General features: G+C 67.7%; 49 protein-coding genes, 3 tRNA genes and 1 other RNA gene. 42 read left to right on the top strand and 11 right to left on the bottom strand.

The window, feature by feature from the left end:
• The 3 genes from ACLFMY_RS00580 to ACLFMY_RS00570 all read left to right on the top strand — a co-directional run.
• Nucleotides 1-1637, top strand: a 1637-nt coding sequence (locus ACLFMY_RS00580; RefSeq protein WP_410762562.1) for a translocation/assembly module TamB domain-containing protein, incomplete at its 5' end; no start/stop codon positions are given.
• A 5-nt stretch (nucleotides 1638-1642) separates the two neighbouring features.
• The gene (locus tag ACLFMY_RS00575; RefSeq protein ID WP_410762563.1) at nucleotides 1643-2326 is read left to right on the top strand and encodes a zinc metallopeptidase; all 684 of its coding nucleotides are present in this window, start codon (nucleotides 1643-1645) and stop codon (nucleotides 2324-2326) included.
• Between the two features lie 92 nt (nucleotides 2327-2418).
• The gene (locus tag ACLFMY_RS00570) at nucleotides 2419-3189 is read left to right on the top strand and encodes an inositol monophosphatase family protein (RefSeq protein ID WP_410762561.1); all 771 of its coding nucleotides are present in this window, start codon (nucleotides 2419-2421) and stop codon (nucleotides 3187-3189) included.
• Between the two features lie 246 nt (nucleotides 3190-3435).
• On the opposite strand, the gene ACLFMY_RS00565 is transcribed toward ACLFMY_RS00570, so the two are convergent.
• Complete coding sequence (locus ACLFMY_RS00565; RefSeq protein WP_410762560.1) at nucleotides 3436-4302, bottom strand: undecaprenyl-diphosphate phosphatase; 867 nt, start codon at nucleotides 4300-4302, stop codon at nucleotides 3436-3438.
• An 89-nt stretch (nucleotides 4303-4391) separates the two neighbouring features.
• Entirely contained in the window at nucleotides 4392-4985 is a 594-nt protein-coding gene (locus tag ACLFMY_RS00560) for a Maf family protein (RefSeq protein ID WP_410762559.1), read from the bottom strand.
• A gap of 109 nt (nucleotides 4986-5094) precedes the next feature.
• Here ACLFMY_RS00560 and ACLFMY_RS00555 point away from each other — a divergent pair, with 109 nt between their 5' ends.
• From ACLFMY_RS00555 to ACLFMY_RS00520, 8 genes are all read left to right on the top strand, one after another.
• Nucleotides 5095-5676, top strand: a complete 582-nt coding sequence (locus ACLFMY_RS00555) for a YceD family protein (protein ID WP_410762558.1) — start codon at nucleotides 5095-5097, stop codon at nucleotides 5674-5676.
• A gap of 102 nt (nucleotides 5677-5778) precedes the next feature.
• Entirely contained in the window at nucleotides 5779-5964 is a 186-nt protein-coding gene (gene rpmF / locus ACLFMY_RS00550; RefSeq protein WP_136866407.1) for a 50S ribosomal protein L32, read from the top strand.
• 121 nt (nucleotides 5965-6085) lie between these two features.
• Complete coding sequence (gene plsX / locus ACLFMY_RS00545) at nucleotides 6086-7108, top strand: phosphate acyltransferase PlsX (protein WP_410762557.1); 1023 nt, start codon at nucleotides 6086-6088, stop codon at nucleotides 7106-7108.
• The gene (locus ACLFMY_RS00540) at nucleotides 7105-8079 is read left to right on the top strand and encodes a beta-ketoacyl-ACP synthase III (RefSeq protein WP_410762556.1); all 975 of its coding nucleotides are present in this window, start codon (nucleotides 7105-7107) and stop codon (nucleotides 8077-8079) included. The genes plsX and ACLFMY_RS00540 overlap by 4 nt, the downstream gene beginning before the upstream one ends.
• A gap of 30 nt (nucleotides 8080-8109) precedes the next feature.
• The gene (locus ACLFMY_RS00535) at nucleotides 8110-8577 is read left to right on the top strand and encodes a CYTH domain-containing protein (RefSeq protein ID WP_410762555.1); all 468 of its coding nucleotides are present in this window, start codon (nucleotides 8110-8112) and stop codon (nucleotides 8575-8577) included.
• 181 nt (nucleotides 8578-8758) lie between these two features.
• Nucleotides 8759-9385: a response regulator gene (locus ACLFMY_RS00530; protein ID WP_410762554.1), complete on the top strand. Its 627-nt coding sequence runs from the start codon at nucleotides 8759-8761 to the stop codon at nucleotides 9383-9385.
• An 8-nt stretch (nucleotides 9386-9393) separates the two neighbouring features.
• Nucleotides 9394-11229, top strand: coding sequence for an excinuclease ABC subunit UvrC (uvrC, locus tag ACLFMY_RS00525; RefSeq protein WP_410762553.1), 1836 nt, complete (start codon nucleotides 9394-9396; stop codon nucleotides 11227-11229).
• 98 nt (nucleotides 11230-11327) lie between these two features.
• Complete coding sequence (locus ACLFMY_RS00520) at nucleotides 11328-13658, top strand: mechanosensitive ion channel domain-containing protein (RefSeq protein WP_410762552.1); 2331 nt, start codon at nucleotides 11328-11330, stop codon at nucleotides 13656-13658.
• 122 nt (nucleotides 13659-13780) lie between these two features.
• On the opposite strand, the gene ACLFMY_RS00515 is transcribed toward ACLFMY_RS00520, so the two are convergent.
• Nucleotides 13781-14359 (bottom strand): DUF3365 domain-containing protein, encoded by a 579-nt coding sequence (locus ACLFMY_RS00515; protein ID WP_410762551.1) that lies wholly within the window; start codon nucleotides 14357-14359, stop codon nucleotides 13781-13783.
• A gap of 151 nt (nucleotides 14360-14510) precedes the next feature.
• A complete protein-coding gene (locus ACLFMY_RS00510; protein ID WP_410762550.1) occupies nucleotides 14511-15155 on the bottom strand; it encodes a DUF1134 domain-containing protein in 645 nt (214 codons plus the stop codon).
• A gap of 195 nt (nucleotides 15156-15350) precedes the next feature.
• On the opposite strand from ACLFMY_RS00510, the gene dcd reads away from it, so the two are divergent.
• Nucleotides 15351-15932 carry a dCTP deaminase gene (gene dcd / locus ACLFMY_RS00505; RefSeq protein WP_410762549.1) on the top strand — a complete coding sequence of 194 codons (582 nt, stop codon included), beginning with the start codon at nucleotides 15351-15353 and terminating at the stop codon, nucleotides 15930-15932.
• Nucleotides 15933-15953: 21 nt separating this feature from the next.
• Here the strand turns inward: dcd and ACLFMY_RS00500 are convergent, their stop codons facing one another.
• A complete protein-coding gene (locus tag ACLFMY_RS00500; RefSeq protein WP_410762548.1) occupies nucleotides 15954-16628 on the bottom strand; it encodes an HAD family hydrolase in 675 nt (224 codons plus the stop codon).
• A 308-nt stretch (nucleotides 16629-16936) separates the two neighbouring features.
• Here ACLFMY_RS00500 and ACLFMY_RS00495 point away from each other — a divergent pair, with 308 nt between their 5' ends.
• From ACLFMY_RS00495 to ACLFMY_RS00460, 8 genes are all read left to right on the top strand, one after another.
• On the top strand, nucleotides 16937-17512 hold the full coding sequence (locus ACLFMY_RS00495; RefSeq protein WP_410762547.1) for an RNA pyrophosphohydrolase: 576 nt from the start codon (nucleotides 16937-16939) through the stop codon (nucleotides 17510-17512).
• Entirely contained in the window at nucleotides 17502-19796 is a 2295-nt protein-coding gene (ptsP, locus tag ACLFMY_RS00490; protein ID WP_410762546.1) for a phosphoenolpyruvate--protein phosphotransferase, read from the top strand. The genes ACLFMY_RS00495 and ptsP overlap by 11 nt, the downstream gene beginning before the upstream one ends.
• 130 nt (nucleotides 19797-19926) lie before the next feature.
• Nucleotides 19927-20003 (top strand) — tRNA-Pro (locus tag ACLFMY_RS00485).
• 17 nt (nucleotides 20004-20020) lie between these two features.
• Nucleotides 20021-20097: transfer RNA gene (locus ACLFMY_RS00480), tRNA-Arg, on the top strand.
• Between the two features lie 22 nt (nucleotides 20098-20119).
• Nucleotides 20120-20195, top strand: a tRNA-His gene (locus tag ACLFMY_RS00475).
• 288 nt (nucleotides 20196-20483) lie between these two features.
• A complete protein-coding gene (locus ACLFMY_RS00470; protein WP_410762545.1) occupies nucleotides 20484-20708 on the top strand; it encodes a hypothetical protein in 225 nt (74 codons plus the stop codon).
• Nucleotides 20709-20819: 111 nt separating this feature from the next.
• Nucleotides 20820-21146: a roadblock/LC7 domain-containing protein gene (locus ACLFMY_RS00465; protein WP_410762544.1), complete on the top strand. Its 327-nt coding sequence runs from the start codon at nucleotides 20820-20822 to the stop codon at nucleotides 21144-21146.
• A gap of 379 nt (nucleotides 21147-21525) precedes the next feature.
• A complete protein-coding gene (locus ACLFMY_RS00460) occupies nucleotides 21526-21849 on the top strand; it encodes an H-NS family nucleoid-associated regulatory protein (RefSeq protein ID WP_410762543.1) in 324 nt (107 codons plus the stop codon).
• Between the two features lie 159 nt (nucleotides 21850-22008).
• On the opposite strand, the gene ACLFMY_RS00455 is transcribed toward ACLFMY_RS00460, so the two are convergent.
• Nucleotides 22009-23184, bottom strand: coding sequence for a tetratricopeptide repeat protein (locus tag ACLFMY_RS00455; RefSeq protein ID WP_410762542.1), 1176 nt, complete (start codon nucleotides 23182-23184; stop codon nucleotides 22009-22011).
• A 108-nt stretch (nucleotides 23185-23292) separates the two neighbouring features.
• Here ACLFMY_RS00455 and rnpB point away from each other — a divergent pair.
• The 16 genes from rnpB to ftsZ all read left to right on the top strand — a co-directional run bounded on the left by rnpB (nucleotide 23293) and on the right by ftsZ (nucleotide 40904).
• Nucleotides 23293-23647: RNase P RNA component class A (gene rnpB / locus ACLFMY_RS00450), an RNA gene on the top strand.
• Nucleotides 23648-23962: 315 nt separating this feature from the next.
• A complete protein-coding gene (gene mraZ / locus ACLFMY_RS00445; protein WP_410762541.1) occupies nucleotides 23963-24415 on the top strand; it encodes a division/cell wall cluster transcriptional repressor MraZ in 453 nt (150 codons plus the stop codon).
• Nucleotides 24412-25335 carry a 16S rRNA (cytosine(1402)-N(4))-methyltransferase RsmH gene (rsmH, locus tag ACLFMY_RS00440; RefSeq protein WP_410762540.1) on the top strand — a complete coding sequence of 308 codons (924 nt, stop codon included), beginning with the start codon at nucleotides 24412-24414 and terminating at the stop codon, nucleotides 25333-25335. The genes mraZ and rsmH overlap by 4 nt, the downstream gene beginning before the upstream one ends.
• Nucleotides 25332-25592 carry a cell division protein FtsL gene (ftsL, locus tag ACLFMY_RS00435; protein ID WP_410762539.1) on the top strand — a complete coding sequence of 87 codons (261 nt, stop codon included), beginning with the start codon at nucleotides 25332-25334 and terminating at the stop codon, nucleotides 25590-25592. The genes rsmH and ftsL overlap by 4 nt, the downstream gene beginning before the upstream one ends.
• Complete coding sequence (locus ACLFMY_RS00430; protein ID WP_410762538.1) at nucleotides 25589-27370, top strand: peptidoglycan D,D-transpeptidase FtsI family protein; 1782 nt, start codon at nucleotides 25589-25591, stop codon at nucleotides 27368-27370. The genes ftsL and ACLFMY_RS00430 overlap by 4 nt, the downstream gene beginning before the upstream one ends.
• 1 nt (nucleotide 27371) lies before the next feature.
• On the top strand, nucleotides 27372-28889 hold the full coding sequence (locus ACLFMY_RS00425) for a UDP-N-acetylmuramoyl-L-alanyl-D-glutamate--2,6-diaminopimelate ligase (RefSeq protein WP_410762537.1): 1518 nt from the start codon (nucleotides 27372-27374) through the stop codon (nucleotides 28887-28889).
• Nucleotides 28886-30343 (top strand): UDP-N-acetylmuramoyl-tripeptide--D-alanyl-D-alanine ligase, encoded by a 1458-nt coding sequence (locus ACLFMY_RS00420; protein ID WP_410762536.1) that lies wholly within the window; start codon nucleotides 28886-28888, stop codon nucleotides 30341-30343. Before ACLFMY_RS00425 ends, ACLFMY_RS00420 begins: the two co-directional genes overlap by 4 nt.
• A complete protein-coding gene (mraY, locus tag ACLFMY_RS00415; protein WP_410762535.1) occupies nucleotides 30324-31406 on the top strand; it encodes a phospho-N-acetylmuramoyl-pentapeptide-transferase in 1083 nt (360 codons plus the stop codon). Before ACLFMY_RS00420 ends, mraY begins: the two co-directional genes overlap by 20 nt.
• A complete protein-coding gene (gene murD, locus ACLFMY_RS00410; RefSeq protein WP_410762534.1) occupies nucleotides 31406-32845 on the top strand; it encodes a UDP-N-acetylmuramoyl-L-alanine--D-glutamate ligase in 1440 nt (479 codons plus the stop codon). The genes mraY and murD overlap by 1 nt, the downstream gene beginning before the upstream one ends.
• Nucleotides 32842-34083, top strand: coding sequence for a putative lipid II flippase FtsW (gene ftsW, locus ACLFMY_RS00405; RefSeq protein ID WP_410762533.1), 1242 nt, complete (start codon nucleotides 32842-32844; stop codon nucleotides 34081-34083). Before murD ends, ftsW begins: the two co-directional genes overlap by 4 nt.
• On the top strand, nucleotides 34080-35204 hold the full coding sequence (gene murG / locus ACLFMY_RS00400; RefSeq protein ID WP_410762532.1) for an undecaprenyldiphospho-muramoylpentapeptide beta-N-acetylglucosaminyltransferase: 1125 nt from the start codon (nucleotides 34080-34082) through the stop codon (nucleotides 35202-35204). The genes ftsW and murG overlap by 4 nt, the downstream gene beginning before the upstream one ends.
• Nucleotides 35204-36628, top strand: coding sequence for a UDP-N-acetylmuramate--L-alanine ligase (gene murC, locus ACLFMY_RS00395; RefSeq protein WP_410762531.1), 1425 nt, complete (start codon nucleotides 35204-35206; stop codon nucleotides 36626-36628). The genes murG and murC overlap by 1 nt, the downstream gene beginning before the upstream one ends.
• Complete coding sequence (locus ACLFMY_RS00390; RefSeq protein WP_410762530.1) at nucleotides 36625-37614, top strand: D-alanine--D-alanine ligase; 990 nt, start codon at nucleotides 36625-36627, stop codon at nucleotides 37612-37614. The genes murC and ACLFMY_RS00390 overlap by 4 nt, the downstream gene beginning before the upstream one ends.
• Entirely contained in the window at nucleotides 37614-38411 is a 798-nt protein-coding gene (locus ACLFMY_RS00385) for a cell division protein FtsQ/DivIB (RefSeq protein WP_410762529.1), read from the top strand. Before ACLFMY_RS00390 ends, ACLFMY_RS00385 begins: the two co-directional genes overlap by 1 nt.
• Before the next feature lie 46 nt (nucleotides 38412-38457).
• Nucleotides 38458-39702, top strand: coding sequence for a cell division protein FtsA (ftsA, locus tag ACLFMY_RS00380; RefSeq protein WP_410762528.1), 1245 nt, complete (start codon nucleotides 38458-38460; stop codon nucleotides 39700-39702).
• Between the two features lie 35 nt (nucleotides 39703-39737).
• Nucleotides 39738-40904, top strand: coding sequence for a cell division protein FtsZ (ftsZ, locus tag ACLFMY_RS00375; RefSeq protein WP_410762527.1), 1167 nt, complete (start codon nucleotides 39738-39740; stop codon nucleotides 40902-40904).
• A gap of 128 nt (nucleotides 40905-41032) precedes the next feature.
• Here ftsZ and ACLFMY_RS00370 read toward each other — a convergent pair whose 3' ends face one another.
• The 5 genes from ACLFMY_RS00370 to yhbY all read right to left on the bottom strand — a co-directional run bounded on the left by ACLFMY_RS00370 (nucleotide 41033) and on the right by yhbY (nucleotide 48139).
• On the bottom strand, nucleotides 41033-41500 hold the full coding sequence (locus ACLFMY_RS00370) for an RDD family protein (RefSeq protein WP_410762526.1): 468 nt from the start codon (nucleotides 41498-41500) through the stop codon (nucleotides 41033-41035).
• Entirely contained in the window at nucleotides 41497-44973 is a 3477-nt protein-coding gene (gene mfd, locus ACLFMY_RS00365) for a transcription-repair coupling factor (RefSeq protein WP_410762525.1), read from the bottom strand. The genes ACLFMY_RS00370 and mfd overlap by 4 nt, the downstream gene beginning before the upstream one ends.
• Nucleotides 44974-45093: 120 nt before the next feature.
• Nucleotides 45094-47091 carry a cation:proton antiporter gene (locus tag ACLFMY_RS00360; protein WP_410762524.1) on the bottom strand — a complete coding sequence of 666 codons (1998 nt, stop codon included), beginning with the start codon at nucleotides 47089-47091 and terminating at the stop codon, nucleotides 45094-45096.
• A gap of 62 nt (nucleotides 47092-47153) precedes the next feature.
• On the bottom strand, nucleotides 47154-47834 hold the full coding sequence (gene aat / locus ACLFMY_RS00355) for a leucyl/phenylalanyl-tRNA--protein transferase (protein ID WP_410762523.1): 681 nt from the start codon (nucleotides 47832-47834) through the stop codon (nucleotides 47154-47156).
• A complete protein-coding gene (yhbY, locus tag ACLFMY_RS00350) occupies nucleotides 47831-48139 on the bottom strand; it encodes a ribosome assembly RNA-binding protein YhbY (RefSeq protein WP_410762522.1) in 309 nt (102 codons plus the stop codon). Before yhbY ends, aat begins: the two co-directional genes overlap by 4 nt.
• 133 nt (nucleotides 48140-48272) lie before the next feature.
• Between yhbY and ACLFMY_RS00345 the strand changes: the two genes are divergently transcribed.
• From ACLFMY_RS00345 to ACLFMY_RS00320, 6 genes are all read left to right on the top strand, one after another.
• A complete protein-coding gene (locus ACLFMY_RS00345; protein ID WP_410762521.1) occupies nucleotides 48273-48911 on the top strand; it encodes an SCO family protein in 639 nt (212 codons plus the stop codon).
• On the top strand, nucleotides 48908-49393 hold the full coding sequence (locus tag ACLFMY_RS00340) for a copper chaperone PCu(A)C (protein WP_410762520.1): 486 nt from the start codon (nucleotides 48908-48910) through the stop codon (nucleotides 49391-49393). Before ACLFMY_RS00345 ends, ACLFMY_RS00340 begins: the two co-directional genes overlap by 4 nt.
• A gap of 104 nt (nucleotides 49394-49497) precedes the next feature.
• Nucleotides 49498-50121, top strand: coding sequence for a 23S rRNA (uridine(2552)-2'-O)-methyltransferase RlmE (rlmE, locus tag ACLFMY_RS00335; protein WP_410762519.1), 624 nt, complete (start codon nucleotides 49498-49500; stop codon nucleotides 50119-50121).
• 92 nt (nucleotides 50122-50213) lie between these two features.
• Entirely contained in the window at nucleotides 50214-52229 is a 2016-nt protein-coding gene (ftsH, locus tag ACLFMY_RS00330) for an ATP-dependent zinc metalloprotease FtsH (RefSeq protein ID WP_410762518.1), read from the top strand.
• Complete coding sequence (folP, locus tag ACLFMY_RS00325) at nucleotides 52226-53068, top strand: dihydropteroate synthase (RefSeq protein ID WP_410762517.1); 843 nt, start codon at nucleotides 52226-52228, stop codon at nucleotides 53066-53068. Before ftsH ends, folP begins: the two co-directional genes overlap by 4 nt.
• 211 nt (nucleotides 53069-53279) lie before the next feature.
• The coding region (locus ACLFMY_RS00320) for a c-type cytochrome (protein ID WP_410762516.1) at nucleotides 53280-53698 on the top strand (419 nt) is incomplete at its 3' end.

Here is a 53698-nt window from a genome sequence, read left to right as displayed (position 1 = left end):
TGCAGGTCGATGGCACGGCCCGCCTTGCCGCCGGCGTGCCGAGCGCCGACATCGGAATCGAGCTGCCGGCCAGCGAGATCCGGCTGGCCGGGGATGCCTTTACCGATGACTCGAAGAACGACCAGTTCGAGGTGATCACCTACCGGCCGGCGCGGCTGGAGGCGCGCCTCGACGGTGAGCAGGTCGAGGGCGGTCTTCAGGCCGGGCTGGAGGACTGGCTCGGCCTGAGTGCCGCAGGCCGTGCGGACTTGGCGGATCGCCAGGTCGAGGGTGACGTCGAGCTGGCCCGTGCCGACCTCGCCCGCCTGGTCGATCTGTTCGAGCGCCTGGTCGGTCCGATCAACCTGCCGGTGGGCGACATCACGGGCGATCTCCGCGGGCAGGCGACCGTCGCCGGAGGCTGGGCGGATCCCCGTGTCGCCGCAAGCCTGCGGCTGCGTGATTTCGGCCTGGCCGCCTTCGCCGCCGGCACCGAGTACCGCGACGGCCGGATCGACGCGGAACTGGCTTCAGACGGCGGTATCACCCTGGCGGGGTCGCTGCTGGGCGAGGCGGACACGCCGCCACGGCCCGTGTTCCAGGAGCGTCGCATCACCGAGACCGAGTCCTCGCGCACCCGCGGTGAACTGGCCCTGTCCGGCGAGGGGCGGTTCGATGCCCCGGGGGACTGGCGTCTGGCGCTGGATGTCGGCGGCGAGGCAGTGCCGGTGTTGCGCCTGCCGACGATGACCGTCGATGCCCGCCCGGACCTGCAACTGGATCTTGCACCGTCCGGGGGGCGCCTGGACGGCGCAATCCACGTGCCGCTGGTGATCGCCAATATCGAGGAACTGCCGGAAAGCGCGCGCAGCAACTCGCCAGACCTCGTGATCGTCGGCGAGGAGGAGCCGGAACCGGGTTCCGCCTACCCGATCGAGGGCGACGTCGACGTCATCCTGGGCGACGATGTCAGCCTGCGCGGCCACGGCTTCGCCACCCGGCTTGCCGGAGGGATGGAGCTGAGGCTGCGGCCCGATGAGCCCGTTGGCGGCTTCGGCGAGGTGCGCCTCGAGGACGGTCGCTACCAGGCCTACGGCCAGGATCTGCGTATCGAGCGCGGCCGGCTGATCTTCAACGGGCCACTGGGTGCGCCGGGGCTGGACGTGGTGGCCAGTCGCCAGATCGACGATGCCGAGGGCACGGTGGTGGGCCTGTCCATACAGGGCGAGCTGGAGACTCCCGAGACCGAGGTCTTCTCGGAGCCGGCCACCTCGCAGAGCGATGCGCTGTCGCTGCTGCTGACCGGGCGGCGGCTCTCCGAGGGCTCGGAGGGGGATGCCTCGCTGCTGATGGCGGCCATCACGGGGCTGGGCGTCCGCGGGGGGGATACCCTGGCCCAGCAGGTCAACGCTACCCTGGGCTTCGACGAGATCGGGTTGGATTCGGGCGACGACGCGGGCGGTACGCGCTTGAGCGTGGGCAAGCGCATCGGGGAGAATCTGCTGGTTCGCTACGCCGTGGGGGTATTCGATGGAGTCGGAGAAGTGATCACGCGTTACCGCATCAACCGGTTCCTGCACCTGGAACTGACCAGCAGTGGCGAGTCGCAGTCGGGCGACCTGATCTACCAGATCGACACCGGACGACGGGAGGACTGATGGGCATCGGTCTGCTGATCGTCCTGGGCCTGATGGCCGCGCTCTCCTACCTGCCCGGCTGGTGGGTCGGGCAGGTGATGCGGCGACACAGCGAACCGGCCGATCGCTTCGACTTCTCCGGCGCCGATCTGGCCCGCTACCTGCTCGACCGGCATCACTTGGAATACGTCAAGGTGGAGAAGACCGATGCCGGCGATCACTACGACCCGGCAGACAGGGTTGTGCGACTGTCTCCCGCCCACTTCGCCGGCCGCTCGCTGACCGCCATCACCGTCGCTGCCCACGAGGTGGGGCACGCCCTGCAGGACGCCGAACAATACCCGCCGTTCCAGCGTCGGCAGGAAGTGGTCGAGCGTACGCGATGGGCACAACGCATCGCCGGCTGGATCCTGGTGGCCATTCCGGTCGTCTCGGTGATCCAGAAGGGGCCGTTGGCCGGGCTGGTGATGTTCGCCGCCGGGGTGATGACCATGGCGGTTCCCGTCTTCGCCCACCTGGCGACCCTGCCCACCGAGCTCGACGCCAGTTTCAACCGCGCCCTGCCCATGCTGGAGGAGGGAGGCTTCCTCAAGAAGGCCGACCGACGACCCGCCCGGCGCATCCTGCGCGCCGCGGCACTGACCTACGTCGCCCAGGCCCTGTCCTCGCTGATCAACGTCTTCCGCTGGCTGCGCGGCATGCGGATGTAGCCGGAAGAAGAGAGGAATCCGCGGCTCGGTTACAATGCCGCCCATCGCGCCGTGAAAGCGGCCCCGAATCCAGAACAATCAGGAAGCGCGCAATGCAGAGTCAATACCTCGAAACCGCCCTCGCCGCTGCCCGTGCCGCCGAGGCGGTGGTCCGTCGCTACTGGCAGCAGAACGTCGAGATCGAGATCAAGGAGGACGCCACGCCGGTGACGGTGGCGGACGTCGAGACGGAGAAGGCGATCAAGGCGGTGATCCTGGATGCCTTCCCGGACCACGGTTTCTACGGGGAGGAGACCGGCAAGACCCGCCCCGACGCGGAGTTCACCTGGCTGGTCGACCCGATCGACGGCACCAAGAGCTTCGTGCGCGAGTACCCGTTCTTCTCCACGCAGATCGCGCTGATGCAGGGCGACGAGATCATCCTGGGCGTGTCGAGTGCGCCGGTGTTCGGCGAGTACGCCTACGCGGAGAAGGGTGGTGGTGCCTTCTTCATGGACCGCGCCGCGCGGGTCAGCGAGATCGACTCATTGGCCGAGGCGACCCTGTCGCTGGGCAACCTCACCACGCTCGCCCAGCAGCCGATCGGATGGGCGGGTCTGGCCACGCTGGTCGCGGAGGTCAACCGGACCCGCGGCTACGGCGATTTCTACCACTACCACCTGCTGGCCCGTGGTGCGATCGATCTGATTGTGGAGTCGGACGTCAACGTCCTCGACATCGCCGCGCTGTCGGTGATCGTCCAGGAGGCCGGCGGCGTGTTCACCGACCTGGAGGGGAAGCCGGTGGGGCTGGACACGACCACGGTCTGTGCCGCGGCCAGCGAGAACCTCCACCAGATCGCCCGCAAGCGACTGGGGTACTGATTCCGCCCGGGTGGGGTTGGGGGTCTGCGGTTTGCTCGGCTTGCCGGGCCTCGCTTGGCTGGTTGAGTCCCGCCGGCCGCCGCTGGCGGGCGCGCCTGTCGGCGCGTTTCGCTTGGCACGGCAAGTTCCCGCGTACCGGGTTGCCAGCGAAGCGTTTTGCGAGCGAGCCGACGCTCGGGAAGGCGGCGTCAGCGGCTGGCTTGATTTCGGCGAGGCAGGCGGCTCGAACGGAGCGACCCGGATGGATCAGACCGGCAGGTCTATCCAGCCCATCAGGATGGCCGCTGCCAGCAGCCAGACGTAGAACGAGAAGATCTTGAGCTGGGCGCGGTACAGGAAGTAGACCACCATCTTAAGGGAGACGATCCCGACGACCGCCGCGACGACGAAGCCGACGGCCAGGTCCATCAGGGTCAGGCCGTTGAGGCCGAACTCGCCCCAGACCTCCAGGCTCTGGACCAGGGTGGCCGCCAGGATGGTCGGAATGGCCAGGAAGAAGCTGTACTCGGCGGCCCAGCGGCGCTTGAGGCCGGTGAACAACGAGAACACGATGGTCATCGCACTGCGCGACAGGCCCGGGACCAAGGCGAAGCCCTGGGCCACGCCGATGACCGTTGCCACCTTGGCGTTGATGCCCTTCAGGCCGCGGCGGCGAGGGCCCAGCTTGTCGGTCCACCACAGCAGGATACCGGTCAGGGTGAGGGTGAAGGCGATCATCACCGGCGTGGCGAACACGTGCTCGAAGGTGGCCTTGAGCCCGAAGCCGATCACGGCAGTGGCCAGCACCGACAGCATCCCCAGCAGGAACAGGCGCACGTACAGCGGCATGCCCTCGTGCCGACCCTCGGCCGAGGCCCAGTGCAGGGCCCCGGTCGCCGCGTTACGCGAGAAGCGCCACAGGCTGGACCAAAACACCACCACGATCGAGACCAGGGTGCCAACATGCACCACCAGGTCGAACAGGATCATCTCGGGGCTGTCCGGCGGCGGCAGGTCATGGCCCTTCTCGATCAGCCAGTGCTGGGTGAGCACCAGGTGGGCGGTCGAGCTGACGGGCAGGAACATGAAGATGCCCTGGATAACACCGAGCAGGGCGGCGATCAGCAGTGTCACGGTGACATTCTCGGGATGGGGAAAGCGGTGTTTTTACTGCAAGGGAAGGGGGGCGTCAAATGCCGCCGGCCCGACAGTCGGCCGAGGGGTCAGTGACGCAGGGGGTCGATGCCCGCCTCGCGCAGCAGCCGCGCGGTGGCGATCAGCGGCATGCCGAGGATCGCGCTGGGGTCGCGGCTGTCCATGTGCTCGACCAGGCACACGCCCAGGCCCTCCGAGCGCATGCTGCCGGCACAGTCGAAGGGCTGCTCGATCTCGACGTAGCGGGCGATCTCTTCTTCCGAGAGTTCGCGCATCTGCGCCTCGACGGCCTCGTGCCAGTCGAGATGTCGTCCGTCGGGGCAGACAACGCTGATGGCCACGTGGAAGGTGATGGCCTCGCCGGCGATGTCGCCGAGCTGGCGGCGGGCGGTCCCGGCATCGCCGGGCTTGCCGAGGATGCCGCCACGCCAGGACAGCATCTGGTCGGAACCCAGCACCACGGCCCCCGGATGTCGGTCTGCCACCCGGGTCGCCTTCTCCCGGGCCAGGCGCCGGCAGGCGTCGCCGGCGGGCTCGCCGGGGGCGAGTGTCTCGTCGATGTCGGCCGGATCGACCGCGTACTGGAGTCGCAACCGGTCGAGCAGCTGGCGGCGGGTCGCCGAGCCGGAAGCGAGGATCAGCCTGTCGGGGACGTTTGGCATTGTGTTTGGCGAATGTGTGAGAAGCCGGTAAACTTAGCGGATTACGATTCCCGCTTGCAAGGCCGGTCGGCCTCGACCGGTCCGGCCTTCTCGCACAGGGCCTGATGCGATGCCGAGAAACCACAGCCAGTTGGACACCGAGCGGGCATCCGGGCGGCTGACCATTCCCCTGGATGTGCGCGCGGCGTGTCGGCAGGAAGAGGTCGAGTCCGGCGAGGCCCCGCTGGCCGGGCTGTCCCGGTGCCGCGAGATCACCCCGGAAGGCGGGACGTTTGCCTACGAGGTGCGGTTCTTCGAGGGGCAGGGCGTTCATCCCCTGCAGGCGGAGATCCGGATCAGCGCACCGCTGCAGCTGGAGTGCTCGCGCTGCATGGAGCCGGTGGTGCAGACGGTTTCGGTGGCCTCCCGGGTGACGTTCGTGTTCAGCGACGAGCAGGCCGAGCACGTCGAGACGGAAACCGAACCGGTCGTGCTGGGTCGCGAGGGCCGTATCCGTCTGGTCGACCTGCTCGAGGACGAGATCCTGATGGCCGTTCCGCTCATGCCGGTCCACGAGGAGGCCTGTTCGGACCTCGCCTCCGGGCGGGCCTACGAGTCGGGTCGCATCGACGAGTCGGCGAGCGAGGAAGGGAGCGAGAATCCCTTCGCGGCACTGGCCGCGCTCAAGAAGGGCCCCGGCGGGGGCGATTGAATTCGGGCCCGGTTCGCGAGTCGAGCCGGGCTGAAAAGGAAACCGTGTAGCTAGCAGCAGGCGCGCCCCGGCGCGTCTTGATCATTTTGGAGGTAGAAAACCATGGCCGTTCAGCAAAACAAGGTAAGCCGTGCCAAGCGCGACTCCCGTCGTGCCCATGACAGCCTGAAGAACACCCAGCTGTCCATCGACCCGACCAGTGGCGAGACCCATCGCCGTCACCACGTCACGCCGGACGGTTTCTACCGTGGCCGTCGCGTGGTGACCAAGTCGGGCGACAACGCCTGATTTCCATTGCGGATCGCCCGGCAGCCCTTCGGTCGAAGGGTGACGGGTGCCCGGTGGTCGGCCCTGGCGCCGGCACGGGTATCCTGTTTCCGGGTGGGCTTGTGTCAGTCAAGGAACGGTGATGAGCAGCCAGATCGCAATTGACGTGATGGGCGGCGACCACGGACCGACAGTGACGGTTCGTGCCGCCGCCCGTTTCCTTTCGCGGCATTCGTCCGCGGGCCTGTTGCTGGTGGGCGACCAGGCCACCATCGAGCGTGCCCTCGAGGAAGAGGGCGGGGTGGACCGTGACCGGATCGAGATCGTCCACGCCGACCAGGTGGTGGCAATGGACGAGTCGCCGGCCATCGCGTTGCGAACGAAAAAGACGTCCTCGATGCGTCGGGCCATCGACCTGGTCAAGGAAGGACGGGCTCAGGCGGCCGTGAGCGCCGGCAACACCGGTGCCCTGATGGCCACCGCCAAGTTCGTGCTGAAGACCCTGCCGGGCATCGAGCGCCCGGCAATCTGCACCGCGCTGCCCAACGAGTCCGGCCATACCCACGTGCTGGACCTGGGGGCGAACGTCGATTGCGATGCCGAGCACCTGTTCCAGTTCGCCGTGATGGGCTCGGTGCTGGTCGAGGCCTTCGACGAGAACCCCTCGCCGCGGGTCGGCCTGCTCAACGTGGGCGCCGAGGCGATCAAGGGCAACGACACGGTCAAGAGCGCCGCCGAACTGCTCGAGGCCGGGCCGGTCAACTACATCGGCTTCGTCGAGGGCGACGACATCTACAAGGGCGGCGTGGACGTGGTGGTCTGCGACGGCTTCGTCGGCAACGTCGCGCTCAAGAGCAGCGAGGGCGTGGCCAAGATGATCAGCCACTTCCTCCGGCAGGAATTCAAGCGCGGCGTCTTCTCCCGCCTTGCGGCCGTGATGGCCATGCCGGTGCTTGCCCGCCTCAAGCAGCGGGTCGACCCGGGCCGCTACAACGGCGCCAGCCTGCTCGGACTGCAGGGGATCGTGATCAAGAGCCATGGCGGGGCGAACGTGGCCGCTTTCGGCAACGCGCTCGACGTGGCCCTGCGGGAAATCGAGAAGGACGTGCCTCGGCGCATCGACCAGCGTCTCGAGCAACTTCTCCAGGAGCGTCAGCCTTCATGATTCATTCGCGCATCACCGGCACCGGGAGCTTCCTCCCGGAGCGGGTCATGACCAATCACGATCTCGAGCAGATCGTCGATACCTCCGACAGCTGGATCCGCGAGCGCACCGGCATCGAGCAGCGCCACATCGCCGCCGAGGGGCAGTCGACCTCCGACCTGGCCGAGCCGGCGGCGCGGGCCGCCCTCGAGGCGGCCGGCCGTGTGCCCGAGGAGGTCGACCTGCTCATCGTGGCGACCACCACTCCGGATCGCACCTTCCCGTCGACTGCCTGCCTGCTGCAGCAGAAGCTGGGCATCCACGGCCCGCCGGCCTTCGACGTGCAGGCCGTGTGCACCGGTTTCGTCTACGCGCTCTCGGTGGCCGACAAGTTCATCCGCACCGGGGCGGCCCGCTGCGCGCTGGTCGTGGGGGCCGAGACCCTGTCGAAGATCGTCAACTGGAACGACCGCGGCACCTGCGTCCTGTTTGCCGACGGGGCCGGGGCCGTGGTGCTCGAGGCGTCCGACGAGCCGGGCATCATCCGGACCGACATTCACGCCGACGGTAGCTACGAGTCGCTGCTGACCACCGTCAAGCCGGATCCGGAGACCACCGATCCCCAGCGGCTCGCCGACGGCACCGCCTTCATCGAGATGAGGGGAAACGAGGTGTTCCGCATGGCGGTCAACACCCTCGGCCGCATCGTCGACGAGACGATGGAGGCGGCGGGCATGAGCCCCGACCAGATCGACTGGCTGGTTCCGCACCAGGCCAACATCCGCATCATCCAGGCCACCGCCCGCAAGCTGAACATGTCCATGGATCGCGTGGTCGTCACCGTCGACCGGCACGGCAACACCTCGGCCGCCTCGGTACCGCTGGCCCTGGATGTGGCGGTGCGCGACGGGCGCATCAAGCGCGGCGACGTGATCCTGATGGAGGCCTTCGGTGGCGGTTTCACCTGGGGTTCGGCACTGATCCGCTACTGATCGGTCGCGGCCGATTCGGGAGGAGGAGTCATGGCAAGGGAAATCGAGCGCAAGTTCCTGCTGGCCGACTGGTCGTGGCGCGACGAGGTCGAACGATCCGAGCGCCTGGTGCAGGGCTACCTCAACGAGGAAGGCGGGGCCTCCGTGCGGGTGCGGCACAATGGTCGACAGGCCTTCCTGAACATCAAGAGCCGGACGCTGGGCATCTCCCGCGACGAGTTCGAGTACGAGATACCGATGGCGGACGCCGAGCGCATGCTCGATCATCTCACCTGTGGACCCGTCATCGACAAGACCCGGCATTTCGTCCGGCGCGACGGCCTGCTCTGGGAGATCGACGAGTTCCATGGCGCCAATGACGGGCTGGTGGTGGCCGAGGTGGAACTGGAACACGAGGACCAGGTATTCGAGCGTCCCGAGTGGCTGGGGGAGGAGGTTTCCCACGATCCGCGGTACTACAACGTGTCGCTGGTTAAAAAACCCTACAGTCAGTGGTAAATTCTCGGCTGGGGTGGCGGACGTCATTCGTCCGACGCACCCGGGTGGCCGGTCCGTGAGGGTCCGGTCGGGTGGCCTGGCGCGGATGCACGCCGGGTGGATCCGTTAACAGGGCAAACGGTGAGGGACTGACACGGCGCGTTGTCCGCACCAAAACGAAGGTTAGCCGATGATTCGGGTCATGATTGTTGATGATCACACGATGGTTCGCGCCGCGATCGGGCATCTGATCGGCGGCGTCGAGGACATCGAGGTGGTTTCCGAGGCCGACAGCGGCGAGCGTGCGCTGGAGAAGCTGCGCGGGGGTGGCACGGACGTCATCCTCTGCGACATCCACATGCCAGGCATGGGAGGGTTCGAAACGCTCAAGCGGGCCCACCAGTCGCGTCCGGATCTCGGTCTGATCGCGTTGACCGCCGAGGCCGACATCTCCCTGGCCCGCGAGGTGCTGGAAAGTGGCGTGCACGCCTACGTCACCAAGGACGCGGAGCCCGAGGAACTGCTGACTGCCATCCGCAAGGCTGCCGGCGGCAAGCGCTACATCTCCAGCCGCATCGCCCAGGAAATCGCCCTGCACAATGGTCGTGCCGACGAGGACCCGTTCGAGATCCTGTCCGGTCGGGAGCAGCAAGTGCTGCGCATGATCCTGGAGGGCAAGAACAACACCATGATCTCCGACGCGCTCTGCGTCAGCCCCAAGACCATCAGCACCTACCGGGCCCGCATCCACGAAAAGCTCGGCGTGAACACCGACATCGACCTGCTGCGCCTCGCGGTCAAGGCCGGTCGTACTGTCCTCTCCGCCTGAACCCGCCGATGAGCGAGCGGTTTGACGCCAGGGCCTTCCTGGCCTCCGTCACGGAGCGTCCGGGCGTCTACCGGATGCTCAACGAGGCCGGCGAGATCCTCTACGTGGGCAAGGCCCGCAACCTCAGGAACCGGCTGTCGAGCTACTTCCGCGGCACACCGTCGTCGATCAAGACGCGACGGCTGGTCGAGCAGGTCGCCGGGGTGGAGATCACCACCACGCAGACCGAGGCCGAGGCGCTGCTGCTCGAGAGCAACCTGATCAAGGCCCATCGCCCGCGCTACAATGTCCTGCTGCGCGACGACAAGAGCTATCCCTGGATCTACGTCTCCACCAACGACCGTTTCCCGCGGCTGGCCTATCACCGGGGATCGCGCAAGCGCCCGGGCCGGTACTTCGGCCCGTACCCATCCGCCGGCGCGGTGCGGGAGACGCTCAACCTGCTGGAGAAGGTATTCAAGGTCCGCCAGTGCGAGGACAGCGTCTTCAGGAACCGTTCCCGTCCCTGCCTGCAGTACCAGATCGAGCGCTGCAAGGCCCCCTGCGTCGGATACGTCTCCGAGGAGGAATACCGCCAGGACGTCGAGGACACCATGGCGTTCCTCTCCGGGCGCAGCCAGAAGCTGATCGACGACCTGGTGGCCCGCATGGAGCGCGCCGCCGAGTCGCTCGACTTCGAGGCGGCCGCGGCCCTGCGTGACCAGATCGGCATGCTGCGTGCCGTCAGCCAGCAGCAGGGGATCACCGGCATGTCGGGGGATGCCGACGTGATCGCGCTCGTCAGCGACCAGGGCATGACAGCCGTGGGCCTGGCCACCATCCGAGACGGGCGCCATCTGGGTACCCGGCACTTCTTCCCCGACGTGCCCGTCGACGCCGATCCCGGCGAGGTCATCGCCGGCTTTCTCGGTCTTTACTACAGCGAGCATGACCTGCCGCGTCGCATCCTCTGCGACGAACTCCCGGAGGAGGCCGAGTCGCTGGCGACCATGTTCGCCGAGCAGGCCGGTCACCGCGTCGAGCTGCTGGTGCCGCGACGAGGCAAGGCACGTGCCTGGCTGGACGACACCCGCGAGAACGCCCGGATTGCCCTGGGCGAACGGCTCGTCAGTCGTCGTGGGCTGGCGCTGCGCTTCCAGTCGTTGTCCGAGTGGCTCGAAATGGACTCGATAGACCGGATCGAGTGCTTCGACATCTCGCACACCCAGGGTGAGGCGACGGTGGCCTCCTGCGTGGTCTTCGGCCCCGAGGGGCCGCGCAAGGACCAGTATCGACGCTACCACATCGAGGGTATCGCCCCGGGCGACGACTACGCCGCCATGCACCAGGCACTTTCGCGTCGCTTTGACCGCGCCGTACGCGAGTCCGGCGTGCTACCCGAGGTGCTGCTGATCGATGGCGGCAAGGGTCAGCTGGCCCAGGCGATCGACGTGCTCGCCGAGCGTGGACTGACCGACAGGGTGCGGGTCATCGGCGTGGCCAAGGGCCCCGAGCGTCGGCCCGGCGAGGAGACCCTGGTCCAGCCGATTCCCGGGGCGCCGGGGTTGTACCGGGAGGACAACCTCGGTCCGCACGACCCGGCCCTGCACCTGATCCAGCAGGTGCGTGACGAGGCGCACCGCTTCGCCATCACCGGCCACCGGGCGCGGCGCCAGAAGGCGCGCACCCAGTCCGACCTGGAGCGCATCCCGGGGGTGGGGGGAAAGCGACGCCAGGCGCTTCTCAAGCATTTCGGCGGCATCCGCGGCCTCAAGGGGGCCAGCGTGAGCGAACTGGCCAAGGTGCCGGGTATCTCGCCCACGCTCGCCTCGCGCATTCACGAGTGGTTCCACGAGGGTGGCTGAGCAGCTGCCGGCCGAGATCCTGCTCGAAAGCGGACCGGATCGATTTCCTTTGCTAGGCTCGGGCGCACTATCGAGTCGACACCCTGGAGTGCCATTACATGTCGCGATCCGTCTTCGCTCCCCTCAGGCATGCCTTTCGTCATCCCTCAGGCCGGCTGGTCATGCCATTGCTGCTGCTCGGCTGGCTTTTCCTCCTGCCACTGGCCGCGCAGGCCCAGGAGGGAAGCGGCGGTGGTGAGTCAGGCTCGGCCGAGGGAGAGGGGCGGTACGCGGCACTGGTCGATCTGTTGAAGGATCCGACGGAGCGCGACCGGTTGATTGCCGAACTCGAGAGCCTGTCCCAGGGCGATGCGGCCGACGGCGAGGCCGGCGCGGAGTCGCCGGGGATCGCCGAGGGTCTGACCGACGGGATCGCGGGGGTCGTCTCCGGGACCATCGCCGAGATGGCCGGGGCAGCCACGCGGCTCGCCGAGGGCGGGATCGAGGTGGACTGGATCGAGGTCTCCGACGTGGCTTGGCGGGTGGTCTCGGTGCTGGTCATCGCCTACCTGGTGCTGGCGATCGGGCGTCGCCTGCTCGGCGGATTGTGGCGCCGGCTCGAGGCGTACGCACAGGTTCCCAACGCCCGCCACCGGCTCATGCGGGTGGGCCTGGCGGTCCTCGGCAGCCTGCTGTCGAGCGTCGCCCTGCTGGCGATCGCCTACGTGCTGGCGCAGGCCGCCTCCCTGTGGCTCGCCGGTGATGGCGAACAGGCGGCTCTCGTGATCGGACTGGCCCTGAAGGCCTTTGTCGTGGTCGAGGCGACCCGCCTGGTGATCGGGGTGGTTTTCGCCCCGACCCTGCCCGGACTGCGGCTTTTCCACCTCTCGGAAGATGATTCGCGGTACTGGGCCGGATGGCTCTCCCGGGTGATCTGGCTGATGGGGTACGCCGGCATCATGCTGGTCCCGGCGATCGAATCGAGCGGGCGCCCGGATCTGGCCGATGCCGTTGGTTGGGCCGTGGCCGTGCTCGCGCTGGTCTACGTCTGGAGCCGGCTCTGGCGCGGGCGCGGCATGGTGCACTCCGCCCTTGTGCGGCGGGCCGAGGCTTCCCGGCATGCACTGACCGCGTGGGCGCTCCAGCTGCTGGCGGCCAGCTGGCACTGGCTGGCGATGCTCTACGCCCTCGGGGTGTTCGTCGTTGCGATCACCCGCCCCGGCGAGGCGTTGCCGTTCGTCGCCCTGGCGACTTTCAAGACGGTGGTGATCGTCGGTCTGTCGATCTTCCTCGCCGCGATGCTGACGCAGTGGATCGGTCGGGGGGTGCACTTGCCCGAACGGGTGCTGCATCGCATGCCCACCCTGCAACTGCGGTTGAACACCTACGTGCCGATGATCCTGCGCACCGTACGGATCGTGATCGGGCTGGTGGCGCTGTTCGGCGTGCTCTGGGCCTGGAATCTCGTCAACGTGTTCGCCTGGCTCGGCAGTGACGCGGGCCGCGGGCTGCTTGGCGCGGTGATCGATATCGCCATCGTGCTGGTGATCGCGCTGGCCGTGTGGCTGGTGGCCACGGGCATGATCGAGGCCAAGCTCAACAGCGACAGGGACATGCCGTCGGCCCGCATGCAGACGCTTCTGGCCCTGTTCCGCAGCGCGATCGCCATCGCGCTGGTGACGATCACCGCGATGATCATCCTCTCGGAACTCGGCGTGAACATCGGCCCGCTGCTGGCCGGCGCGGGCGTGCTGGGCCTGGCGCTCGGTTTCGGCGCGCAGAAGATGGTCCAGGACGTGATCACCGGGGTGTTCATCCAGATCGAGAACGCCATCAACGCCGGCGACATCGTCACGGCGGCCGGTGTGACGGGCACCGCCGAACGGTTGTCGATCCGCTCGGTCACCCTCCGCGATCTGAACGGAACGGTACACGTGATCCCGTTCTCCTCGGTGGACATCGTCTCCAACTACACGCGCGAGTTCGGCGTTCACAAGGGTGAGTACGGGATCGCGTATCGGGAGAACGTCGACCATGCGATCGAGCAGCTCCGGGCCGCCTTCGACGAACTGGCGGCCGATCCGGACTACAAGGATCGCATCCTCGAACCGGTCGATATCCCCGGCGTGGTCGCGCTGGCGGACAGCTCGGTGAACATCCGCGTGATGATCAAGACTACCCCGGGAGACCAGTGGGCCGTGGGGCGGGCATACAACCGCCTGGTCAAGAAGTACTTCGACGAGGCGGGCATCGAGATCCCGTTCCCCCACACCACGCTTTACTTCGGCGTCGACAAGGACGGCACGGCCCCGCCGGCGAACCTGCGGGTGCTCGAGGGGGAGCGGCGCATGGTCGGTGACGACGAGCCGTCGACGCCCAGCGGCGATAAGCCCGACGGACCGCGGGGTAGGGTGCCTGACAGTGACGATGTCGATCTGCCGGACCGGTGACCCGACAGGGCCGCCCGGGTAATCCGGCGCAGGTTCACAGGAATGGTGTCCCAAAAGAAAAGCGCCGACACGGCAGATCCCGTGTCGGCGCTTCTTTCGTCCCCGAACGGGGGAACGGTCGCTCAGTCGTCCAGCGGGGCGTGGATCGAGAAGGCGCCACGGATGTCGCCCTTCTTGAATCCGGTGGCCTGGTCTTCCGGGTAGAGTTTCTCGATCTTGGCCAGCAGGTCCGGATCGACGTTCTCCCCGTGGCAGCTCAGGCAGACATCGTCGGTGCCGATCGCTTTCATGTAGCGCAGTTCCTTGTCGCCGTCGGCCTCGACGACCTCGTGCCACTCGATGTCGGCCGGAGCGGTGCCCTTGGCGCGCTGTTGCTCGAAATCGAGCAGCACGGCGGTTTCCCAGGAAGTCGGCTTGGTGGCCCGCGGCTTGAGGCTGGTGCGGCGCAGGGTGAAGCCCGTCTCTTCGCTGAGGTCTGCGGCGATTTCCGGGGCGCGCTCGTGGCAGACCTCGACGGCGGCCGTCGGGCCGCCCGACTTCATCGCCGCCTGCAGTTCGCCCTTGAGCGTCTTGCCGAACGACTGGGCCGCCTGGCGGTAGTCGTTCAGTTGCTCGTCGACGGCCGAGCCCGCCTGGGCCATCGGCGCGGCGAAGGCGAGGGCGAGAGCGGAGAGACTGGCTCCGAACAGGGATGCTTTCATGGCTGCGTGTCCTCTTCCTGTCTTGTTGTTAAGCAGAATCTGATAAACCAGCCGGGGTTTATAGCCGATCAGGGCTCCTGATTCAAAGTGGCGGGAGAGGCAGCGGGTGGCCCGGCAGCGGTCGCGCCGGGTGCTGCCGGGTTCCCGGGTCTCAGAACGGGTTGTAGGACTTTTCCTGGGTGAACTGCATGTAGCCGACACTGGCGCCGAGTCTCAGGCCCACGCCGACGCGGATCGGTGCGACCACGATCGACTGGCTGCGCAGGTAGTGCATCCCGGCGCCGCCGACCAGAAAGGCCGAGCCGCTGACCCCGGCGAATCGCTGGAAGATCAGGTCCGGATTGGGCAGATTGTAGACTAGGATGAACACGCGCCCGGCGTCCCCGCCGAAGTCCCAGCCGACCGAGGGTCCCTGCCAGAAGACCGTCTGCTGTTCGCCGGTCTTGGCCACGAATTCGCCCATGCCGTAGCGCAGGCCGAACACCAGCGCACCGCCGCCTTCCTCGCCCTTGATGATGGCGTTGGGACGGCCGTAGTCGGCGAAGGCCTTGTCCACGAGCTTGGCGATGCCCTCGGCCGACCCGCCGAGAAAGTCGACGGCCTCCCGGGTGGTCCGGTGCTGGTCGTAGCCTTCCGCGTCGCTCGCCGCCTCGGCGGTGTCCTGTGAGTCCTGCGTGCGGTCGTTGCCGGCCGTGGTGGCGCAGCCCGTGACGGCCAGGGTCAGGGCCAGCAGCACGGCCAGCCTGGCTTGCTGAGCGAACGGCATCATCAGTCGGAAGATCGGGAAACGATTCATGATTCCGGTAGGTCCTTGCGTGATGAAATGGGAAGCTCCGGTGGCCACAGGAGTGACTCCCATTATGGCGGAAAGTTGCGTAGGTTTCGGCGTCGGGTCCGCCGGCCGTGGCGGGTCGGTTGACAACTCGCTGATTTGTCGGAAGGATACGCGGGCCGCCGACCCGCGGGAATGCGTCATCAACGGGAAGACCTAATGAGTATCAAATCCGATCGCTGGATCCGCCGGATGGCCGAGGAGCACGGCATGATCGAGCCCTTCCAGCCCGGCCAGGTGCGCGCCGCCCCCAATGCCGACGGCAAGCCCGAGCCCATGATCTCCTACGGGACGTCGAGCTACGGCTACGACGTGCGCTGCTCGAACCACTTCAAGGTGTTCACCAACATCAACACCACGATCGTCGATCCCAAGGCGTTCGACGAGCGCAGCTTCGTCGACGTGCACTCCGACGTCTGCATCATCCCGCCCAATTCCTTCGCGCTGGCGCACACGGTCGAGTACTTCCGCATTCCCCGCAACGTGCTCACCATCTGCCTGGGCAAGTCCACCTATGCCCGCTGCGGGATCATCGTCAACGTCACGCCGCTGGAGCCCGAATGGGAAGGGCACGTGACCCTCGAGTTCTCCAACACCACGCCGCTGCCGGCGAAGATCTACGCGAACGAGGGTGTCGCGCAGATGCTGTTCCTGGAGTCCGACGAGGTCTGCGAGACCTCCTACCGCGACCGGGGCGGCAAGTACCAGGGGCAGCGCGGGGTTACCCTGCCCACGGCCTGACGGCCTGACGGCCTGAGCGGATCAGCCGGCCGGTTCCTCCACCGCATTGAGATTCATGACCTTCCAGCCGTGGGTCTCCGCGTGCCGGCGCAGCACCGGGTCGGGGTCGACCGCGATCGGGTGGTCGACCTGCTCGAGCAGGGGCAGGTCGTTACGCGAATCGGAATAGAACCACGTCTCCTCCGGTCGCGCCTGCTGCGCCTCCAGCCATTCCTCCAGGGCCAGGATCTTGCCGTGCTGGAACGTCGGCGTGCCCGTGTAGCGGCCGGTATAGCGGCCGTTGCGACGCTCGGGTTCGGTGGCCAGCAGATGGGGGATGCCGAACAGTTCTGCAATCGGTGCGGTGACGAAGGCGTTGGTCGCCGTGATCATCATCAGGGTGTGGCCGCGCTGCCGGTGGGACTCCACCAGCGAGCGGGCCTGTTCCGTGATCATCGGACGGATGTCCGTCCGGATGAAGTCCTCCCGCCAGGCCTCCAGCTCTTCGGCCGGATGGTCGGCCAGCGGTGCCAGCGCGAATCTCAGGTACTCGTCGATATCCAGCGTGCCCTGCTGGTAGTGGCGCAGGAACTCGTCGTTGTGACGGGCGTACTCCTCGGCGTCGACGATGCCCTTGCGGGTCATGAAGGCGCCCCAGGCATGGTCGGAGTCGCCGGCGAGCAACGTGTTGTCGAGGTCGAAAATGGCCAGTTTCACGGAATGTCTCCAAAACGGGGCGACAGGGGCGCGGTCGTCCGGGAACCTCCGAACGGACCCCAATGCCGCTGACGGGCAGCACGATGCCGGCGTGCCGGTGTCGGCAGGCCTCCGGTTCGGTCATGTCAGGTTCCCGCGTGCGTCGGGCGCGCATGATACCCCAATGAGGGCCGGTTTCACCCCTTCGGCTTTTGTGAAAGAATCATGACCAATTGGGTAGGTGTATCCGGCGACCGACCGGACCTGCCCCGGCGGGGCCCATCGGGTTCCGCAATCGAGGGCGTGATGACTTTTGCAAGAGTGAAATCGTGATTGACCGTAGCGGCTTTCGTCCCAATGTCGGGATCATCGTGTGCAACCACCGGGGCGAGGTGTTCTGGGGAAAGCGCGTGGGCCATCGGTCGTGGCAGTTTCCCCAGGGCGGCATCAATGCCGAGGAACGTCCGCTCGAGGCGATGTACCGCGAACTGCACGAGGAGGTGGGCCTGCTCCCCGAGCACGTGTCGGTGATGGCCTGGACGCGCGGCTGGCTCCGGTATCGCCTGCCGCGCAACATGGTCCGGCGTCACGTCCAGCCGGTGTGCATCGGCCAGAAGCAGAAGTGGTTCCTGCTGCGGCTGCGGGCCGACGAGACCGCCTTCGACCTGAACGCCTCGTCCAAGCCGGAGTTCGACGGCTGGGAGTGGCGGCCTTTCTGGTCCATTCTCCCCGAGGTCATCTACTTCAAGCGCAACGTCTATTTCCAGGCACTGCACGCGCTGGCGCCGTTCGTCGAGGACGTGCCGGCCGAATGTCCGCGGGATCTGATTCCGGAGCAGTTCGAGCGTCGCCTCGAGCGGGTCGGTCCGCCCGGGGACCGAACGAGGGATGCCGATGCTCGATGAACTCCGACAGATCGTCACCGAGGTATCCAAGTCCTCCGACCTGCGGGCGGCTCTCGACCTGATCGCCCGGCGGGTGCGCTCGGCGCTCGATGCGTCGGTGTGCTCGGTCTACGTCCTGTCCGAGGAGCCCGACCCCGAAGACGATGAGCAGACCCTGGTCCTGCAGGCGACCGAGGGGCTGAACAAGTCCAAGGTGGGGCAGGTGGCGCTGAACCTGCACGAGGGGCTGGTGGGGCTGGTGGCCCGCCGAGCCGAACTGGTCAACCTGGAGGATGCCTCGCAGCATCCGGCCTTCAAGTTCGTCACGGACATCGGCGAGGAGCTTTACCACGGCTTCATGGGCGTGCCCATCATCCATCGCGGTGAAGTGCTCGGGGTGCTGGTGGTGCAGGCGCGCGAGCGCCGGCGCTTCTCCGATGACCAGGAGTCGTTCGTGGTGACCCTGGCCACGCAGCTTGCCTCGGCGATCCGTCACGCACGGGCCAGCGGCGAACTGACCCGCATGGGCAACGAGCCGGGCGAGTTCGATTCGGCCTTTTCCGCCCGCGGCCTGCCCGGGTCGCCCGGCGTCGTCTTCGGTACGGCGGTGGTCGTCGCCGATGGTCATTCGCTGGAACTGGTGGAGGACCGCGAGACCGACGACCCGGACCACGAGCTGGCGCTGCTCGACAGCGCCATCGAGGCCGTCCGCCAGGAATTCGAGCAGCTCAAGATCGACTTTGCCCGCGCATCCGGCAGTGACGAGGAGAATCTCCTGTTCGATGCCTTCATCCGCATGCTTTCCGGTGGCTCGCTGATCGAGGCGATCGAGCGTCATGTTCGCGCGGGGCAATGGGCCCCGGGCGCCCTGCGCGAGGCCATCGCCGAGCATGCCGCGGTCTTCGAGCAGATGAGCGACGCCTACCTGCGCGAGCGGGCCCAGGACGTCCGCGACCTGGGCAATCGCGTGCTGCAGAAGCTGCAGGCCAAGGTCGCCGGGCCCACCGACTGGCCCGAGCAGATCGTTCTGGTCGGCAACGACCTGTCGGCATCGCATCTCGCCGAGGTGCCCACCGAACGCCTGGTGGGGATCGTCTCCAGCACGGGGTCGGGCTCGTCGCACCTCGCCATCCTGGCCCGGGCGCTGGGCGTGCCGGCGGCGATGGGCGTCTCCGACCTGCCGATCTCGCGCCTGCGCAACAAGGAGGTGGTGGTCGACGGCTACCGGGGGCTGGTGGTGGTTCGTCCGCGCGGCTCGCTCCGCGACGAGCTGTTGCGCCTGGCCCGCGAGGAGGCGGAGCTGACCGAGGAGCTTGCCGCCCTGCGCGACGAGCCGGCACTGACCTCCGATGGCGTGCGAGTGGCCATGCATGTCAACATCGGCCTGCTCTCGGACATGGCGCCGTCGCTGACGGTGGGCGCGGAGGGCATCGGCCTGTATCGCACCGAGGTGCCGTTCCAGATCCGCAAGCAGTTCCCCGGGGAGGAGGAGCAGGCGCACATCTACCGCGAGGCGCTGGAGACCTTTGCCGGCAAGCCCGTGGTGCTGCGTACGCTCGACGTGGGTGGCGACAAGCCGCTGTCGTATTTCCCGATCCGCGAGGACAACCCGTTTCTCGGCTGGCGGGGCATTCGGCTGGTGCTGGACCATCCGGAGATCTTCCTGACCCAGATCCGCGCGATGCTCAAGGCCTCGGCGGGGCTGAACAACCTGCACATTCTGCTGCCGATGATCTCGGCGGTCGACGAGCTGGACCAGTCGCTGGCGTTCATCGCCCAGGCCGTCGACGAGGTCTCCGAGGAGATGGACGACGTCCAGCCGCCGAAGATCGGGGCGATGATCGAGGTGCCGTCGGCGGTCTACCAGGCCGATGCGCTCGCCAGCCGCTGCGATTTCCTCTCCATCGGTACCAATGACCTGACCCAGTACCTGCTGGCGATCGATCGCAACAACGAGCGCGTGGCACCGCGCTACGACGCCCTGCACCCGGCGGTGCTGATGGCGATCCGAGACGTCTGTGCCGCGGGTGATCGGCAGGGCTGCGAGGTGGCGGTCTGCGGCGAGCTGGCGGGCGACCCGCTCGGCGCGATCCTGCTGCTCGGGATGGGGATCAACTCGCTGTCGATGAGTGCCGGGTCGCTGCCGCGCATCAAGTGGGTGATCCGCTGCTTCTCGCACGCCGAGGCCAGTGACCTGCTCGAGCAGGCCATGCGATGCGAGCGGCCGAGCGAGATTCGCGCACTGCTCAACCAGGCGCTCGAGGAGCGCGGGCTGGGTGGCCTGCTGCGTGCGGGGCGTTACTGATCACCGCGATTGTCGGTGACCGGCGGAGCGATTGACTTGCCGCCCGCGGATGCCTATCATGGCGCACCTTCGTCACCGGACGGGTCGAACCGCCTCCGAGGACGGGGCGCGTTTGCGCGATGACGGCGAACGGAGTGTAGCGCAGCCTGGTAGCGCACCTGGTTTGGGACCAGGTGGTCGGGGGTTCGAATCCCTCCACTCCGACCATAGTGAAGCCGAAGCTTGCGCCTGTAGCTCAACCGGATAGAGCATCGGCCTTCTAAGCCGAGGGTTGCGGGTTCGAGTCCTGCCGGGCGCGCCACAAAGCGTACCTGCTTGTTATGGTGACTGTAGCTCAGTTGGTAGAGCCCCGGATTGTGATTCCGGTTGTCGTGGGTTCGAGTCCCATCAGTCACCCCACCATTCGATCGAAAAAGGCCCGCCATCCGGCGGGCCTTTTTCGTGCGCGTCGCTTTTTCTTTCGTTCCCCTGCTTGTCGTCGTCCGCCGACTTGCCGTGTCGGAACGCCGTGCGGCGACTGATCACCGGCGAACGACGGATGAATTTTTCTGAAGCGACACAACGTGCCGCCGGCGAGTCGCTGGATGAACTGGCGGATGCTATTAGCGCCGTCCGGGCGGCCGTGGTCTCCACCGAGGTCGGTTTCGAATCGGTCGCGAGGGCACGTGACGCCTCCCACTGTCCGCCATGGCCAGCTCGATGGCGGCACTGGGTGTCATGGCCGGCGAGGAATGCGACATCGGCAGCTTCCGCTCCATCACGCTGGAGGCCGAGGAGGGCTTCATCGTGATGCGTCAGTCCCGGCACCCGGACAGCAACCTGATTCTCAGGGGCATAGCCGATTCGGAGGCCCTGGTCGGCAAGGTGATCCTTTACGGCAAGAAGGCGGCCGCGCAACTGGCCCGGGCCTGAGAGGGCGGGGTGATTTGCCGAAACCCCTTTCCGTATTTTCGCAACCCTTTTCAACACACGGTCAACGAGGACTGGTTAACGAGTAACAGCACCGAATCCCTGCAGAACGTCATGGAGCTGGAGGGTGCGATGTGTGCCGCGCTGGTCGATTCCGAGAGCGGCAGGATTCTCGGTCAGCAGGGTGGTGGCGTCGATATCGAGCTGGCAGCGGCCGGTAATAGCGAAGTGGTGCGGGCCAAGCTCAAGACGATGCGTTCGTTGGACCTGGACGACAGCATCCACGACATCCTGATCACCCTGGACAAGCAGTACCACATCATTCGCCCGCTGGCACAGAACGAAGGGGTGTTCATGTCCCTGGTGCTCGACAAGCACCATTCGAACCTCGCCCTCGCCCGACGCAAGGTCCAGGATGTGGAGAGCGGTCTGGATCTTTAGATTTCCCGACGCCGGTCGAGCCCGCGTCGACGCGCTTTTCATGCGAGGCTCGCCGATTTTGGCGGGCTTTTTCTCGTTATGGGGCAGGGCATCTGGTTGGCAGGAGTCACCCTGTTTTCCGACTACGCGCGAGAGACCGGTAGATAATCAGTGTTTTCTAATGGGTTGGTCGTTATCCTTTCGAAAGCGGTCATGGTCGGAATGCCGAAAACATGATTCTTATGGCCGGATGTATGTCGAATGGTGTTATCAGTGATCCATTATGTTGACGAGCCTGTGCTGGTGATATAGATTCTCGCCGTGAGTGAATGTCGGGTATTTGTTCCCGGTTTTGATCGAAAATGGCGCGAGACGTTATCAGACAGAGGATGAATTCCAGATGAGCCAGATTGACGTGAAGAATCTTTCGGCCGATGAGCTGAAGAAGCTGGTCAATGACGCCGAGCAGGCGCTTCGGGACCGAAACAAGGAACGGGTAATGGAGCTGCGGCGCGAGGCCGAGGCGCTGGCCGCCGAGCTCAACACCTCGGTCGCCGAGCTGTTCGGCCTGGACAAGCCGGCAAAGCAGGCCGGCAAGAAGCTGCCGCCGAAGTACATCAATCCGGCCAACCCGTCGCAGACCTGGTCGGGGCGCGGCAAGCGTCCCAACTGGCTGGTCGACGAGCTGAACAAGGGCAAGAAGCTGGAAGACTTCCAGATCTGAGAACCCCTTCGGTCAGCTGCCCATGCCGCCTGTGCAAGTTCGGCCTGGGCAGATCACGGAAAACCCGGTCATGTGACCGGGTTTCTTTTTGGAGGTGTCCTGCTTCGGCACGGCCCGTGCAGCGAGCGCATCGGGATGCGGTCGGGGGCGTCCGGTCGGTCAGTGCTCGATCGAACGGCGTAGCCACTCCGGCGGATCGGGAATTTTCGACAGGCAGTGGCGCGCGGCGCGGTCGATGACGCCGTGTTCGTGGTACAGACCCTCGTCCTCGGCCCACCGCTTCACGGTATGTTCCGGGACCCCATGATGCCGGGCCACGCTGATCAGCTGGACCACCCCGTCGCGGTGCCACTTGGCCTGCGAGACGCTTTTCTCCTGCTGGGTCTCGGCCACGGCGACGGAGGCGGCGGCGATCAGGGGGGCGTCCTCCTGTCGGCGAGCTTCCTCGCTGGCCAGCAGGCGGGCGGCGAGCGGGCAGGTCACCTCGGCCGGGGCCTCGAGGGCCAGTGCGCCGGTGAATGCCAGCAGCAGCCGATCCGGATCGATCGCGGCCTCCTCGACCAGCAGGTTGAGGGCCGCGTGGTGTTCCCCGGCGGCGACTAGGAGGCCCATGCCCCGCTCGCGAAGGCTCGCGTCGAGGTGGCGTGCCAAGCGGGCCAGCACGAGCTTCCAGAGCTCGAGCCGCTGGTCGGTGAGGTGGGCGGCGATCAGCCGGACGGCCTCGTCGCCACCGCCCTGTTCGACCAGCTGGTCGATCAGGGCGCGGGCGGCCTCGAGCAGCATCTCGGTGTCCGTCGAGCGTGCCGCGATCTCCACCGCGCGCGTCAGGGAGGGAATGGCCTGGAACAGGGCCCCTTCTTGCTGGTGCAGGGTCGCGAGGTCGAGAAGGACCTGGGTCGCCATTTCCGGGGGCAGCTCGTCGAATTCGGCCGTCGAGACTAGGGACGCGAGCTGCTCGACCGCCCCGCGCCGATCTCCGGTCGCGGCGGTGGCCAGGGCCAGGGTGTGGCGGAGTCCCGGATCGGGGTGTTCCCCGAGAAGCGGCCGGGCCAGCGCCGCGGCGTCCTCCGGTCGGCCTTCGCCCAGCAGTGTCACGCAGAGCCCGTCGCCGATCTCGAAGCGTCTCGGATCGTCGCAGTGGCGCATCCAGTCGAGCAGCCACTGGAGTTCGTCCCGCGTGATCTTGTCTTCCTGCCAGCAAGTCCGGTAGCACCAGTCGATCGCCGGCATGGCCTTCTGGCAGTCGATGTTGCTGTCCGCGGGCGCTCCCCGCATGTTCTCGAGCAGGGAGGCGATGGGGGCGGGCGGGTTTTCCGGCTCTGATGAAGTCGTCATGTAAATCGGGGCAGCACCTGGTCGAACGTGGGATGTCAGTCTACCGCGAATCACGGTCGCCGTGATTCGGCTTCGACATGGGGCATGGCTCGGTTATACTCCGCGCCCGGAGTTGGCCAGATTGTCGCGGCGCCCTCGTGGCGTCGAGGAAAGTCCGGGCTCCACAGGGCACGGTGCCAGGTAACGCCTGGGCGGCGCGAGTCGACGGAAAGTGCAGCAGAGAGTAGACCGCCGATGGCCGCAGCGATGCGGCACAGGTAAGGGTGAAAGGGTGCGGTAAGAGCGCACCGCACGCGTGGCAACACGTCGTGGCACGGCAAACCCCACCGGGAGCAAGGCCAAATAGGGGAACGATGGCGTGGCCCGCGCTGTTCCCGGGTAGGCTGCTCGAGCGCAACGGTGACGTTGCGCCCAGATGAATGGCAATCCACGACAGAACCCGGCTTATCGGCCAACTCCCCCAGTCATTGCAGACCTTCCCCAGGCGTCGGCCCATCGGTTCGCGTGAGCCGCCCGGCACTCCGGCGACCGCTGGTCCCCCACTTTTCCCCCGGATCCCCCGGGGAAAAGAAAAATTCCCCCGTCATCTTCCTCGTGCGGTTTGTTACCAATGCGAGGTAACCCCCTGTTTTTGTCTGGAAACGGTGAGCGTTTTCCGGTGCCGACTCGTGGCTAACCCCTTGTGGTCAAAAGAAAAATCCCGTCATTGGCTTGATCGGGTTTCGGGGTGGGGCTATAGTGCGCTCAGGTGTAGGAAAGTGGGAAAAAGTGGGAAAAAGTGTTCCGAGGCATCACCAACCTGAATCTCGACACGAAAGGACGCCTGGCCATGCCCACGCGCCATCGGGATGCCTTTGCCCAGGATGACAACCAGCTGATTCTCACCATCGATACCCAGGAACACTGCCTGCTTGTCTACCCGCTCGGCACCTGGCTCGAGATCGAAAAGCAGATCGATGCCCTGCCGTCGTTCAACAAGACGGCCAACCGGATCAAGCGGATGCTGATCGGCCACGCCACCCAGGTGGAATTCGATTCCGCCGGCCGGATCGTCATCCCGGCCGCCCTGCGTGCCCACGCCAGGCTGGAGAAGGAGGCGGTGCTGGTCGGGCAGGGCAAGAAGCTCGAGCTCTGGGCGCAGCCGCTGTGGGCCGAGATGACCGAGGAATTCCTCGATCAGTCCGACGAGGACGATCAGCTGCCGACGGCTCTGGAGACGTTGTCGCTATGACGCAGGACGCCAGCCATGACACGGTGCTCAGGAACGAGGCGGTCGCCGCCCTGGTCACCGACCCGGCGGGTGTCTACGTGGACGGCACCTACGGGCGAGGCGGCCACAGCCGTGCCATCCTCGAGCGCCTGTCCGCCGACGGTCACCTGGTCGGCTTCGACCGCGACCGCCAGGCGGCCGTGGATGCCGAACGTCTGGCTGCCGCCGACGAGCGTTTCACCTTCGTGGCCGAGCCCTTCTCCCGCTGGGGCGACATCCTTGCCGAACGCGGCATCGCCGAGCGCGTCGATGGCGTGATGTTTGACCTGGGGGTGTCTTCCCCCCAGCTCGACCAGCCTGAGCGCGGTTTTTCCTTCCGATTCGACGGCCCGCTGGACATGCGCATGGACCAGTCGCGGGGCGTGTCCGCCGCGGACTGGCTGGCCGTCGCCGAAGAAGACGAGGTGCGCGACGTGATCGCTCGCCTTGGCGAGGAGCGCTTCGCCCGGCGGATTGCCGCCGAGATCGTGGCCCGCCGCGCGGAGAAGCCCCTGACCCGGACCACCGACCTGGTCGACTGCGTGCTGGCGGCGACGCCGAAGCGCGATCCCAACAAGCACCCGGCCACTCGCACGTTCCAGGCGATCCGGCTGTTCATCAACCAGGAGCTCGACCAGATCACTGCCGCGCTGGAGCAGGCGATCGCGCATCTGCGCCCTGGTGGGCGCCTGGTCGTGATCAGCTTCCATTCGCTGGAGGACCGCATCGTCAAGCGATTCATCCGCGATCACAGCACTCCCGGCAAGGATTTCTTCGGCAACCCGGTCGGCCCGACGGCCTTCCGCAAGATCGGCAAGGCCATCCGCGCCGGCGAGGCCGAGAAGAAAAGCAACCCGCGTGCGCGCAGCGCGATCATGCGGGTCGCGGAGCGTGTGGCATGAAGGCGCTGAACTTCATCCTGGTCCTGCTGGTGGTGGGTAGCGCCCTGCAGGTCGTGCGGCTGGTGGCCACGGACCGTCACCTGACCCAGCAGATCGCCGTGAGTCGTGACGGCATCGAGCGGCTCGAGGGGACCTATGCCGAACTGCAGCTCGAGGAGGGCACGCTCACCGCTCAGGGCCGCATCGAACGCATCGCCGCCGAGGAGCTCGGCATGGGGCCGCCGGCGCCGGAGCGGCTGACGGTGGTGTTCCGATGAAGGCGCTCTGGGCCATTCTCACCAACTGGGCCGGCTGGCTGGGTGTGCGCTGGCGGGCGGGTGTTGTGCTGATGGTGTTCGCGCTGGCATCAATGGTCCTGCTGGGCCGCGCGGTGCAGTTGCAGGTGACCGAGCGAGACTTCTACGCCGAGCAGGGCGGCGACCGTCACATGCGGATGCAGACCATCCCGGCCCATCGAGGCATGATCACCGACCGCAACGGCGAGCCGCTGGCCATCAGCGTGGGGATGCACGCCGTCTGGGCGGACCCCAGCGTGATCTCCGCCCATCCCGATGCGCTGCGCCGGCTGGCGTCGCTTCTGGAGCAGCCCGCCGACCAGCTGATCCGCCGGGTGCGCGAGCGCTCGTCGCGGCGCTTCGTCTACGTCGCCCGCCAGGTGCGTCCCAGCCTGGCCGAGCAGGTGCGCGCCGCCAACCTGCCGGGTGTCGGGCTGCAGCGTGAGTACAAGCGCTTCTACCCGACCGCCGACGTGAGCGCGCCTCTGCTGGGTTTTTCGAATATCGACGACGAGGGGCTGGCGGGCATCGAGCTTGCCTTCGACCGCATGCTGTCCGGCGAGCCGGGCAAGCGGCGCATACTCAAGGACGGTGACGATCGCGAGATCGCCGATCTCGGCATTATCCGTGCCGCCCGCCCGGGCGAAGGCCTGGCGCTGTCGATCGACCGGCGGCTGCAGTACCTGGCCTATCGCGAGCTGGTGCATGCCATCGAGCAGCACGAGGCCGAGTCGGGCACCGTGGTCATGATGGACGTGTCGACCGGCGAAGTGCTGGCCATGGCCAGCGCGCCGTCCTTCAACCCCAACAACCGCGCGACCATCGACCCGAAGACCACTCGCAACCACGCCATCGTGGATCAGTTCGAGCCCGGCTCGGCGGTTAAGCCCTTCACGGTCGCCGCGGCCCTCTCCACCGGGCGCTGGCAGCCCACCGACATCCTCGATACTGCCCCCGGCTACCGGCGCGTGGGCGGGTACACCATCCATGACCACCGCAACTACGGGAAACTGGACTTCGAAGGCGTGCTCGAGAAGTCCAGCAACATCGCCGCGAGCATGCTGGCCGAGGACCTCGGTGCCGAGGCGCTGTGGCAGACCTACCGGGGACTGGGGTTCGGTCAGTTGACGGCGGTGGGTTTCCCCGGGGAGGCGTCGGGCTCGCTGAGCCTCTGGCGCGACTGGCGGAAGGCCGACACCGCGGCGCACAGCTACGGCTACGGGCTGAGCGTCACGGCCCTGCAACTGGCCGCGGCCTACGTCGCGCTGGGCAACGGCGGCCAGTACATTCAGCCCAGCCTGCTTCGACGGGACGAACCCGCCGAGACCCGCCAGGTATTCGACCCGGGCACGGCAAGGACGGTGGTCGGCCTGCTGCGCTCCGTGGTCTCGCCCACGGGCACGGCCCCCGTGGCGGCCGTCACCGGTTTCCAGGTGGCGGGCAAGACCGGGACGGTGCGCCGCCTCGGCATGGAGGGCTATTCCCGCAGCGACTACAACACCGTCTTTGCCGGGCTCGCCCCGGCGAGCGACCCCCGCCTGGCCCTGGTGGTGGTGATCAATCGGCCGAGCGCCGGGAAGGTCTACGCCGGCGACGTGGCCGCACCCGTCTTCCAGCGCGTGATGAGCGGTGCCCTACGCATGCTCAACATCCGTCCGGACGATCTGCCCCGGCTGCCGCTCCAGCAGATTGCCGGCGACACGGGTTCGGTCGTTCCGCCGGTGCCGGCATTGCCCGGCGAGACCAGGGAGGAAGGCTGACATGGCGAGAATCGAGTTCCCGGAGATCGCCCTGCACGAAGTCGCCTCCCTGCGGCATGCCGGCGCGCCGAACGTCTCCGTCCGCGCGATCAGCGACGACAGCAGGGACGTGGACGCCGCCACGCTATTCTTCGCCCGGGCTACCGTCTCGCAGCCCGTCGACCGGTTCGTGGACGATGCCATCGCGCGCGGCGCCGCGGCCGTCATAGGTGCCGGGTTGTCGCATGCCACGGGAGTCGTGCGGGTCGACCGCCCGGAGGAGGCAATCGCCGAGATCGTCCGGCAGGCCAACGGCTGGGGACGCGACGAGATCACGATCACGGCAATCACGGGCACCAATGGCAAGACCACCGTCGCCCACCTGGTCGCCGGCCTGGCGGCTGCCGATGGCGACCCGGTCGGCGTGATCGGCACGCTCGGCTGGGGTCTCTGGTCGCCGCGCGCCGACTACCAGCCGACCGGTAACACCACGCCCGGCCTGATCGAGAACTGGCGCCTGATCGGCCAAATGATGCGTGAAGGCGCCCGGGAGATCGTGATGGAGGTCTCCTCCCATGCCCTCAGCCAGGGACGGGTGGAGGGACTGCCGATCCGCACCGGGGTGTTCACCAATCTCGGCCGGGATCATTTCGACTATCACGGCGACGTGGAGGCCTATCTCGGGGCCAAGGCGCATCTGTTCGCGCTTCCCTCGCTTCGCCAGGCGGTGCTCAACGCCGACCAGGACGCCTCCGGGCGGATGCTCGCCAGTCTGCGCGAGCGCGACGATGCCGTCCGGCTGTTGTGTTATTCGCTGGTGCCGACCGCCGGCCTTCCGGACTGTCACCCGTGCCTGAGCGGCGATCTCGAGGCGCCGGTCGCAGGCCGGATGCGGCTGTCGGTCGGTTACCTGAACGAGCGCGAGGTGATCGAGGCGCCCCTGGCCGGCCGGTTCAATGCCGAGAACCTGCTCGCCGCCCTGGCCGCCCGCCTCGTGGTGGGCGAGTCGCTGGACAGGCTGGCCGCCCATGCCGGGCACCTGAAGACGCCCCCGGGCCGGATGGAGACGTTCACCGTCGCCGGTACCAGGAGCGTCGTGGTCGACTACGCCCACAGTCCCGATGCACTCAAGAACGTGCTCGTCGGCCTGCGCGAGGGACTGGCCGAGGGGGGGCGCCTGGGCGTGGTGTTCGGCTGCGGCGGTGACCGGGATGCCGGCAAGCGCCCGCTGATGGGGGCCATCGCCGAGCGGCTGGCCGACTGGGCGGTCGTGACCTCGGACAACCCGCGTAGCGAGTCCCCCGAGGTGATCATCGAGGCGATTGTCGCCGGGATGAAGGACCCGGATCGGGCGGCCGTGATCACCGATCGAAAGGAGGCGATCCGGCATGCCATCGGCCGCCTGGTCGAGGGACAGCCGGGCGACTGCCTGCTGGTCGCGGGCAAGGGCCACGAGACGGGGCAGGAGATCGGCGAGCGCGTGCTGCCGTTCGATGACCGCCAGGTGGTTCGCGAGATCGCAAGGGAGGTGGCGGCATGATCCGGGCAACACTCGAACAGATCGCGGACTGGACCTCGGGGCGGCTGGCCGATTCCGCGGACGCCACGCTGGCCGTGCAGGGCGTGGGAACCGACACCCGCCTTGACCTCGGGCAGCGGTTGTTCGTCGCGCTCAAGGGCCCGAACTTCGATGCGCACGCCTTCGTCGGTGACGCCGCGGGGCAGGGTGCGGCCGCCGCCCTGGTCGAGTGGGAGGTGCCCGGCGTCGACCTGCCGCAGGTCGTGGTCGAGGATTGCCACCGCGCCCTGTCGGCGCTGGCCCGTGCCTGGCGGGACCGCGTCGACCCGGAGATCGTCGCGATCACCGGCAGCAGCGGCAAGACCACGGTCAAGGAAATGCTGGCCGCCATGCTGTCGCAGGTGGGGCCGACCTCGGCCACCCGCGGCAACCTGAACAACGACATCGGCGTGCCGCTGACCCTGCTCGAGTGGCCGCCCGAAACCCGCTACGCGGTGGTCGAGATGGGGGCCAACCACGTCGGCGAGATCGCCGGCCTGACCGAGCTGGTCGCCCCGGACGTCGTCCTGGTGACCATGGCCGGCCGGGCGCACGTGGGCGAGTTCGGCTCGATCGAGCGGATCATCGAGGCCAAGGGCGAGATCTATCGCCACTGCCCGAGAACCTCGCGCGCGGTGGTCAACCTCGACTCTCCCGGCGCGGACGACTGGCTGGCGGCCGCCGCCAATGCCGAGACCTTCACCATGCAGGCGTCCCGCGCCGACCGTGCCACCTGGTACGGGCGGTACCTCGTCGGGCGGCATTCGCTGGAGATCCGCGAGCGCGGCGAGGACCTGCTCGGGCCGCTGGTCGTGCCCATGCCCGGTGAGCACAACGCGGTCAACCTCCTGGCGGCAATCTCCGTGGCCCGGATGGTCGGCCTGCAGCCGGTCGACATCGAGGCCGGCCTGGCCATCTTCGAGGCGCCGGCGGGGCGGATGACCACCGTGCGGCTGGCCAACGGCTGGCGCGTGATCGACGACAGCTACAACGCCAACCCGGAATCCATGCGCGCGGCACTGGCGCATCTGGCCGCGATGGCCGGCACGCGAGTGGCCGTTCTGGGCAGCATGGGGGAACTTGGCGAGCAGTCCGGGGTCTTGCACCGGGACCTCGGCGCCGAGGCGGCCGCCGCCGGCCTGGATCGCGTCCTCGCGGTCGGCCCGGAAGCAGAGTCGACCCGGGCCGGATTCCTCGAGGCCGGGGGAGACGATCGCGGGCTGATCTGCGTCCCCGACGCCGAGACCGCCGCGGTCACGCTCGGGGAACTGCTCTCGGACGTCGGTGGGAATGCCGACGTGACGGTGCTCCTCAAGGGATCGAGATTCATGCACATCGAGCGCGTCCGGGATGCGCTCGAACGGGAGCACGGTACGGCAACCGGCTCCGGCGACAATTTCACAGGGAGGGGGCCGGATGCTGCTCTGGCTGACTGAATGGCTGACGCAATACGCCACGTTCTTCGGCGTGTTCGAATATCTCACGTTCCGCACCATGCTCGGGGTGGGCACCGCGCTGCTCATCTCGCTGCTGGTCGGTCCGTGCGTGATTCGTTGGCTGCAGAGCGTCAAGGCCGGCCAGCCGATCCGCGAGCTCGGCCCGCAGAGCCACCTGGCCAAGGCCGGCACCCCGACGATGGGCGGCGCCCTGATCCTGATCGCGATCGCCGTCTCGATGCTGCTGTGGGGCGACCTGGGCAATGTCTACGTCTGGGTGGCCCTGATCACCACCATGGGCTTCGGCCTCATCGGCGGCTGGGACGACTACCTCAAGCTGTCCCGCCGCAACAGCGACGGGCTGTCGGCACGCTGGAAGTACCTGGGACAGTCGGTGATCGCGCTGATCGCGGCGGTGTTCCTTTACCTGATCGCCGAGACCCCCGCCGAGACCAGCCTGCTGATCCCGCTGATCAGGGATGCCCTGATCCCGCTGGGCTTCGGCTTCATCATCCTCACCTACTTCGTGGTCGTGGGCAGTTCGAACGCCGTCAACCTCACCGACGGCCTGGACGGGCTGGCGATCATGCCGACGGTGCTGGTCGCCGCCGGGCTGGCGGCCTTCGCCTACGTCACCGGCCACTACGAGTTCGCGAACTACCTGGGGTTGCCGTACATCGCCGGCGTGGGCGAGCTGTCGGTGTTCTGCGCCACCATCGTCGGCGCCGGGCTGGGCTTTCTGTGGTTCAACAGCTATCCCGCCCAGGTCTTCATGGGTGACGTCGGTGCACTGGCTCTCGGCGCGGCGCTCGGCATCGTGGCCGTAATGGTCCGCCAGGAGGTCGTGCTGTTCATCATGGGCGGGATCTTCGTTCTCGAAACGGTCTCCGTGATGCTGCAGGTCGCCTCGTACAAGCTTACCGGCAAGCGGATCTTCCGCATGGCGCCGATCCATCACCACTTCGAGCTCAAGGGCTGGCCGGAGCCGAAGGTGATCGTGCGTTTCTGGATCATCACCGTGATCCTCGTGCTCATTGGTCTTGCGACGATGAAGGTGCGCTGATGGAACTGATTATCGGCATGGGACAGACAGGGTTTTCCGCCGGACGCTTCTTCCAGCGCCGGGGCATCCCCTTCGTCGGCGCCGATACCCGGGGAGCGGCCGCCCCCCGGGAGCAGTGGTTGCGCGCCTTCGGGGAGGGCACCCTGTTCGAGACGGAACTGAGCGCCGACCGGCTGACCGCCACATCGCTCGACCGGGTCGACGGCATCGTTCTCAGTCCCGGGGTCGACCCGTCGCAGCCGGGAATCGCGGCAGTGCTCGACCTGGCGCGGGAGCGGGGCATCCCCGTCCGCAGCGACATCGAACTGGCCGCCCGGCACGCCGAGGCCCCCTACCTGCTGATCACCGGCTCGAACGGCAAGAGCACGGTCACCGCCCTGACCGCCGAGCTGCTGGATGCGCTGGGCTACCGGGTGGCCGTCGGCGGCAACTACGGCACCCCGGCGCTCGACCTGCTCGCCGCGGCCTGCGACGTGATGGTCCTGGAGGTGTCGAGCTTCCAGTTGGAGTCCTCCGACCCGGAGGCGATCCGGCCGAACGCCGCCACGGTACTGAATGTCAGTGCCGACCACCTCGATCGACACGGTTCGCTGTCGGCCTACGCGGCGCTCAAGGCGCGCGTCATGGTGCATGCACAAACCGCCGTGGCCAATCTCGACGATTCGCGGGTCGCGGCGATGATCGACGGCTGCGAGGGTCGCGTGCTGGGATTTTCCGCGACGCCCGACCACGGTGCTACCCGCGTCGCTGCCCGTTTCCACCTCGACGACGGCGGCCGCCAGCTGTGCCGGGACGGCGAGGCGATCATCGGCGTGGACAGCCTGGCGTTGCCCGGGCGGCACAACCGCCTGAATGTGCTCGCGACCCTGGGGCTGATCGAGGGGTTCGCCGGGGTCGACGCGCTGCAGTCGCCGGCCCTGCATCGGGCATTGCAGCGTTTCGAGGGCCTGCCTCACCGCATGCAGGCCATTTGCCACTGGGCCGTGGACGACGGGGAGATCCGGTTCGTCAACGATTCCAAGGCCACCAACGTGGGTGCGGCGGTGGCGGCTATCGAGGGTCTGGCCGAGCCGACCGTCGTCATCGCGGGCGGCCAGGCCAAGGGGCAATCGTTCGACGATCTGGCCGAGGCGCTGGCGCAGCATGCGCTGGCCGTCGTGCTTCTTGGCGAGGACGCCGCGCTGATCGAGGCGGCCCTCCGCCGGCTGCCGGCCGCCGGTCCGGATATCCATCATGCCGACGACATGACGGGGGCGGTTGCCCGGGCCACGGAATGCGCCGTGGCCGGACTGACTCGTGCGCCGCGGGTGACGGTGCTGCTCGCGCCTGCCTGCGCCAGCTTCGACATGTTCCGCGGCTACGCCGAGCGCGGCGAACGCTTCGCCCGGGCGGCGGAAGCGGTCTGCGCCCGCGGCATGGAAACGGAGGGGGTGGCATGAGCCTGATGTCGACCGACAATCCGACCATGCAGCGACTGCGCGAGATGCGCGCGGTCGCCTCGCGCTGGGTCGGCGAGCAGGGGCAGGTCCAGCGGCACGTCGGCGGCATCCGTCTCGACCGCTGGTTCCTCACCAGCCTGATCGCCCTGATCGCGCTCGGCCTGGTCATGGTCGCCTCCGCCACCCTGGGGGGCGGGGACTCGCCGAGCGGCGGACTGCTGCTTCGCCAATCCGCCGCCGTGGTCATCGGGCTGGTGGCGATGGCCGTGATGCTGATGGTACCGATCCGTCACCTGGTCTCGCTGCGCACCTCGATCCTGGTGCTGTCGCTGGCACTGCTCGCCGTGCTGTTCGTGCCCGGCGTGGCCCATACCGTCAACGGAGCGACCCGCTGGATCGACCTAGGGGTGGTGCGGGTCCAGGTGAGTGAATTCGCCCGGCTGGGCCTGGTCGTCTGGATGGCCGCCTACCTGGGCATCCACCTCGACAAGGTCCAGGCCCGCATGCGGGGAATGTTCCCGCCGGTGCTCGTGATCGCGCTTGGCGCCACGCTCCTGCTGCTGCAGCCCGACTACGGCAACACCCTGGTGCTGGGCGGCACGCTGTTCGCCATGGCGTGGCTGATGCGCGCCCAGCTGCACACCATGATCATGCTGATGCTCGTCGGCGGGGCGCTGGCGGTGGCCGGTGTGTTCGCGGCGCAGTACCGTGTCGACCGCCTGCTCTCCTTCTCCAACCCGTTCGCCGATCCCTTCGGTGACGGCTACCAGCTGGTCAACGCACTGATCGCCATCGGCGGTGGGGGCCTGTTCGGCCGCGGCCTGGGCGAGAGCGTGCAGAAGCTCTCCTACCTGCCCGAGGCGCACACGGACTTCATCTTCGCCGTGTTCGCCGAGGAGTTCGGCCTGTTTGGCGTGGCCGGGCTGCTGGGGCTCTACGCGGTACTCGTCTGGCGGGGGTTCGTCATCGCACGGATGGCCTGGACGGTGCGTCACTACACCGGCGCGGCACTGGCCTGGGGTATCAGTGTCTGGGTCGGCATGCAGTCGCTGATCAACATGGGCGTGAACATGGGCCTGCTGCCCACCAAGGGACTGACCCTGCCCCTGATGAGCTACGGCGGCTCGGCCATGGTCGCCACGCTGCTGGCCATGGGGCTGATCCTGCGGGTCCACCACGAGGCGAGCGGCGCGCTGGCCGAGCAGGGCGCGAATGATGCCCGGGAGGTGAGGACATGACCGCGGCGACACCCTTGGTCTACGTCATGGCCGGCGGCACGGGCGGACACGTGATCCCGGCACTCGCCGTGGCGCGTGCCCTGGCCGAGCGGGGCTATGCCATCCGCTGGATGGGCACCGAGCGCGGCATCGAGTCCCGGCTGGTGCCCGAGGCCGGCTATCCGATCGACTACCTGCCCATCGGCGGGGTCCGCGGCAAGGGCTGGGCGACCCGGCTGGCCGCGCCCTTCGCGCTGATGCGGGCAGTCTGGGCCGCCGCGCGGCACCTGCGACGCGAACGTCCCGTGCTGGTGCTCGGCATGGGTGGATTCGCCGCCGGCCCGGGCGGGCTGGCGGCCTGGCTGCTGCGTCGGCCGCTAGTGATCCACGAGCAGAACGCCATCGCCGGCATGACCAACCGGGTGCTTTCCCGGTTCGCCCGGGTCACGCTCGCGGCCTACCCGAAGGCCTTCGGTCGCCGTCTTCCCGAGACGCGGGTCGTGGGCAACCCGGTGCGCCCGGAGATCGCCTCGCTGCCGGACCCGGACACGCGTCTCGCCGACCGGGAAGGCGCGGTACGGGTGCTGGTGCTCGGGGGCAGCCTCGGTGCCCGGGCACTCAACGAATCCGTGCCGCAGGCACTCGCGCGGGTCAGCCACTCGATCGATCTCGACATCCGTCACCAGGCCGGCGCGCGCCACCTCGAGGATGCCCGGGCCCACTACGCGAGTGCCGCCTGGGGCGAGGGCAGTCGACACGAGGTCACCGGCTTTATCGACGACATGGCCGAGGCCTTCGGCTGGGCGGACTTCGTCATCGGCCGGGCGGGCGCCATGACGGTCGCCGAGATCGCCGCGGCAGGCGTCGGCGCACTGTTCATCCCGTTCCCGCACGCGGTCGACGATCACCAGCGGCACAACGCCGCCTGGCTGGTCGATCAGGGCGCGGCGCGGCTGCTGGACCAGCGCGATGCGGACGTCGATCGGCTGGTCGACTTGCTCGGTACCGTGCTGGCGGACCGGACGCTGCTGAGGGACATGGCTGTCCGCGCCCGGGCGGCGGCGATCGCCGACAGCACGGCGAGAATCACGACGGTCTGCGAGCAGATCATCGCGGGCCAGCGCCCCGGGGAGGAAAAGTAATGGAACAGTTCGCTCCGGTCGCTCAGGTTCGCATGCGCAAGGTGCGCAAGCTGCACTTCGTCGGCATCGGCGGGGCCGGCATGAGCGGCATCGCCGAGGTGCTGCACACGCTCGGCTTCGTGGTCACCGGCTCGGACATGAACGAGTCGCCCGCCGTGCGTCACCTGCGCGAGCTCGGCATCGACGTGCACATCGGGCATGCTGCCGAGAATCTCGCCGATGCCGACGTGCTGGTGGTCTCCACGGCGATTGCCGCGGACAACCCGGAATTGCAGACCGCCCAGGCCCGCCGGCTGCCGATCGTGCGCCGCGCGGAGATGCTTGCCGAGATCATGCGCTTCCGCATCGGCCTGGCTGTCGCCGGCACCCACGGCAAGACCACGACCACCTCGCTGCTCGCGGCGATCCTCGCCGAGGCCGGCCTCGACCCGACCTACGTCATTGGCGGCAAGCTGCTGTCGAGCGCGTCGAACGCGCGTCTGGGACGGGGCGAGTACCTGATCGCCGAGGCCGACGAGTCCGATGCCTCGTTCCTCCACCTCCAGCCGCACGTCGCCGTGGTCACCAACATCGATGCCGACCACCTGGAGACCTACGACAACGATTTCTCGCGGCTGCTGGATCACTTCGTCGAGTTCCTGCACAACCTGCCGTTCTACGGGCTGGCGGTGATCTGTGCCGATGACACCCACGCGATGAGCATCGTCAATCGCGTCGGCCGGCAGGTGCTCAGCTACGGCATCGATGCCCCGGCCGACGTGCGTGCCACGGCCATCCGGAGCGACGGCTTCGAGTCGGCCTTCGACGTGCAGCTGCCGGACGGCCACAGCCTGCACTGCCGTCTGGCCATGCCCGGTCGACACAACATCCTCAATGCACTGGCGGCGATCACGGTGGCCCACGATCTGGGCGTCGGGGGCGACTCCATCGTCCGGGCGCTGGCCGGCTTCAAGGGCGTCGGTCGGCGCCTGGAGCGCCGCGGTACGCTGGCCTTCAAGCACGGTCGACGCCTGCTGCTGGACGATTACGGTCACCACCCGCGCGAGGTGGCGGCAACGCTCGCGGCCGTGCGTGACGCCTGGCCGGACGAGCCGTTGCTGCTGATCTTCCAGCCGCATCGGTATACCCGCACCCGTGACCTGTTCGAGGACTTCGTCGAAGTGCTCTCCCAGGTCGACCAGCTGATCCTGCTGGAGGTCTACGCCGCCGGTCAGCAGCCGATCGCCGGGGCCGACGGGCGGAGTCTGGCCCGCGCGATTCGCGCCCGGGGGCAGGTCGACCCCGTCTTCGTCGCCAAGCCCGAGCAGGTGTCCGAGGTGGTCGCCGACATGGTGCACGACGACGGCATCGTGCTCACGCTGGGGGCCGGCAACGTCGGCAGCCTGCCGGGCCTGCTGCTCGAACGCTGGGGGGAATCGGCATGACCGACACGATGGACTTCGGCCGGGTGGCAGTGCTGATGGGCGGCTGGTCCGCCGAGCGCGACGTGTCGCTCAACAGCGGTCAGGCGGTGTTCGATGCCCTGGCCGGGCAGGGCATCGACACGGTGGCGATCGACCTGCACCGGGAGGATGCGCGCGAGCTCGGCCGGATCCTGCGCGAGCAGGATGTCGATCGGGTATTCATCGCCCTGCATGGACGTGGCGGGGAGGACGGCCAGGTCCAGGCGCTGCTCGACCTGCTGGACGTGCCGTACACGGGCAGCGGCATGGCCGCCTCCGCCGTGGGCATGGACAAGGTCCTGTGCAAGCGCATCTGGCAAAGCGCCGGACTGGATACCCCGGCTTTCGCCGTGGTGGACGGTCTGGCCGAAACGCAGGCGGCCGCCGCGCGGCTGGGCTGGCCCGTGATCGTCAAGCCGACCGCCGACGGATCGAGTGTCGGGGTGAGCAAGGTCGACGGCCCCGACGAGGTCGCGCCCGCCTGGCGCGAGGCGGCCGCCCACGGGCCGGTGATGGTCGAACGCTTCGTCGCCGGGGGCGAGTACACCGTCACCATCCTGGCTGGAAAGACCCTGCCGGCGATCCGCATCGAGGCGAGCGGCGAGCACGCCTTTTACGACTACCAGGCCAAGTACGAGGCCGAGGACACGGGGTACCGGATTCCCTGCGGCCTGGCCGCCGACGAGGAGCGGCGCATGGCGGCCGCGGCCCGGGAGGCGTTCGAACTGATCGGCGCGACCGGCTGGGGGCGGGTGGATTTCATCCGCGACCCGGACGGCCGGCACTGGCTGATCGAGGTCAACACGGTGCCGGGCATGACCGGGCATTCGCTGGTGCCGATGGCCGCGCGCGAGGTGGGCATGGATTTCCCCGCCCTGTGCCGGTCGATCCTGGAACAGACCCTGGCGCCCAAGACGGCGGCGCACGGGGGTGCCGACGGAGGTGAGTCGGTCCATGGAGCGGTTTGATGACAGCCAGACGCAGATCGCAGGCACGGCCGAAGGGGCCGACCTGGCGCGAGCGGTTCGCGGCATTCGTGGCCATGGCCCGGCGTGCGTTGCGCGTCGGGATGACGGTGGCGCTCTGGGTCGCGTTCGTCGGGGCGCTGGTGCTGGTCGCCCAGCGCGTCTGGGTAAAGCTGGACGTGCCGGTGCGGGAGATCGTGGTCGAGGGGGGCAACCGGTTCGTCCCGGCCGCGCAGGTCGAGCAGGTGTTGGAGCCCTGGGCGGGGCGGAGCATCTGGGAGGTGGAACTCGAGTCGATGCGCGAGCGCCTGCTGGAGGATCGCTGGCTCACGGAGGTGACCGTCACCCGCCAGTGGCCCGACCGGCTGCGGGTCGAGCTGGCGACGCACCGGCCGATCGCGTTCTGGGGCGACGATGCCCTGATGAGCAGCTCCGGCGAGGTGTTTCGGCCCGCCGATCGGCCGGAGGCACTCGCCCTGCCTCGGCTGGCCGGCCCCCGGGACAGCCAGTGGTCGGTCTGGGAGCGCTACAGCAGCCTTCGCCCCGTGCTCGAGGGGGTCGGCCTGACACTCGTCGGGGTGGAGTTGAGCCCGCGCGGGGCACTGGACCTCACGCTGGCATCGGGGGCGGTCATCCGGGCCGGGAGGCAGTCGCTGGAAGTGCGGTTGCAGCGACTGCTGGACGTGTATCCCGACGCGCTGGAAGGCCGGATGCACCAGGTCCGCTCGATCGACCTGCGTTACAGCAACGGGTTTGCCGTGGCCTGGCGGAACGACGGCAGCGAACAGGCAGAGGAATGATGGACATGGTTATCAGCAGCTTCGCAACCAGGGGCAGAGACACAGCATGAGCGCGTTGAAGAAAGGAGAGCGTGAATTCGTCGTCGGTCTGGACATCGGCACCAGCAAGGTCGCCGCCCTGGTCGGCGAGTGCGACGGTGACGGCCGTCTGAGCCTGATCGGCTACGGATCGCACCCCACCAACAAGGGACTGCGACGTGGCTCGGTGGTCGATATCGAGTCCACATCCATGGCGATCCAGCGGGCGATCGACGCGGCCGCCACGCTGTCCGACACCGAGATCGGTTCGGCCTGGGTGGGCGTGGCCGGTGACCACGTGCGCAGCCTGGATTCACAGGGGATGACCGGGACCGGAGGCCGGGAGATCACCGACGCCGACGTCTCGCAGGTGATCCAGTCGGCCCGGGCGGTGAAGATCCCCGACGGCCAGCAGATCCTGCACTGCGAGGCGCAGGAGTTCCGCATCGACGGCCAGGACGGCATCAGAAAGCCGCAGGGCATGAGCGGGCACCGGCTGGAGGCGAACGTGCACATCGTCACCTCGGCGGCCAACAACGTCCAGAACATCATCAAGTGCGTCGAGCGCTGTGACGTGCACGTCGACGGCACCGTCCTCGAACCGATCGCCGCCGCGCGGGCGGTGCTCAACGACGACGAGCGCGAGCTGGGCGTGGTGCTGATCGACATCGGCGGCGGCACGACCGACGTGGCCATCTACACCGGCGGGGCGCTGCGCCACGCGGCCGTGCTGCCGATCGCCGGCGAGCAGATCACCAACGATCTCTCCTACGGCCTGACCACGCCGCCGGCCGAGGCGGAGAAGATCAAGATCAACCACGCCAACCTCGGAGCGCTCGACGAGCGCGAGGCCTCGCGGGCGATCGAGGTGCCCGGCGTGTCGGGGCGCCCGCCGCGGCGCATCCCGCAGGAGACGATGATGCGCATCGTCCGGCCCCGGGTGGAGGAGCTGCTCTCCTACCTGCAGGAGGAGATCCGCCAGTCGGGCTACCTGAACATGGTCAACGCCGGGGTGGTGATCACCGGGGGAACCGCCCAGATGCCCGGTTTCGTCGAGTTGGCCGAAGACTTTCTGCAGATGCCTGCCCGTCTGGGTACGCCCCAGGGCGTGGTGGGCAATCTGGATGCCCTAACGGACCCGGCGAATGCTGCCGGTATCGGCTTGATGCTGCACGGCCTGCAACAGGCCAGGGAAAACACGGCCCATGGATCGGAGACGATGCATGGAAATGTCCTGGAACGGCTCAAGGGCTGGTTCCGCGATCACTTCTGATTTTCAAGAACGCCAGGCGAGAAGGAGACGACACCATGAGCAATTGGAAGATGGCAGAGATGCAGACCGAGAGCGCCAAGATCAAGGTAATCGGCGTCGGCGGGGGCGGCGGCAACGCCGTGGCCCACATGGTTCACCAGAACATCGAGGGCATCGAGTACATCAGCGCGAACACGGATGCCCAGGCGCTGGTGAAGAGCAACGCGCCCTCGCAGCTGCAGATCGGCGCGAACATCACCAAGGGGCTGGGTGCCGGCGCCGACCCGGAACTGGGGCGGCAGGCCGCGCTCGAGGACCGCGAGCAGATCCAGGAGGCGATCAGCGATGCCAACATGCTGTTCATCACCACCGGCATGGGTGGCGGCACGGGCACCGGCGCGGCGCCGGTGATCGCCCAGATCGCCCGCGACATGAACATCCTCACCGTCGCGGTGGTCACCCGGCCGTTCTCCTTCGAGGGCCGAAAGCGCACGGCCGTGGCCATGGAGGGGATCCAGGAACTCGAGGACAACGTCGACTCGCTGATCGTCATCCCCAATGACCAGCTCACCGCGGTCATGGGCAAGCAGGCGGCCCTGCGGGACGCCTTCGCCGCGGCCAACGAGGTGCTGTTCACCGCCGTGGCCGGCATCTCCGAGCTGATCACCCGCCCGGGCGAGATCAACCTCGACTTCGCCGACGTCCGCGCGATCATGACCGAGAAGGGCACGGCCATGATGGGCACCGGCATCGGCACCGGCGACAACCGTGCCGCGGAGGCAGCGGAGGCGGCCATCCACAGCCCGCTCCTCGACGACATCAACCTCACCGGTGCCGAGGGCATCCTGGTGAACGTCACCTCCAACGGTGACCTGTCGATCGGCGAGTTCATGGAGATCGGCGAGATGGTCCAGGGGCTTGCCGGCGACGAGGCCGTGGTCAAGGTGGGCACGGCCGTCGACGACGAGCTCGATGGCCAGCTGCGGGTCACCCTGGTGGCCACGGGCCTGTCGCGCAACAAGGACATCGTCGGGGGCGGGCAGAGCAGGCCCCGCGTGGTGATCGACAACGCCCGCCGCGAGGAGCCGGCCGTCGAGTCCGAGGAAGCCGAGGCCCAGCAGCAGGGCTACGCCGCCGGTGCGGGCACGGCACATCGCGGCAACACGGCAATCAACCTCGACACCATCGACATCCCGTCGTTCCTGCGTCACCAGGCGGACTAGAGGTCGCCGACGACCGGGGGACTCCCCGGTCGACCGACAACTCGCAAGGCGAACCGAAAAAGCCCCGGGGACGGGATTCCCCGGGGCTTTTTCATGGAATGCAAAGCGTGCGGACCTTCACCACGCGGTCAGCGGCGCCTGGGCAGCAGCCTTACCACGCGCATGCCCAGCTTGCGGTCGATCCACGTCCGCCGCTTCTCGTCGGCAAGCGCGAGGAGGAACGGCAGGCCCGCGAGGCACAGGCTGAACACGCCGTAGAGAAAGCGTAGGAATGCCGGCCCGGCGCAGGAGCGGGGCGGTTGTCGCAACAGCAGCAGTCGCCAGACCTTCATGCCCGGTGTCTGGCCGACCCGGCACCAGAAGAAGACGAAGTAGCCGGCGATCCACGCCAGCAGCCAGGCCCGGTACAGCCACTGGCCGGGACCGTCCGGCGGGACCGGTTCGCCGCGGGTGACGGCCAGGGCGAGGAAGGTCGCCAGGATCAGCAGCGCGATCACGAACAGCAGGTCGTAGAACAGGGCGGCGGCACGGCGCCACAGCGGGGCGGTCTCCGCGGGCTGGCGTTCCTCGGTGGCTGGGGTTTCCGGCTGGGTCATTTCGCGGTCTCGGTATCGTTCCGGGGGAGGGCCAGGTCGTCAAGCAGGGCCCGGACGGTTTCCAGCCGCTCGTCGAGGGTGGGCATTTCCCGGGTGAATCGCAGGGTGTCGGCCGACAGGCGGTAGGTCTGTGGGTCGGCCTGCACGGCCGCCACCAGCTTGCCGGGATCGACCCGGGCGTTCTCGCCGAAGACAAGGCGTCCACCCCGGGCGGTGAGCTCGAGCTTGCGGATGCCGAGGTCGCGGGCCCGGATGCGCAGGCGGTGGGTCTCGATCAGGGCGGTGACCGGCTCGGGCAGTAGCCCGAAGCGGTCGATCAGCTCCACCTTCAGCTCGTTCAGGGCATCGTCGTCCACGGCGGTCGACAGGCGCTTGTAGAGTGTCAGGCGGGTATGCACGTCCGCCACGTAGTCCTCGGGGATGAGTGCCGGCTCGCCCAGATCCACCTCGGTGGTGACGCTGCCCACGGGCGCCTCGAGCTCCGGTTCGCGGCCCTCGCGGATAGCGGCCACCGCGCGGTCGAGCAGCTGCATGTAGTAGCGGTAGCCGACCTCGTGCATCTGGCCGGACTGACCGGATCCCAGCAGTTCACCCGCACCGCGTATCTCCAGGTCGTGGGTGGACAGCGTGAAGCCCACGCCGAGGTCCTCCAGCGAGGCGATCGCCTCGAGCCGTTTCTGCGCATCCGGGGTGAGCTGGCCCGGCTCCGGGGTGATCAGATAGGCATAGGCACGGTGGTGCGATCGGCCCACCCGTCCGCGCAGCTGGTGGAGCTGGGCCAGGCCGAACTTGTCGGCGCGGTGGATGAGGATGGTGTTGGCCGTGGGGATGTCGATCCCCGACTCGATGATCGTGGTCGAGACCAGCACGTTGAAGCGCTGGTGGTAGAAGTCCGACATCACCTGCTCGAGCGCCCGTTCGCCCATCTGGCCGTGGGCGGTGTTCACCCGGGACTCGGGCACGATTTCCTCCACCATTCGGGCCATGCGCTCGATGGTGCGCACCTCGTTGTGCAGGAAGTACACCTGTCCGCCACGCTTGAGTTCCCGCTGGATGGCCTCGCGGATCTGCACCTCGTCCCAGCGCAGGATCACCGTCTTGACCGCGAGCCGCTCGCGCGGCGGGGTGGCGATGATCGAGAGATCGCGGATCCCCGAGAGCGCCATGTTGAGCGTGCGCGGGATGGGGGTGGCGGTGAGCGTGAGCAGGTCCACCTCGGCGCGCAGGGCCTTGAGGCGCTCCTTGTCGCGCACGCCGAAGCGCTGTTCCTCGTCGATGATCACCAGTCCGAGGTTGGCGAACTCGGGCGAATCGCGCAGCAGCTTGTGCGTGCCGATGACGATGTCGACCTGGCCGGCCTTGATCCGTTCGCGCAGCTCGCCGGTCTTCTTGCCGCCGGACAGTCGCGAGAGGCTCTCGATGGTCACCGGCCAGTTGGCGAAGCGGTCGCGGAAATTGCGCATGTGCTGCTCGGCGAGCAGGGTGGTGGGCACCAGCACCGCCACCTGGGCGCCGTTCTGCACGGCGACGAAGGCCGCGCGCATGGCCACCTCCGTCTTGCCGAAGCCCACGTCGCCGCAGACGACGCGGTCCATCGGCTGGGAGGAGGCCATGTCGGTCAGCACCTGCTCGATGGCCAGTCGCTGGTCGTCGGTGGGCTCGAAGGCGAACTCCTCGGCGAACTGGCGATAATCGTCATCCTCGACGCGCATCGCGGTGCCCTTGCGGCTGGCGCGACGGGCGTGGATATCCAGCAGCTCCGCGGCCACGTCGTGGACCTGTCGGGCGGCGCGTTTCTTCGCCTTTTCCCACTGGTCGGAACCCAGCCGGTGCAGCGGCGCCGTCTCCTCGGCGCCACCGGTGTAGCGAGAGATGCGCTCCAGGCCGGAGACGGGCACGTAGAGCTTGTCGTCGCCGGCGTAGGTCAGCAGCAGGTACTCCTGCGGCTGGCCGTTCATCTCCAGGGTGACCAGACCCTGGAAGCGACCGACGCCGTGGTCCTCGTGCACCACCGGCGCGCCGATGGCCAGATCGTCGAGGTTCTGGATGATCGCGTCGGCATCGCGGCCGCGCCGCGCCTTCGCCCGGCGCTGGGCCACCCGCTCGGCGAACAGGTCGATCTCGCTGATGACGGCAACGGGTCCGGTGTCGCCGGGAAGGATCGCGCCGTGCTCGAGTTCGGCGACCGCCACGTCCAGCTCGGCTTCCGACTCGCGGCCTCCCTGCTGCCAGCCCTCGATGGCCGCAGTGCTCAGCCCGGTGGCGGTGGCCTGCTCGATCAGTGCCTGCCGGCGTCCGCTGCTTTCGGCCACCAGGAGGGTGCGACCCTCGAACTGGCGCACGAAGCCGGCCAGGCGCTCGATCACCGCGGCCTGCGAGGCACTGCCGGCCGACAGGTCGGGCAGGGAGCGGTCGCCCAGGTCGGCGGCCTGCGGGAAGCGGTCGTCGTCACCGGCGACCAGCTGCCAGCGCGGGCGGGCGACGACCTGCTCCTCGAATTCCCCGGGTGTCTGGTAGAGCGCCTCGGGTCGCAGGATGGGATGGTCGACGTCGCCCGATCGCTGGGCGAAGCGGTCGGCCGTCTCCGTGACGAAGCGCTCGATCGCCTCGGGGACGGCGTCGAACAGCATCAGTCGAGCGTCCCGGGGGAGGTAGTCGAACAGCGTGGCGGTCTGTTCGAAGAACAGGGGCAGGTAGCTCTCGATGCCCGCCGGCACCAGCCCCTCGGACACCTGGCGGTAGATCGGTGACCGGGTGGGGTCGCCGGAAAAGGTGTTGCGCCAGTTCTGCCGGAAGGTGCGGATGCCCTTGTCGGTCAGTGGGTACTCGCGGGCCGGCAGCAGGGTGATCTCGGCGACCGTTTCGGTGGAGCGCTGCGACTCGGGATCGAAGTGGCGCAGGGTCTCGATCTCGTCGTCGAACAGGTCGATGCGTACCGGTTCCTCGGCCCCCATCGGGAAGACGTCGACCAGCCCTCCGCGCAGTGCGTACTCGCCGTGCTGCTGGACCTGGGAGACCAGGCTGTAGCCGGCGGCCTCGAGCTGCCGGCGATAGGCCTCGCGGTCGAGCGTCTGGCCGACCTCCAGCACCATGCCCTGACCGGCGACGAACTCCGGTGGCGGCAGTCGCTGTAGCAGCGTCGGCGCGGCGATCAGGGTCAGGCCGGAGGTTTCCCGCGGCAGGCGCCAGAGCCGGGAGAGCCGGTCGGAGATCAGGTCCTGGTGGGGTGAGAAACGATCGTAGGGCAGGACCTCCCAGTCGGGGAAGACCGTGGTCTCGATGCCGAGAAACGCCAGGGCTGCTTGCGCGTCGTTGACGTGGCGGCTGTCCGGCAGGACGGCCAGCAGGGGGCGGCGCGCCGTTTCCATGGCCAGGCGCGCGGCGAGGGCGCGGCCCAGGTCGGTGTGTACCCGCAGGTAGATCGGGTCACCGGCGTTCTTCGGTTGGGCGGGGACGGGCTTCGAGTCGCTCATGACAGGCATTCGGCGGCATTACGTGCAGGCTGGAATCCGCGCCGTCGGCGCGTGGAAGGCGCTGATTGTGGCCCATTTGAGCCGCCGGTGCACGGCCTGGGCTCCATCTGGGGCGGCGGTTCAGCCCGGGCGTCCGGTCAGCAGGCACTCCTCGGCCATGTCCAGTGCCTCGGGGGCGCCGTAGAGGGTGAGGACGTCATCCTCCTGCAGCACCACCCCCTCATCGGGGCTCTCTCCCCGGATCCCGTGACGGTTGATGGCATCGACCACCACCGAGCCGTCCCGCGGCAGCACGTCGCCCAGTCGCTGGCCGACGGACTTCGCGCCGGGCACCAGCGTGACGTTCTTGAGGGTGCGCGGAGCGAGCGGGGCGAAGTCGTTCTCGTCCCGGGCCCGGTCTCCGTGAAAGGTGTGCCGGAGAGGGGCGTAGTCCTCCCGGCGGATCTCTTCCATCTGGCGCAGGATCTTGCTGATCGGCACCCGCAGCGTGCGCAGCACGTGGCCGCCCAGGGCAAGGCTCATCTCGTAGACGCTGGCCACGACCTCGGTGGCGCCGGCGTCGTGGATCCGGTCGAGATGCTCGTCGGTGCGCGTGCGCACGATGATCGGGATGTCACGGTTCGTCCCCCGCACGATCTCGATGGTCTTGATGGTCGAGGCATCGTCGAGGTGTGTCAGCACCAGTGCCCGGGCGCGGTCCAGGCCGGCCGACTGCAGGATGTCCAGGTGGGTGGAGTTGCCGAAGTAGACGCGCAGGCCGGCCTCGTTCGCCTGCTGGACGATGTCCGGGTCGACCTCGATCGCGGTGTAGTCGATGCCCTCGCTGCTCAGCAGGCGCGCGACGTTCTGACCGACGCGGCCGAAGCCGCAGACGACCACGTGATCGCGCAGGTCGCTGGTGTCCTGCCGGATCTCGACGGCGTGCTCGCGACGTCCGCGCGCGTAACCGGGCACGAGATACTTCGCGATCAGGCCGTTGTACTTGACCAGGATCGGGGTGAGGACCATCGAGAAGATCACCGTGGCCAGCACGATCTGGCGCTCGCTTGCGGTCATCAGGTCGGGGTTGGCGATCGAGAGCATGGCGAAGCCGAACTCCCCGCCCTGCGCCAGCACCAGGCCGGTGCGCAGCGCCACGCCGGGGGCTTCGCCCATGGCCCGGCCGATCAGGAAGATGATCAGGGTCTTGGCAAGGATCAGGATCGCCAGGAAGACCAGGACCCAGTGGAAGATCTCCGCCAGCCCGCCGACGTTGAGCATCATGCCGATGGTGATGAAGAACAGGCCCAGCAGCACGTCGCGGAAGGGGCGGATGTCGGCCTCGATCTGGTGCTTGTACTGGGTCTCGGACAGCGCGATACCGGCGAGGAAGGCGCCCAGTTCCCAGGACAGTCCGGCGCTGTTGGTCAGCCAGCCCGCGCCGAGCACCGTCAGCAGCACGGCCAGCGTGAACAGCTCGGCCGACCGCGACTTGGCGATCTCGCGGAACAGCGGGCGCAGCACCCAGCGCCCACCGAAGAACAGGAGGATCGCGGCGAGCACGCCGGCCCCCAGCGTGAAGGTGATCTCCAGTGTCAGGTTGGCGGCATCGTCGGCGGCCCCCTGCACCCCGAGGACCGGGATGATGATGAGGAAGGGAATGACCGCCAGGTCCTGGAAGAGCAGGATGCCGACGGCGTTGTTGCCGTGCCGCGAGTTGATCTCGAGCTGTTCGCCCAGCTGGCGGATGACGATCGCGGTGGATGAGACCGTCATCACCCCGGCCAGCGTGAAGGCCGCCGCCGGCGAAAATCCCATCATCAGCGCGGCGCCACCGGTGATGACCGCCGTCAGCATTACCTGCGCGCCGCCCATGCCCACCACCGCCCGGCGCATGGACACCAGCCTGGGCAGGGAGAACTCCAGGCCGAGCATGAACAGGAGGAAGACCACGCCGAATTCGGCGATCAGGTGGATGTCGTGGATGTCGCGGACCAGGCCCAGGGCGTGCGGGCCGGCGAGCACCCCCACGGCGAGGTAGCCGAGGATGGCCGGCAGGTTGATCCGCCGCAGCGCCACCACGGCCACCACCGAGATCAGGAGGAGTGTCAGCAGGATACCCGTAGTGTCGGTTTGCACGGCGGAGTCTCTATTCCTTGTCGTTTTTCCCTGTGCCCTCGGGCAACGAGGACGGCATGCGCTCAGGAGGTTTTATCACAGATTCCCGTGCCGGCCGTGGCAGCGTCGAGCCGCCGCCGGAATTCGTCGCGGGGCACTTCCTCGGCGCCCAGGCGCAGCAGGTGGGCGGTGCTGAACTGCGTGTCGAGGAAGTCGATGCTCCCCCAGATGCGGTCGACCAGGATGGCGGCCAGGGCGAACTTCGAGGCGTTGGGCGCGTGGCTGAACATGGACTCGCCGAAGGCGGCCCGCCCAATCTGCGTGCCGAACAGTCCGCCGACCAGCCTCGTGTCGTCCCAGACTTCCACTGAGCGGGCGTGCCCGGCCTCGTGCAGTGCGACGAAGGCCTCGCGCATCTCGGGGACGATCCAGGTCTCCGGATCGTCGCCACGGGGCGCGGCACAGCCGTCGACGACGGCGGCGAAGGCGGTGTCGGCCGTCACCCGGTAGCGTTCCTGCCGGCGCCACTTGGCGAGGCTCCGCGAGACGTGGAACCGCTCGGGGACGAACAGCGTGCGCGGATCGGGGCTCCACCACAGGATCGGGTCGCCCCGGCTGAACCAGGGAAAGATGCCGCGACAGTAGGCGGCCAGCAGTCGTTCCACCGAGAGGTCGCCGCCGGCGGCCAGCAGGCCGTTGGGCTCGTTCAGTGCCCAGGATTCGGGCGGAAAGCTGCCCGGGTCGGGTCCGAGCAGCGGGATCATTTTCCCTTGGCGCGGGGGAGGGGGTACTCGGAGTTCTTCTCGTGCGGGCGGAACAGGACGGCGACGTGCCCCACGGTCTGCACCAGGGTCGCGCCGGTGGCCGCGGTGATCGCCTCGGTGATCCCGCGCTTTTCCTCTCGATCCACGCCGGGGATACGCACCTTGATCAGTTCGTGCGTCTGGAGGGCCTGGTCGATCTCGGCGAGGACTGCATCGGTGAGCCCATGCTGACCGAGCAGGACGACAGGCTTGAGATGATGGGCCTCAGAGCGAAGGTACTGTCTCTGCCGGGCGGTAAGGGTCATGTCGGTATGGTTTCCTCGATGGTCGGGCGATAGCCGCGCACCGTGTTGTGTGAAATCACACATTGAAATGGCGCGGGTTGCCCGGCAGTTTAACGGCTACGTTCCTGCCGGCCAATCCGAGACATCTCGAACCATGCGCACGATCCGTATCCTTCTGCTCTCCCTGCTAGCCCTGCCGCTGCTTCCGGGCTGCTCGCCCGACGAGGCGGATGGCGGGCTGTCCGCCTACGAAACGCCGGATCCGCTGGTGCTGCGCACGCCCGAACAGCCCGTTCCCGTGCCGTCCGCGGAGCTTGAATCCGTGGACGGCGCCGTCTCGACCGACCAGTTGTTCGACGATCGCTGGACGCTGTTCTACGTCGGGTACAGCTACTGCCCGGACGTCTGTCCCACCGAACTCGGGCAATTGTCCCGCCTTCTCCCGGAACTTGAGGAACGCCTGCCGGAGGTGGACTGGCAGGTGGTGTTCCTTTCCGTGGACCCGGAACGTGACAGCCCGGCCCACCTGGCGAAGTACACGGCCTTCTACTCGGACGAGTTCGTGCCGGTGACCGGGACGCGGGAGGCGATCGACGCGGTGACATCGACCGTCAAGGCGGGCTACCGCATCGAGGACCACGAGGAAGGAGACGTCGGCTATAACGTCGACCACGACACGAGCTTCCGGCTGATCGACCCGGACGGACGGATGCTGGCGCTGCTGCCGGGCCCGCATGACACCGGCGCGATCGTCGATGTGCTCGAGGATTTCATGTCAGAGGTGAAAGAATGATGAAGATGACGCATTTCGCGGGAGTTCGATTCACCGGTCTGCTGATGGGGGCCTCCCTGCTGGCGAGCGCCGCTGTCGCCCAGGCGGCCGAACTCGACGTGCAGAAGCCCTGGGTGGCGTTGACCCCGCCGGGGGCGCATGCCACGGCGGCCTTCATGCAACTGCACAACCCCGGTGACGAGCCGGTCGACGTGGTGTCGGCGGATGCCGAGGGGTTCAAGGCCGTGGAACTGCACGAGTCGGTCAACGAGGACGGCATGCACCGGATGATCGAGCAGGACCGCATCACGGTGCCGGCCGGGGAGACGGTGTCGCTGGCGCCGGGTGGCTACCACGTGATGCTGATCGGCCCGGAGCGGTCGCTGGAGGAGGGCGAAACGGTGGTCATCGATCTCGGCCTCGGCGACGGCAGCCAGCTCGAGGTGGAGGCCCCGATCAGGCCTCGGGACAAGGCGATGGGTGGTGGCGGCCACATGCACTGAGCGACGCGCCCGCCCTCGAGGCGGGCAACGGCGATTTGGGCGGCCGGGGGCAATCGGGGATAATCCCGGCCCCCGGTTTTTTTACATGCCGCCCGGAGACGACCATGGCCCGTTCGGTCAGTAGCAAGCGTTGGCTTGCCGAACATTTTCGCGACGAGTTCGTGCAGAAGGCCCAGCGCGAGGGCTGGCGCTCGCGTGCCGTCTACAAGCTGATCGAGCTCAACGAGCGCGACCGCTTCCTGCGCCCCGGCATGACGGTGGTCGACCTGGGCGCGGCGCCCGGCGGCTGGACGCAGTATGCCGCCCAGGTCGTCGGTCCGAAGGGTCACGTGTTCGCCCTCGACCTCCTGCCGATGGACCACTTCGCCCACACCACCGTGCTGCAGGGCGACTTCACCGAGGACGCCGTGCTCGAGGAACTGGAGGCCGCCCTCGGCGAGACGGAAGTCGACCTTGTCCTTTCCGACATGGCCCCCAACATGAGTGGACTGGACTCGGTGGATATCCCCCGGTCGATGTACTTGGCGGAACTTGCACTGGACTTCTGTGATCGGATGCTCAAGGCGAAGGGTGCCTTCGTCACCAAGCTTTTCCAGGGGGAGGGCTTCGACGAGTACGTCAGGGAAGTCCGGCAGCGCTTCGACCGGGTGGTGGTCCGCAAGCCGAAGGCTTCCCGTCCGCGCTCGCGCGAGGTGTATCTGGTGGCAACCGGAAAGCGCCTGATATAAGGTATCCGAATAAATGATTACGTCATCGCTGGCCGGACACGGATCGTCGTGTACCGGCCATTGTTGCGATGACTGCTGGCAGAGGTGTTGCCTTGAACGACTTGACCAAGAACATCCTGATCTGGGTAGTGATCGCCGTCGTGCTGATGACGGTGTTCAACAGCTTCGATCAGCGCGCGACCACCGCCACGGCGATGCCGTACTCGGACTTCATCCAGGACGTGAAGCGCGGCAACATCGAGTCGGTCACCATCGAGGGGCAGACCGTCAAGGGCGTGACCGGCGGGGGTAGTCGCTTCGAGACCTACAGCCCGGAAACCGACAACCGTGCCCTGGTCGGCGATCTGCTCGACAACAACGTGAAGATCAATGCCAAGGAACCGGAGGAGCCGTCGCTGCTGATGACGATCTTCATCCAGTGGTTCCCGTTCATCCTGCTGATCGCCATCTGGATCTTCTTCATGCGGCAGATGCAGGGCGGGGGCGGCCGCGGCGCGATGAGCTTCGGTAAGTCCAAGGCCAAGCTGATGAGCGAGGACCAGGTCAAGGTCACGTTCAGCGATGTGGCCGGTGCCGACGAGGCCAAGGAGGAAGTGGTCGAGCTGGTCGATTTCCTCAAGGACCCGGGCAAGTTCCAGCGCCTGGGCGGCGCGATCCCGCGCGGCGTGCTGATGGTCGGCCCGCCGGGTACCGGCAAGACGCTGCTGGCCAAGGCGGTCGCCGGCGAGGCCAAGGTGCCGTTCTTCTCCATTTCCGGCTCGGACTTCGTCGAGATGTTCGTCGGCGTGGGCGCCTCGCGTGTCCGTGACATGTTCGAGCAGGCGAAGAAGCACGCGCCCTGCATCATCTTCATCGACGAGATCGACGCTGTGGGCCGGACCCGTGGCGCCGGCATGGGCGGCGGCCACGACGAGCGCGAGCAGACCCTCAACCAGCTGCTGGTCGAAATGGACGGCTTCGAGGGCAACGAGGGCGTCATCGTGATCGCCGCGACCAACCGGGCCGACGTGCTCGACAAGGCACTGCTGCGTCCGGGCCGCTTCGACCGCCAGGTGGTCGTCGGCCTGCCGGACGTCCGTGGTCGCGAGCAGATCCTCAAGGTCCACCTGCGCAAGGTGCCGGCGGCGAAGGACGTCGATCCCTCCATCATTGCCCGCGGCACGCCCGGCTTCTCCGGGGCGGACTTGGCGAACGTCGTCAACGAGGCGGCGCTGTTCGCCGCACGTGCGAGCAAGCCCGAGGTCACGATGGCCGACCTCGAGCGGGCCAAGGACAAGATCATCATGGGTGCGGAAAGGAAATCCATGGTGATGAGCGAGGACGAGAAGAAGCTGACCGCCTACCACGAGGCGGGTCACGCGATCGTGGGGCGCCTGGTGCCCGAGCACGACCCGGTCTACAAGGTCTCGATCATCCCGCGCGGCCGGGCGCTCGGGATCACCATGTTCCTGCCCGACCAGGATCGCTACAGCTATTCCAAGCGCAAGCTCGAATCGAACATCTCCAGCCTGTTCGGCGGGCGGATCGCCGAGGAACTCATCTTCGGCGACGAGGCGGTGACCACCGGGGCGTCCAACGACATCGAGCGGGCCACCGAACTCGCCCGGAACATGGTCACCAAGTGGGGCATGTCCGAGAAACTCGGCACGCTCTACTACTCGGAGGAGGACGCGGATCCGTTCATGGGGCGCCAGGCCTCGGGCGGCCACTTCTCGGACGAGACCAAGGAGATCATCGACGCCGAGATCAAGCAGGTCATCGACCGCAACTACCAGCGCTGCCACCAGATCCTGGTGGACAACATGGACATCCTGCACGCGATGGCCGATGCGCTGATGAAGTACGAGACGATCGACTCCGGCCAGATCGATGACCTGATGGAGCGTCGCCCGGTGCGCGAGCCGGCGGACTGGGACACGGGCAAGTCGGAATCCGACCAGCAGCCGCCGGGATCCGGCGCGGCGGCGGACACCGATGAGCAAGCCGACGCCGAGTCCGGTCGGGGCGATGACGTCCAGGGTGGCGATCGTGGCGAGCCCGACGGTCGCGACGACGGGGACCGTGCTCCCGACGGCAGTCCGGTCGGTGGCGGACCGCGAGGCGGATGAGCTCGACCGGCGCGCCATGCCCCGACTGGCGGGCCGACCGCCCGCTGATCATGGGCATCCTCAACGCCACGCCGGATTCCTTTTCGGATGGTGGCCGCTGGAACAGCGTCGACAAGGCGCTGGCCGCCGCCGAGGCCATGCTGGAGTCCGGTGCGGACCTGATCGACGTCGGGGGCGAATCCACCCGACCTGGCGCCGAGCATGTGTCGGTCGACGAGGAGCTCGGCCGCGTCATGCCGGTCATCGAGGCGATCGAACGCGATCTCCATTGCCCCGTTTCCATCGATACCAGTTCCCCTGTCGTGATGTCCCGCGCGACCGATGTCGGGGCCTGCCTGATCAACGACGTCCGTGCACTATCCCGTCCGGGTGCGCTTGAGGCCGCGGCCGCCTCCGGCGCCTCGGTGTGCGTCATGCACATGCGGGGCGAGCCGGGCACGATGGCGAGCCGAACCGACTATGATGACGTGGTGCGGGACGTGATCGACTTCCTCGCCGACCGCATCGACCGGCTTCAAAGCGGCGGCGTACCCCTTGATCGGGTGCTGGTCGACCCGGGTTTCGGTTTTGCCAAGACCACGGAGCAGAACTTCACGATGTTGCGCCGCCTCGAGGAGTTCGAATGCCTCGGCGTGCCCCTGCTGGTGGGGATGTCGCGCAAGCGGATGATCGGTGACGCCACCGGCGAGCCGGTGGAGCGCCGCGCGACCGGCAGCGCCGCGGCAGCGCTACTGGCCGCCGAACGGGGTGCGCGCGTGCTGCGGGTGCATGACGTGGAGGCCACGCGCGACGCCCTTGCCGTCTGGGCGGCGACCCGTGACTCGGGCCGCGTCGTTTGAACTGCCGGACCTGAGAAAATCACCTTTTGCTGCATAAGCGTGTTTATCTTGGATTGCATTAGTGTTTTCTGATAGTTTCCCCGCGGGGTTAATTTGGTTGACTTGTAAATCGCCGCAAGGCCGCCCGGCCGCTTTTCTCCCCGGGGTGTCCGACACGCCGGGAGACGGTCATCCAGGGTAGGCCGCGGCGCAACAGTTGAGAGTAGAAATCATGAAACAGATGCGTCGTTCACTCATCGCCCTTGCCGCCAGTGGAGCGCTTGCCGCCCCGTTGATGGGTCATGCCGCCGGTGACCCGGCTGCTGGCAAGGAAAAGTACGCCTCCTGTGCGTCCTGTCATGGCGCCGACGGTGCTGGTCAGGGCGGAGCCTTCCCGAAGATGACCGGCTTGGGTGAGGAGGAGACCGCCAAGAAGCTGACCGCCTACCGTGAAGGTGACAAGGACTATCTCAAGGAAGAAGGGCTTGGCGACCGTTTTGACACCATGGCGCCGAACGCCTCGGACCTGTCCGACGGCGATATCGCCGACCTGGCTGCCTACATCGCCGAAGAGTTCGGTGGGGGCGGTGACGAAGGCGACAAGGACGACAGCGACAAGGATGACGATCAGGCCAAGTCCGAGAAGGACGA

It is taken from the genome of Guyparkeria sp., assembly GCF_046545975.1.
Classification (GTDB): domain Bacteria; phylum Pseudomonadota; class Gammaproteobacteria; order Halothiobacillales; family Halothiobacillaceae; genus Guyparkeria.
The sequence above is the reverse complement of the archived record's forward strand: the minus strand, read 5'-3'. Positions and strand labels throughout refer to the sequence as shown.

Coding starts and splice junctions, on each gene's coding strand:
- ACLFMY_RS00570 (WP_410762561.1), top strand. CDS start 2,419: ATGCAGAGTCAATACCTCGAAACCGCCCTCGCCGCTGCCCGTGCCGCC.
- ACLFMY_RS00560 (WP_410762559.1), bottom strand. CDS start 4,985: ATGCCAAACGTCCCCGACAGGCTGATCCTCGCTTCCGGCTCGGCGACC.
- ACLFMY_RS00555 (WP_410762558.1), top strand. CDS start 5,095: ATGCCGAGAAACCACAGCCAGTTGGACACCGAGCGGGCATCCGGGCGG.
- rpmF (WP_136866407.1), top strand. CDS start 5,779: ATGGCCGTTCAGCAAAACAAGGTAAGCCGTGCCAAGCGCGACTCCCGT.
- plsX (WP_410762557.1), top strand. CDS start 6,086: ATGAGCAGCCAGATCGCAATTGACGTGATGGGCGGCGACCACGGACCG.
- ACLFMY_RS00540 (WP_410762556.1), top strand. CDS start 7,105: ATGATTCATTCGCGCATCACCGGCACCGGGAGCTTCCTCCCGGAGCGG.
- ACLFMY_RS00535 (WP_410762555.1), top strand. CDS start 8,110: ATGGCAAGGGAAATCGAGCGCAAGTTCCTGCTGGCCGACTGGTCGTGG.
- ACLFMY_RS00530 (WP_410762554.1), top strand. CDS start 8,759: ATGATTGTTGATGATCACACGATGGTTCGCGCCGCGATCGGGCATCTG.
- uvrC (WP_410762553.1), top strand. CDS start 9,394: ATGAGCGAGCGGTTTGACGCCAGGGCCTTCCTGGCCTCCGTCACGGAG.
- ACLFMY_RS00520 (WP_410762552.1), top strand. CDS start 11,328: ATGTCGCGATCCGTCTTCGCTCCCCTCAGGCATGCCTTTCGTCATCCC.
- ACLFMY_RS00515 (WP_410762551.1), bottom strand. CDS start 14,359: ATGAAAGCATCCCTGTTCGGAGCCAGTCTCTCCGCTCTCGCCCTCGCC.
- ACLFMY_RS00510 (WP_410762550.1), bottom strand. CDS start 15,155: ATGAATCGTTTCCCGATCTTCCGACTGATGATGCCGTTCGCTCAGCAA.
- dcd (WP_410762549.1), top strand. CDS start 15,351: ATGAGTATCAAATCCGATCGCTGGATCCGCCGGATGGCCGAGGAGCAC.
- ptsP (WP_410762546.1), top strand. CDS start 17,502: ATGCTCGATGAACTCCGACAGATCGTCACCGAGGTATCCAAGTCCTCC.
- ACLFMY_RS00470 (WP_410762545.1), top strand. CDS start 20,484: ATGGCCAGCTCGATGGCGGCACTGGGTGTCATGGCCGGCGAGGAATGC.
- ACLFMY_RS00465 (WP_410762544.1), top strand. CDS start 20,820: ATGGAGCTGGAGGGTGCGATGTGTGCCGCGCTGGTCGATTCCGAGAGC.
- ACLFMY_RS00460 (WP_410762543.1), top strand. CDS start 21,526: ATGAGCCAGATTGACGTGAAGAATCTTTCGGCCGATGAGCTGAAGAAG.
- ACLFMY_RS00455 (WP_410762542.1), bottom strand. CDS start 23,184: ATGACGACTTCATCAGAGCCGGAAAACCCGCCCGCCCCCATCGCCTCC.
- rsmH (WP_410762540.1), top strand. CDS start 24,412: ATGACGCAGGACGCCAGCCATGACACGGTGCTCAGGAACGAGGCGGTC.
- ftsL (WP_410762539.1), top strand. CDS start 25,332: ATGAAGGCGCTGAACTTCATCCTGGTCCTGCTGGTGGTGGGTAGCGCC.
- ACLFMY_RS00430 (WP_410762538.1), top strand. CDS start 25,589: ATGAAGGCGCTCTGGGCCATTCTCACCAACTGGGCCGGCTGGCTGGGT.
- ACLFMY_RS00425 (WP_410762537.1), top strand. CDS start 27,372: ATGGCGAGAATCGAGTTCCCGGAGATCGCCCTGCACGAAGTCGCCTCC.
- ACLFMY_RS00420 (WP_410762536.1), top strand. CDS start 28,886: ATGATCCGGGCAACACTCGAACAGATCGCGGACTGGACCTCGGGGCGG.
- mraY (WP_410762535.1), top strand. CDS start 30,324: ATGCTGCTCTGGCTGACTGAATGGCTGACGCAATACGCCACGTTCTTC.
- murD (WP_410762534.1), top strand. CDS start 31,406: ATGGAACTGATTATCGGCATGGGACAGACAGGGTTTTCCGCCGGACGC.
- ftsW (WP_410762533.1), top strand. CDS start 32,842: ATGAGCCTGATGTCGACCGACAATCCGACCATGCAGCGACTGCGCGAG.
- murG (WP_410762532.1), top strand. CDS start 34,080: ATGACCGCGGCGACACCCTTGGTCTACGTCATGGCCGGCGGCACGGGC.
- murC (WP_410762531.1), top strand. CDS start 35,204: ATGGAACAGTTCGCTCCGGTCGCTCAGGTTCGCATGCGCAAGGTGCGC.
- ACLFMY_RS00390 (WP_410762530.1), top strand. CDS start 36,625: ATGACCGACACGATGGACTTCGGCCGGGTGGCAGTGCTGATGGGCGGC.
- ACLFMY_RS00385 (WP_410762529.1), top strand. CDS start 37,614: ATGACAGCCAGACGCAGATCGCAGGCACGGCCGAAGGGGCCGACCTGG.
- ftsA (WP_410762528.1), top strand. CDS start 38,458: ATGAGCGCGTTGAAGAAAGGAGAGCGTGAATTCGTCGTCGGTCTGGAC.
- ftsZ (WP_410762527.1), top strand. CDS start 39,738: ATGAGCAATTGGAAGATGGCAGAGATGCAGACCGAGAGCGCCAAGATC.
- ACLFMY_RS00370 (WP_410762526.1), bottom strand. CDS start 41,500: ATGACCCAGCCGGAAACCCCAGCCACCGAGGAACGCCAGCCCGCGGAG.
- mfd (WP_410762525.1), bottom strand. CDS start 44,973: ATGAGCGACTCGAAGCCCGTCCCCGCCCAACCGAAGAACGCCGGTGAC.
- aat (WP_410762523.1), bottom strand. CDS start 47,834: ATGATCCCGCTGCTCGGACCCGACCCGGGCAGCTTTCCGCCCGAATCC.
- yhbY (WP_410762522.1), bottom strand. CDS start 48,139: ATGACCCTTACCGCCCGGCAGAGACAGTACCTTCGCTCTGAGGCCCAT.
- ACLFMY_RS00345 (WP_410762521.1), top strand. CDS start 48,273: ATGCGCACGATCCGTATCCTTCTGCTCTCCCTGCTAGCCCTGCCGCTG.
- ACLFMY_RS00340 (WP_410762520.1), top strand. CDS start 48,908: ATGATGAAGATGACGCATTTCGCGGGAGTTCGATTCACCGGTCTGCTG.
- rlmE (WP_410762519.1), top strand. CDS start 49,498: ATGGCCCGTTCGGTCAGTAGCAAGCGTTGGCTTGCCGAACATTTTCGC.
- folP (WP_410762517.1), top strand. CDS start 52,226: ATGAGCTCGACCGGCGCGCCATGCCCCGACTGGCGGGCCGACCGCCCG.